General features: G+C 49.0%; 50 protein-coding genes and 1 pseudogene (1 of these 51 running past the window's edge). 39 read left to right on the top strand and 12 right to left on the bottom strand.

Features of this window, described 5'->3' with window-relative positions; genetic code table 11:
- The 7 genes from AACU19_RS07265 to AACU19_RS07235 all read left to right on the top strand — a co-directional run.
- Window positions 1–4313, top strand: the 3' portion of a protein-coding gene (locus tag AACU19_RS07265) for a BigA/YdbA N-terminal beta-barrel domain-containing protein (RefSeq protein ID WP_105278875.1). The gene continues 1225 nt to the left of window position 1, outside the view; the window shows 4313 of its 5538 coding nt (coding positions 1226–5538); its start codon lies beyond the left edge, outside the window; the stop codon is at window positions 4311–4313.
- 207 nt (window positions 4314–4520) lie between these two features.
- Entirely contained in the window at window positions 4521–5381 is an 861-nt protein-coding gene (gene pdxI, locus AACU19_RS07260) for a pyridoxine 4-dehydrogenase (RefSeq protein ID WP_105278874.1), read from the top strand.
- A 110-nt stretch (window positions 5382–5491) separates the two neighbouring features.
- Window positions 5492–7750 (top strand): DUF2773 domain-containing bactofilin, encoded by a 2259-nt coding sequence (locus tag AACU19_RS07255; RefSeq protein WP_105278879.1) that lies wholly within the window; start codon window positions 5492–5494, stop codon window positions 7748–7750.
- A gap of 170 nt (window positions 7751–7920) precedes the next feature.
- The gene (locus tag AACU19_RS07250; RefSeq protein ID WP_105278873.1) at window positions 7921–8526 is read left to right on the top strand and encodes a CDP-alcohol phosphatidyltransferase family protein; all 606 of its coding nucleotides are present in this window, start codon (window positions 7921–7923) and stop codon (window positions 8524–8526) included.
- Window positions 8526–9422, top strand: a complete 897-nt coding sequence (locus AACU19_RS07245; protein ID WP_105278872.1) for a phosphatidate cytidylyltransferase — start codon at window positions 8526–8528, stop codon at window positions 9420–9422. The genes AACU19_RS07250 and AACU19_RS07245 overlap by 1 nt, the downstream gene beginning before the upstream one ends.
- Before the next feature lie 15 nt (window positions 9423–9437).
- Window positions 9438–11195 (top strand): bifunctional alpha/beta hydrolase/class I SAM-dependent methyltransferase, encoded by a 1758-nt coding sequence (locus AACU19_RS07240; protein WP_105278871.1) that lies wholly within the window; start codon window positions 9438–9440, stop codon window positions 11193–11195.
- A 13-nt stretch (window positions 11196–11208) separates the two neighbouring features.
- Complete coding sequence (locus AACU19_RS07235) at window positions 11209–12501, top strand: phosphatase PAP2/dual specificity phosphatase family protein (RefSeq protein ID WP_105278878.1); 1293 nt, start codon at window positions 11209–11211, stop codon at window positions 12499–12501.
- Window positions 12502–12554: 53 nt separating this feature from the next.
- Here the strand turns inward: AACU19_RS07235 and azoR are convergent, their stop codons facing one another.
- Entirely contained in the window at window positions 12555–13160 is a 606-nt protein-coding gene (gene azoR, locus AACU19_RS07230; protein ID WP_000048948.1) for an FMN-dependent NADH-azoreductase, read from the bottom strand.
- Window positions 13161–13360: 200 nt separating this feature from the next.
- Between azoR and hrpA the strand changes: the two genes are divergently transcribed.
- From hrpA to aldA, 3 genes are all read left to right on the top strand, one after another.
- Complete coding sequence (gene hrpA / locus AACU19_RS07225; protein ID WP_105278870.1) at window positions 13361–17263, top strand: ATP-dependent RNA helicase HrpA; 3903 nt, start codon at window positions 13361–13363, stop codon at window positions 17261–17263.
- 271 nt (window positions 17264–17534) lie between these two features.
- A complete protein-coding gene (gene ydcF / locus AACU19_RS07220; RefSeq protein ID WP_105278869.1) occupies window positions 17535–18335 on the top strand; it encodes a DUF218 domain-containing protein YdcF in 801 nt (266 codons plus the stop codon).
- 193 nt (window positions 18336–18528) lie between these two features.
- Complete coding sequence (gene aldA, locus AACU19_RS07215) at window positions 18529–19968, top strand: aldehyde dehydrogenase (protein ID WP_000115923.1); 1440 nt, start codon at window positions 18529–18531, stop codon at window positions 19966–19968.
- A gap of 41 nt (window positions 19969–20009) precedes the next feature.
- Here the strand turns inward: aldA and gap are convergent, their stop codons facing one another.
- Window positions 20010–21011 carry a type I glyceraldehyde-3-phosphate dehydrogenase gene (gap, locus tag AACU19_RS07210; RefSeq protein ID WP_105278868.1) on the bottom strand — a complete coding sequence of 334 codons (1002 nt, stop codon included), beginning with the start codon at window positions 21009–21011 and terminating at the stop codon, window positions 20010–20012.
- Window positions 21012–21199: 188 nt separating this feature from the next.
- Between gap and cybB the strand changes: the two genes are divergently transcribed.
- From cybB to yncP, 3 genes are all read left to right on the top strand, one after another.
- Window positions 21200–21730, top strand: coding sequence for a cytochrome b561 (gene cybB / locus AACU19_RS07205; RefSeq protein WP_105278867.1), 531 nt, complete (start codon window positions 21200–21202; stop codon window positions 21728–21730).
- A gap of 243 nt (window positions 21731–21973) precedes the next feature.
- Window positions 21974–22147, top strand: coding sequence for a YdcA family protein (locus tag AACU19_RS07200; RefSeq protein ID WP_000731833.1), 174 nt, complete (start codon window positions 21974–21976; stop codon window positions 22145–22147).
- A 25-nt stretch (window positions 22148–22172) separates the two neighbouring features.
- Complete coding sequence (gene yncP, locus AACU19_RS07195; RefSeq protein WP_212591405.1) at window positions 22173–22241, top strand: hypothetical protein; 69 nt, start codon at window positions 22173–22175, stop codon at window positions 22239–22241.
- On the opposite strand, the gene hokB is transcribed toward yncP, so the two are convergent.
- A complete protein-coding gene (gene hokB, locus AACU19_RS07190; RefSeq protein WP_001309484.1) occupies window positions 22219–22368 on the bottom strand; it encodes a type I toxin-antitoxin system toxin HokB in 150 nt (49 codons plus the stop codon). The two genes, yncP and hokB, sit on opposite strands and share 23 nt — an antisense overlap.
- 389 nt (window positions 22369–22757) lie before the next feature.
- On the opposite strand from hokB, the gene trg reads away from it, so the two are divergent.
- Window positions 22758–24398, top strand: a complete 1641-nt coding sequence (gene trg, locus AACU19_RS07185; RefSeq protein WP_039020855.1) for a methyl-accepting chemotaxis protein Trg — start codon at window positions 22758–22760, stop codon at window positions 24396–24398.
- Window positions 24399–24434: 36 nt separating this feature from the next.
- Here trg and AACU19_RS07180 read toward each other — a convergent pair whose 3' ends face one another.
- Window positions 24435–25358, bottom strand: a complete 924-nt coding sequence (locus AACU19_RS07180) for a LysR substrate-binding domain-containing protein (protein ID WP_000414564.1) — start codon at window positions 25356–25358, stop codon at window positions 24435–24437.
- A 216-nt stretch (window positions 25359–25574) separates the two neighbouring features.
- Here AACU19_RS07180 and hglS point away from each other — a divergent pair, with 216 nt between their 5' ends.
- From hglS to rimL, 4 genes are all read left to right on the top strand, one after another.
- Entirely contained in the window at window positions 25575–26918 is a 1344-nt protein-coding gene (hglS, locus tag AACU19_RS07175) for a 2-oxoadipate dioxygenase/decarboxylase HglS (RefSeq protein WP_105278866.1), read from the top strand.
- A gap of 224 nt (window positions 26919–27142) precedes the next feature.
- Window positions 27143–28798, top strand: coding sequence for a glucan biosynthesis protein OpgD (gene opgD / locus AACU19_RS07170; protein WP_000375956.1), 1656 nt, complete (start codon window positions 27143–27145; stop codon window positions 28796–28798).
- A 140-nt stretch (window positions 28799–28938) separates the two neighbouring features.
- Window positions 28939–29163 (top strand): YdcH family protein, encoded by a 225-nt coding sequence (locus AACU19_RS07165; RefSeq protein WP_001296778.1) that lies wholly within the window; start codon window positions 28939–28941, stop codon window positions 29161–29163.
- A 62-nt stretch (window positions 29164–29225) separates the two neighbouring features.
- Window positions 29226–29765, top strand: coding sequence for a 50S ribosomal protein L7/L12-serine acetyltransferase (gene rimL / locus AACU19_RS07160; protein ID WP_001353208.1), 540 nt, complete (start codon window positions 29226–29228; stop codon window positions 29763–29765).
- Here the strand turns inward: rimL and ydcK are convergent.
- Window positions 29757–30737 (bottom strand): YdcK family protein, encoded by a 981-nt coding sequence (gene ydcK / locus AACU19_RS07155; protein ID WP_039020858.1) that lies wholly within the window; start codon window positions 30735–30737, stop codon window positions 29757–29759. The genes rimL and ydcK overlap by 9 nt on opposite strands.
- Before the next feature lie 123 nt (window positions 30738–30860).
- Between ydcK and tehA the strand changes: the two genes are divergently transcribed.
- The 3 genes from tehA to AACU19_RS07140 all read left to right on the top strand — a co-directional run bounded on the left by tehA (window position 30861) and on the right by AACU19_RS07140 (window position 33413).
- Complete coding sequence (gene tehA, locus AACU19_RS07150; RefSeq protein WP_001376850.1) at window positions 30861–31853, top strand: dicarboxylate transporter/tellurite-resistance protein TehA; 993 nt, start codon at window positions 30861–30863, stop codon at window positions 31851–31853.
- Entirely contained in the window at window positions 31850–32443 is a 594-nt protein-coding gene (tehB, locus tag AACU19_RS07145; RefSeq protein WP_105278865.1) for a tellurite resistance methyltransferase TehB, read from the top strand. The genes tehA and tehB overlap by 4 nt, the downstream gene beginning before the upstream one ends.
- A 301-nt stretch (window positions 32444–32744) precedes the next feature.
- Window positions 32745–33413, top strand: coding sequence for a DUF3313 domain-containing protein (locus AACU19_RS07140; protein ID WP_105278864.1), 669 nt, complete (start codon window positions 32745–32747; stop codon window positions 33411–33413).
- A gap of 34 nt (window positions 33414–33447) precedes the next feature.
- On the opposite strand, the gene ydcO is transcribed toward AACU19_RS07140, so the two are convergent.
- On the bottom strand, window positions 33448–34659 hold the full coding sequence (gene ydcO, locus AACU19_RS07135; protein WP_105278863.1) for a BenE family transporter YdcO: 1212 nt from the start codon (window positions 34657–34659) through the stop codon (window positions 33448–33450).
- 52 nt (window positions 34660–34711) lie between these two features.
- Here ydcO and sutR point away from each other — a divergent pair, with 52 nt between their 5' ends.
- Together sutR and rlhA are read left to right on the top strand one after the other, a co-directional pair.
- Entirely contained in the window at window positions 34712–35248 is a 537-nt protein-coding gene (sutR, locus tag AACU19_RS07130) for a DNA-binding transcriptional regulator SutR (RefSeq protein ID WP_105278862.1), read from the top strand.
- 72 nt (window positions 35249–35320) lie between these two features.
- On the top strand, window positions 35321–37282 hold the full coding sequence (gene rlhA / locus AACU19_RS07125) for a 23S rRNA 5-hydroxycytidine C2501 synthase (RefSeq protein ID WP_105278861.1): 1962 nt from the start codon (window positions 35321–35323) through the stop codon (window positions 37280–37282).
- Window positions 37283–37373: 91 nt separating this feature from the next.
- On the opposite strand, the gene AACU19_RS07120 is transcribed toward rlhA, so the two are convergent.
- Entirely contained in the window at window positions 37374–37604 is a 231-nt protein-coding gene (locus AACU19_RS07120; RefSeq protein WP_000494241.1) for a YncJ family protein, read from the bottom strand.
- A gap of 178 nt (window positions 37605–37782) precedes the next feature.
- Between AACU19_RS07120 and hicB the strand changes: the two are divergent.
- The 8 genes and pseudogenes from hicB to AACU19_RS07080 form a co-directional block, all read left to right on the top strand.
- Window positions 37783–38019 (top strand): annotated as a pseudogene (gene hicB / locus AACU19_RS07115) (type II toxin-antitoxin system antitoxin HicB); the annotation flags it as partial.
- A gap of 78 nt (window positions 38020–38097) precedes the next feature.
- Complete coding sequence (locus tag AACU19_RS07110; protein WP_105278860.1) at window positions 38098–39504, top strand: aminotransferase-like domain-containing protein; 1407 nt, start codon at window positions 38098–38100, stop codon at window positions 39502–39504.
- Window positions 39505–39748: 244 nt separating this feature from the next.
- A complete protein-coding gene (gene ydcS, locus AACU19_RS07105) occupies window positions 39749–40894 on the top strand; it encodes a putative ABC transporter substrate-binding protein YdcS (protein ID WP_104919752.1) in 1146 nt (381 codons plus the stop codon).
- A gap of 17 nt (window positions 40895–40911) precedes the next feature.
- The gene (locus AACU19_RS07100; RefSeq protein WP_105278859.1) at window positions 40912–41925 is read left to right on the top strand and encodes an ABC transporter ATP-binding protein; all 1014 of its coding nucleotides are present in this window, start codon (window positions 40912–40914) and stop codon (window positions 41923–41925) included.
- Entirely contained in the window at window positions 41926–42867 is a 942-nt protein-coding gene (locus AACU19_RS07095) for an ABC transporter permease (protein WP_039020866.1), read from the top strand.
- Window positions 42857–43651 (top strand): ABC transporter permease, encoded by a 795-nt coding sequence (locus AACU19_RS07090; protein WP_000555466.1) that lies wholly within the window; start codon window positions 42857–42859, stop codon window positions 43649–43651. Before AACU19_RS07095 ends, AACU19_RS07090 begins: the two co-directional genes overlap by 11 nt.
- 21 nt (window positions 43652–43672) lie before the next feature.
- Window positions 43673–45097, top strand: a complete 1425-nt coding sequence (gene patD, locus AACU19_RS07085; RefSeq protein ID WP_001163863.1) for an aminobutyraldehyde dehydrogenase — start codon at window positions 43673–43675, stop codon at window positions 45095–45097.
- A 233-nt stretch (window positions 45098–45330) separates the two neighbouring features.
- Window positions 45331–46140, top strand: coding sequence for a CatB-related O-acetyltransferase (locus AACU19_RS07080; RefSeq protein WP_001102745.1), 810 nt, complete (start codon window positions 45331–45333; stop codon window positions 46138–46140).
- Window positions 46141–46539: 399 nt separating this feature from the next.
- On the opposite strand, the gene yncL is transcribed toward AACU19_RS07080, so the two are convergent.
- Window positions 46540–46635: a stress response membrane protein YncL gene (gene yncL, locus AACU19_RS07075; protein WP_001303494.1), complete on the bottom strand. Its 96-nt coding sequence runs from the start codon at window positions 46633–46635 to the stop codon at window positions 46540–46542.
- 193 nt (window positions 46636–46828) lie between these two features.
- On the opposite strand from yncL, the gene ortT reads away from it, so the two are divergent.
- Window positions 46829–47002, top strand: a complete 174-nt coding sequence (gene ortT, locus AACU19_RS07070; RefSeq protein ID WP_000061178.1) for an orphan toxin OrtT — start codon at window positions 46829–46831, stop codon at window positions 47000–47002.
- 85 nt (window positions 47003–47087) lie between these two features.
- Window positions 47088–47321 carry a DUF2526 family protein YdcY gene (gene ydcY, locus AACU19_RS07065; protein ID WP_000018633.1) on the top strand — a complete coding sequence of 78 codons (234 nt, stop codon included), beginning with the start codon at window positions 47088–47090 and terminating at the stop codon, window positions 47319–47321.
- On the opposite strand, the gene AACU19_RS07060 is transcribed toward ydcY, so the two are convergent.
- Both AACU19_RS07060 and AACU19_RS07055 read right to left on the bottom strand, forming a co-directional pair.
- Entirely contained in the window at window positions 47322–47771 is a 450-nt protein-coding gene (locus AACU19_RS07060; RefSeq protein ID WP_001076528.1) for a DMT family transporter, read from the bottom strand.
- Window positions 47771–48286, bottom strand: a complete 516-nt coding sequence (locus tag AACU19_RS07055) for a GNAT family N-acetyltransferase (RefSeq protein WP_000027557.1) — start codon at window positions 48284–48286, stop codon at window positions 47771–47773. Before AACU19_RS07055 ends, AACU19_RS07060 begins: the two co-directional genes overlap by 1 nt.
- A gap of 180 nt (window positions 48287–48466) precedes the next feature.
- On the opposite strand from AACU19_RS07055, the gene curA reads away from it, so the two are divergent.
- Together curA and mcbR are read left to right on the top strand one after the other, a co-directional pair.
- Complete coding sequence (curA, locus tag AACU19_RS07050; protein WP_105278858.1) at window positions 48467–49504, top strand: NADPH-dependent curcumin/dihydrocurcumin reductase; 1038 nt, start codon at window positions 48467–48469, stop codon at window positions 49502–49504.
- Window positions 49505–49702: 198 nt separating this feature from the next.
- Window positions 49703–50368 (top strand): colanic acid/biofilm transcriptional regulator McbR, encoded by a 666-nt coding sequence (gene mcbR, locus AACU19_RS07045; RefSeq protein ID WP_032184161.1) that lies wholly within the window; start codon window positions 49703–49705, stop codon window positions 50366–50368.
- A 35-nt stretch (window positions 50369–50403) separates the two neighbouring features.
- Here mcbR and pqqU read toward each other — a convergent pair whose 3' ends face one another.
- A complete protein-coding gene (gene pqqU / locus AACU19_RS07040) occupies window positions 50404–52506 on the bottom strand; it encodes a TonB-dependent receptor PqqU (protein WP_105278857.1) in 2103 nt (700 codons plus the stop codon).
- Window positions 52507–52747: 241 nt separating this feature from the next.
- On the opposite strand from pqqU, the gene yncE reads away from it, so the two are divergent.
- Entirely contained in the window at window positions 52748–53809 is a 1062-nt protein-coding gene (yncE, locus tag AACU19_RS07035) for a 7-bladed beta-propeller protein YncE (RefSeq protein WP_000550675.1), read from the top strand.
- A 114-nt stretch (window positions 53810–53923) separates the two neighbouring features.
- Here the strand turns inward: yncE and ansP are convergent, their stop codons facing one another.
- Complete coding sequence (gene ansP / locus AACU19_RS07030; protein WP_105278856.1) at window positions 53924–55423, bottom strand: L-asparagine permease; 1500 nt, start codon at window positions 55421–55423, stop codon at window positions 53924–53926.
- Between the two features lie 266 nt (window positions 55424–55689).
- Between ansP and AACU19_RS07025 the strand changes: the two genes are divergently transcribed.
- The 3 genes from AACU19_RS07025 to AACU19_RS07015 all read left to right on the top strand — a co-directional run.
- Window positions 55690–56307 carry a glutathione S-transferase family protein gene (locus tag AACU19_RS07025; protein WP_000598849.1) on the top strand — a complete coding sequence of 206 codons (618 nt, stop codon included), beginning with the start codon at window positions 55690–55692 and terminating at the stop codon, window positions 56305–56307.
- Between the two features lie 539 nt (window positions 56308–56846).
- The gene (locus tag AACU19_RS07020; RefSeq protein ID WP_001127495.1) at window positions 56847–57131 is read left to right on the top strand and encodes a type VI secretion system PAAR protein; all 285 of its coding nucleotides are present in this window, start codon (window positions 56847–56849) and stop codon (window positions 57129–57131) included.
- Between the two features lie 18 nt (window positions 57132–57149).
- On the top strand, window positions 57150–57671 hold a 522-nt coding region (locus tag AACU19_RS07015), incomplete at its 3' end, for a contractile injection system protein, VgrG/Pvc8 family (protein ID WP_274540812.1).

Genomic DNA, 57671 nt, shown 5'->3' with positions numbered 1-57671 from the left:
GCAACAAAGGCAATATAACGGTGGTTGATGAAAAATCGACCGGCGTTTCTCTTAGCGGCGATGCGTCGACGTTTATTAATATGGGGGATATATCTGTTAGTAATGGCAGTTCAGAGGCCAATGCGACAGGGATTCTGATTGAGGGCAATCATTCTACCCTTATCAATGTGGGTGACATTATTTCGAATAATTTCAGTACCGGGATTCGCGTCGCTGGAGATGACGGTCAGATTTCTCTGGCTGGCCGTATGGATGTAGGGAATTATTCAACCGGTCTGGATGTATCTGGAAATAATAACGCCATGAAGCTGGCGACGAATGAGCTTAATGTGACCGGCAATATGGCTACCGGAGTAAATATTTCGGGTGATGGTAATAATATCGACATTACCGGAAATATTCTGGTGGATAAAGATCAGACGGCTGATAATGCAGCAGAGCACTTTTTCGACCCTTCCGTGGGCATTCGTGTTTCGGGTAACAGTAATGACCTGATGCTTGATGGTCAGTTAACCTTGAAGGTTGATAGCGAACTTGCGCAACACGCCTATGGTAATTTCAGTGGTAGTCAGGAAAACATCAGTGGGTTGGTGGTTTCAGGGGATGATAATAGCGTTACCTTACGGGGTGGTATTCAACTGATTGGTGAAGCATCGTCCATGACGGACGGTTCAGCCCCTGCCGCCAGTCGTACGGGCTATGGTGATATTCCGCTCATTCAGATTGATGGTCATTCGTCGGTTTATCTGGGGGGAGACTCCGTAATCAGCGGTGAATTTCCTGTGGGCTATACCGATATTATTCAGACAAGCAATAATGCCTTTCTTGAAATCACGGATGATGCGACCTTCAGTATGAAGGACATTGATGTTTATGCGCATTATAACAATTCGACATCAGCAATACTTAGCGCCAGTTCAGGATCGCAAGTCATCAATAACGGGTTTGTTGAACTCTGGAATATTGGGTTTGCCGAAATATCGGGTACGGGATCCGTTGCGACGAATAACGGCACTGTTTTACTTGAACAATATGATTACTCATCCGCAATCGATGTATCGCCGGAATCCTCCAGTAGGGCCTTTTTTAGCTACGTAGGCGGAACTGCGGTGAATAACGGTACCATCACGGCTAAAGTGATGGAACAGTATAGCGTTTTGAATATGTTCAATGCTTTGTCATTGAGCGACCCCTCAGTTTTTAATAATAGCGCTATTAGTATGACGGGCATGACTGCTCAGGATGATGGTTCAGCACTGAATGGTGCGAATGGCGTAATTGATATGTATGGCCGGGGTAATGTCGGCATGCTGGCGATTAATAATTCAACTGTAAATAATGCGGGCCAGATTACCCTGGATACGCTCTGGGTAGATGAAAACGACACCACTACCTTACGCAACGATATCGGCAGCGGCAATGCGAGAAAGTATGGTGTCGGCATGGCGGTAGGAACGGACAGTTATGATGGGGCAAGGAAAAATGCCACCGCGTTTAATCAGCAGCCAGGCACGATCACTATCTACAATGCCGGGGCCGGGATGGCGGCATACGGTACCGATAACACCGTGGTTAATCAGGGTACCATCAACCTCGAGAAGAATGAGAACTTTGATGACAGCCTGGGGGCGAATAAACTCGTCGGTATGGCAGTTTATAATGGCGGTACCGCAGTTAATGACCAGACAGGCATCATCAATATCAATGCTGAAAACGGGCAGGCGTTCTATAACGATGGCACCGGGACTATTGTTAACTACGGAACTATCTGTACTTTTGGTATATGCCAGGATCAAAACGCCTATAACCCGACTGATGGGTTTGTTTCATTAAGCTGGAGAAACGGCGATATCATTACGGTCGAGGGGGAAACGCTTAACCTGTCTTCATATGGCGGTACTACTGATATCACGGCAACAGCCGAAACCCTGGTAACCAACGCGGGTACGGTTACCGGGGGTCCTGTCACCGTGGCTGACTTTGGTCATCTGGTCAATGAAACCACGGGCAGTATAAACGAGGTTGATATTGCAACGGGTGGGGAATACACCAACCAGGGCACGACAAAAACCGTTTCTGTGGATGGCGGCGTGTTTACTAACGAAGGTGTAGTGACCGGGCAGGTAGGTACAACCGTTGCGGGTTCTGTTATCAACAACTCCGGCACTATCAACACTGTTGAACAATGGGCCAGTACATTTTATAACGCCGGGACGGTAACCGCCTGGAAAGGGGCCTCAGCTTCTGCCGTGATGAATAACGAAGCGGATGGAACGGTCAATAAAGTGAATTTTTCTGCCGCAGCCACCTTCAATAACGCAGGAACGGTTCACAGTGGTTCGGTTGATAAAAACGCGACCTTTAATAACCTGGTCGGTGGTGTTGTCGATCTTCTTGATAACGGACTTTGGGCTGGGCATTTCAACAACTGGGGTACAGTGAATGGTGATGCTGATATCGCTACCGGCGGTAATGGGCATACGTTGTATAACGGTACGACAGGTGTGATTAACGGCCAGGTTACGACGTCAAATAATAACGCCGGTAGCCGGGCAATTAACGATGGCACTATCAATATTGATAAAAATAATACCATCGCCATGAATGCGCACGGCAGCGCAAAAATGGTTAACAATGGCACCATCAATGTCGGCAGCGAAGGCACGACACAAACAGGCATGATTGGGATGCAATTAGCATCGGACGCCAAAGCGGATGGTGTGGTTGAAAACAACGGTACGATTAATATCTACGCCAATAACTCCTGGGCTTTCAGCAAGCTCGGGAGCAATGGTCACATTGTTAACAACGGCACTGTTTATATTGACGACAGCGTGAATGGTTCCGGATTGATTAAACAATCTGGCACGGCGATAGAGGGCAGTGGCGAAGGGGGAGACGGTACGGAAGTACACTATGTCGACTTTACCGCGCCGGAAGAACCCACCATTACGCCATACGACGGCAGCCATTCTTCTTCCGTTAGCCGTAACGATGGCATGAACAACCTCAATGGTTACGTGGTGGGAACGAACGCCGACGGTAGCGCCGGTAAGCTGATGGTCAACAACGCCAGTATGAAAGGCGTGGAGATCAACACCGCTTTTGCGGCGGGAACGGCGGACAAAACCGTCAGCTTTGATGATGTGGTGCAAGGCAGCAACCTGACCGATGCGCAAGCGATCACTTCGACATCTGTTGTCTGGCAGGCGACAGGCAGTACCGACGCCAGCGGCAACGTTGACGTGACCATGAGCAAAAAAGCCTACACCGATGTGGCGACGGATGCCTCAGTGAATGACGTGGCAAAAGCGCTGGATGCGGGTTACACCAACAACGAGCTGTATACCAGTCTGAACGTTGGCACCACTGCAGAGCTGAACAGCGCGCTGAAACAAGTCAGCGGGAGCCAGGCTACCACGGTATTACGTGAGGCCCGCGTGTTGAGTAACCGCTTCAGCATGTTGGCGGACGCTGCACCGAAGATGGGCAACGGTCTGGCATTTAACGTGGTGGCGAAAGGCGATCCGCGTGCAGAGCTGGGGAATAATACCGAGTACGACATGCTGGCGCTGCGCAAAACCCTCGACCTGAGCGAAAACCAGACCATGAGCCTGGAGTACGGTATCGCCCGTCTGGACGGCGATGGTGCGCAGAAAGCGGGTGATAATGGTGTTACAGGCGGCTACAGCCAGTTCTTTGGCCTGAAGCATCAGATGTCCTTTGACGACGGTATGAGCTGGAATAATGCGCTGCGTTACGATATTCACCAACTGGACAGCAGCCGTTCGCTGGCTTACGGCGACATCAGTAAGACGGCAGACACGAATGTGAAACAGCAGTACCTGGAGTTCCGTAGCGAAGGGGCGAAAACCTTTGAACCGCGCGAAGGGCTGAAAATCACGCCATATGCGGGTCTGAAACTGCGTCACATGCTGGAAGGCGGTTATCAGGAGCGTAATGCCGGAGACTTTAACCTGAGCATGAACAGCGGCAGCGAAACGGCGGTGGACAGCATCGTTGGGCTGAAGCTGGACTACGCAGCCAAAGACGGCTGGAGTGCGAACGCCACGCTGGAAGGTGGGCCGAACCTGAGCTACACGAAGAGCCAGCGCACGGCAAGCCTTGCAGGCGCAGGCAGCCAGCACTTTAATGTCGATGATGGGCAGAAGGGCGGCGGTATCAACAGCCTGGCAAGCGTCGGCGTGAAGTACAGCAGCAAAGAGAGCTCGCTGAATCTGGATGCCTATCACTGGAAAGAAGACGGCGTCAGCGATAAAGGCGTGATGCTCAATTTCAAGAAAACGTTCTAATTTTTAGTATGTGATGCATAAACCGCAACGCTGATACAGGTTGCGGTTTTTTATTGCCGGATGCGGCGCTTGACGCGTTTTGTTTTGGTGTTTTTCAGGACAATAGAGGAACTCATCCAGTAATCTTGTTTACGCCTTCGCATTATTTAACTCTTTTCGTTTCTATACTGATTTTTATTAATCCGTTTTATTACAGGGCAGGGTGCGATGAGCAGCAACACATTTACTCTCGGTACAAAATCCGTTAACCGTCTTGGTTATGGCGCGATGCAACTGGCAGGTCCTGGAGTTTTTGGTCCCCCAAGGGATCGCCACGTCGCTATAACCGTGCTGCGCGAGGCGCTGGCATTAGGCGTTAATCACATTGATACCAGTGACTTTTATGGTCCACACGTCACCAATCAGATTATCCGCGAAGCGCTTTATCCTTACTCTGACGACCTGACCATTGTTACTAAAATTGGGGCGCGGCGTGGAGAGGACGCCTCCTGGTTGCCCGCATTTTCTCCGGCAGAGTTGCAAAAAGCGGTACACGATAATCTACGTAATCTCGGACTGGACGTACTGGATGTGGTTAACCTGCGCGTTATGATGGGGGATGGTCATGGCCCAGCGGAAGGATCGATTGAAGCCAGCCTGACCGTGCTGGCAGAGATGCAACAACAAGGCCTGGTAAAACATATTGGCCTGAGCAATGTAACACCGACGCAGGTTGCAGAGGCGCGTAAGATTACCGAAATCGTCTGTGTGCAGAACGAATACAACATTGCTCATCGTGCTGATGACGCAATGATTGATGCTTTGGCTCATGATGGCATTGCCTACGTGCCGTTCTTCCCGCTCGGGGGCTTTACGCCGCTGCAATCCTCCACGCTTTCCGATGTTGCTGCGAGCCTTAATGCGACACCAATGCAGGTGGCGCTGGCGTGGCTTTTACAGCGTTCACCGAATATTTTGCTGATCCCAGGAACGTCTTCTGTTGCTCATTTACGGGAGAATATGGCCGCAGAAAAATTGCATCTTTCTGCGGACGTGTTGTCTACGTTGGACGGTATTTCGCGAGAATAACGAATATACAAAAGGGAAAGATGCATTTCCCTTTTGTTTCTTTTTTAATGGCATGGAGTGCATATGTTTAAGCCAGGATTTGCAGCTGGATAGGTTTACTTCCCCTGTTTATGCTGAGTCTTCCAGTACAGGCGGACCTTCGATGTGTTGCAAATGCAGTTGATATTGAACCATTTTTTTCTGCGGCTACCGCTGAAGATAAACAACAAGTTGAACAAGCTATCAACAGTAGCGTGAACCTTGTCCCCTTCGGTTTATCTGCATCGGACTGGAAAGTGCATCGTGGCGATTTAGTGGTAGACGGTAATATAGAGAGTAATCAAAAATTGATTGTTCTTGGCAATTTGACAGTCAAAGGTAATATTTCCACTTTATCTCTTTCTAATCCATGGGTTATTCTCGGTAACGTGACGGCAACGAATATAGTTACGGATTCACCACTGTTAATTACCGGTTCGATAAATGCAAGTGGACTGGTATTTATCGACTCATATTACGATAATCCGTCTACGATTAAGGGGAGTATTAATGCGCGAGGGATATTTATCAATGACATAATTGCACCTGTTGTTGCGTCTTCGACAAATAGTGAATTCATGGTCCGTGCGAGTGACAAAAATGACACTGAAAATGTCAAAAAAGCGCTGATGATAATAAATCCTGATGCATATTATTGGGGACTAATAAATGATGAAGATGCTCTGAAAGAAATTTTCAAGCGAAGCAATATTCGCATGGCAGGGAATATCTGTAGTCTGATGAAAAAAGAAGCGCTGTTTCGCCCTAAGCCTTCTCCTGAGTTAGTGCAGGAATTGCAAATGCTGGATGAAGGCAACGTTGCTGCATTTGAAGGACGAGATATTGCGACATTTGATCTTGCCATAATGCGAACTCTCCCAAGGATTAAAGGAATTTCAGCTAACCTACGCAAACAACTTATTAATAGCAATGATGGACAAACGATTGAAAGTATGGCGAGATATATGCCTGACAATGAGATTCTGGAGTTGACCGATCAGCAATTGGGTTACCAGCCTGTTGTTCTGGGGTTGCTCGACCGTGAACCGCTCTCTGTCGAAATAATGACGCGAATGAGTCATCTACCTGATGGTGTCGGTCCGTTGAATCTTGCGCTACGTGAAAATCTCCCTCTGGATATCGTCATGACTCTGGCGAAAAGAGATTGGGATATGATCATTCAGGAGCTTTATAAAGATGCGTGGTTATTGCCTGAATCCATTATTGATGGCTATATCCGCAGTGATGATTCCTCTATTCGTCAGGTCGGTGCTGGAGGACAACTCACCTACAATCAGGCAATGCAGTTGGCGAACGATTCATCAAACAATGTTGTCACAAGCTTAGCGTTCAAGCTGGCAGAGATGAAACACCATGGTCAATTATTGCGGATGACGCCACAAGAGAGTGACAAAGTTGCAGCCTATTTATACCAAAAATTCGAGAATGACGATGATCTAATACGTGTGTTATTTTTAGCATTGCCAGATAACTTACAGTTTAATTTTGTTAAAAGGATGGAGAAAAAATCCCCTGCCTACTTTTGCTGTCGGGATATGCAGGTAATTCACTCTGACGCTGCTCTACAACGGTTATTGACACGTTTCAACGATCCTGAGGGGTGGAGTAATCTGGCGAAAAATCAGTATCTGAGCACGTCAATGAAACAAAAAATTTGGCAACGTGCTTTATCGCATCGGAAAAATAATCCCAAAGCAGATTCAGATGCATATGAAACCAGCGCTGATATGATTTTGTCTGAGCTTATCAGCTACGGTGAAGTTGATGACCAGATGCTATTAAATGCCACAGCCCTGATACGTTTGGAAGACTGGGACTTTTTAGAGAGTGCATTAGTTAGTTGGGATAATTTACCCGCTGTTGTCCTCAAGGAATTACAGCAAAATACGCCACGCAATGATATTTGGGCGAAGTTTTTTCTGAGGCAGGAAAACAGCTCCCGTGCGCAGGTTGATGAAGCATTACGCGTCTATTATGCTCTGGATCCCGATGCGTTAGCACAACTGGATGTACTGGCAAAACAACCGGATCGTATATGGTGGAGTACACTGGCGAAAAGCAATCTCACATTTTTCAAGTTCGGCGCACTTAACAACCGCCACACACCGCCTGCAGTACTGGCGGCAGAAATTGATCCCGAATGGTGGATTGTGGCGATGAATAATCCCCGTTTTCCAGTTGATGTATTAAAGGCGAGGCTGAAACGTGATCCTTTGCTGGGGTTAGAGCTTGTTAACCCTGAACTGGATTTAGTTCGCCAGCTGGCGCTTAACGGTAAGACGCGCGCAATACGGGAACAAGCGATGAGAAAACTTGATGAGTTGTATTGATCCACAACGTAATGTTTCTTAACCATTTGATTAATTGGGGATAATCATTCCTGGCAGTGAGTCCCCAATACCTTGATATATTCTGAATTTTTAATGAAGCGGCGTGTTGCGATATCTCCGTCAGGGGAATTGATGCACCATAGCGCAAACCGAATTATCAAGGATTGATAATGACGCTCTACCAGATAAAACCGCTCTTTCAGTCGCTGTTAAGGCCGACGATGTTTTGGCTTTATAAGCACCACGTTACAGCGAATCACATCACTCTTGCTGCACTGGCGCTTTCTCTTCTCACCGGTTTGCTGTTGATGTTGGGGTCACAACCCATCCTCTTTATGCTATTGCCCATCGTGCTTTTTATCCGTATGGCGCTCAATGCGCTGGATGGCATGATGGCGCGTGAGTGCAATCAGCAAACACGTCTGGGGGCAATGTTGAATGAGACTGGTGATGTTATTTCCGATATTGCGCTCTATTTACCGTTTTTATTTTTACGGGAAAGTAACGCATCACTCGTAATACTCATGTTATTTTGCACCATATTGACTGAGTTTTGCGGTTTACTCGCGCAGACGATTAACGGTATTCGCAGTTATGCCGGTCCATTTGGCAAAAGCGATCGCGCGTTAATATTTGGTCTGTGGGGGCTGGCCGTTGCCATTTATCCCCAGTGGATGCAATGGAATAATCTTTTATGGAGCATTGCTTCAATTCTGCTTCTCTGGACTGCGATTAATCGTTGTCGGAGTGTGCTTTTTATGAGTGCTGAAAGATAATGCTGGAAAAATCTCTGGCAACACTTTTCGCGTTGTTAATTTTAGCAACGCTGATAAACCGTTTTCTGATATGGCGGTTACCGGAGAGAAAAGGGGGTGAGGTTACATTACGTATTCGTACCTGGTGGGGCATCGTCATTTGTTTTTCAATGGTGATTTCAGGTCCACGCTGGATGACGTTGACGTTTTTTGCGCTGATAAGTTTTCTGGCATTGAAAGAATATTGTACGCTTATATCTGTACATTTTCCGCGTTGGTTATATTGGGGTATTCCTCTTAACTATTTGCTTATCGGTTTTAATTGCTTTGAGCTGTTTCTGTTATTTATACCTTTGGCTGGGTTTCTGATATTAGCCACCTGGCGAGTTTTTGTGGGTGACCCCTCCGGTTTTCTGCATACCGTGAGCGCCATTTTTTGGGGCTGGATAATGACCGTTTTCGCCTTGAGTCATGCCGCCTGCTTATTAATATTGCCAACCATAAATACCCAGGGCGGGGCGTTACTGGTGTTATTTCTTTTGGCATTAACCGAGTCAAACGATATTGCACAGTATTTATGGGGAAAATCCTGCGGCAGAAGAAAAGTGGTCCCTAAAGTCAGCCCGGGAAAAACATTGGAAGGTCTGATGGGCGGCGTAATCACCACCATGATTGCGTCACTGATTATTGGACCGTTGCTGACACCGCTAGATACATTACAGGCATTATTAGCGGGTTTGTTAATTGGTATTAGTGGTTTTTGCGGCGATGTAGTGATGTCAGCCATCAAACGAGATATTGGTGTTAAAGATAGTGGAAAACTATTACCAGGACATGGCGGACTCCTTGACAGGATTGACTCATTAATTTTCACCGCTCCGGTATTTTTTTATTTTATTCGCTACTGCTGTTACTGAAGGAAAATAGAGAAAATGGAAAATTCACGCATCCCTGGGGAATATTTTTTTACAGCCAGTGATAATACAGCGTTGTTTTATCGGCACTGGCCCGCTTTACAGCCAGGGGTGAAAAAAGTCATCGTCTTATTTCATCGCGGTCATGAACATTCTGGTCGTCTACAACATATCGTTGATGAAATGGCGATGCCAGATACTACTTTTTATGCCTGGGATGCCAGAGGGCATGGACAAACTTCGGGGCCGCGTGGTTATAGCCCATCTCTTGCGCGTTCAGTGCAGGATGTCGATGAATTTGTCCGTTTTGCTGCCATCGACAGCCAGGTTGGACTGGAAGAGGTGGTTGTGATCGCGCAAAGCGTCGGCGCAGTGCTGGTTGCCACATGGGTTCATGATTATGCGCCTGCAATTCGCGGGCTGGTGCTGGCTTCTCCTGCCTTTAAGGTTAAATTGTATGTGCCGCTGGCACGTCCTGCGCTGGCGTTATGGCATCGTCTGCGTGGTCTGTTTTTTATTAATTCCTATGTGAAAGGATGCTATTTGACCCACGATTGGGAACGGGCAGCGAGTTTCAATAATGATCCGCTGATCACACGGACGATTGCCGTCAATATCTTGCTCGATCTCTATAAAACGTCTGAACGTATTGTTAGCGATGCGGCGGCGATTACGCTCCCTACGCAACTACTGATATCGGGCGATGACTATGTGGTACATCGCCAACCGCAGATTGATTTTTATCAGAGATTACGTAGCCCTCTGAAAGAGCTGCATCTGCTGCCGGGCTTTTATCACGACACGTTGGGTGAAGAGAACAGGGCGCAGGCATTTGAAAAAATGCAAAGCTTTATTAGTCGCTTATATGCTAACAAGTCGCAAAAATTTGATTATCAGCATGAAGACCGCACAGGACCATCTGCGGATCGATGGCGGCTCCTTTCTGGTGGACCCGTGCCATTATCGCCGATTGATTTGGCGTATCGCTTTATGCGAAAGGCGATGAAACTGTTCGGGGCGCAATCTGCGGGCCTGCATCTCGGAATGAGCACCGGCTTTGATTCAGGCAGTTCGCTGGATTATGTTTATCAAAATCAACCGCAAGGCAGTAACGCATTCGGGCGTTTTATCGACAAAATCTACCTGAACAGTGTTGGCTGGCGCGGTATTCGCCAGCGCAAAGCCCATTTACAAATGCTGATTAAACAAGCCGTTGCCGATCTCCACGCCAAAGGTTTAGCCGTCCGCGTGGTTGACATTGCCGCAGGGCATGGGCGCTATGTACTGGATGCGCTGGCAAACGAGCCTGCCGTAAGCGATATTTTGTTACGTGATTACAGTGAGTTAAATGTTGCACAGGGGCAAGAGATGATTGCCCAAAAGGGAATGTCTGGGCGGGCGCGTTTTGAACAGGGCGATGCGTTTAATACGGCAGAACTCAGCGCGTTAACTCCGCGGCCTACGTTGGCGATTGTCTCTGGCCTGTATGAGCTTTTTCCCGAAAACGAGCAGGTAAAAAACTCCCTCGCTGGTCTTGCCAATGCCATCGAACCGGGTGGCATTCTCATCTACACCGGGCAGCCGTGGCACCCACAACTGGAGCTGATTGCCGGGGTGTTAACCAGTCATAAAGATGGTAAACCGTGGGTAATGCGCGTGCGTTCGCAAGGGGAGATGGATTCGCTCGTGCGTAATGCAGGATTTGATAAATGCACACAACGGATTGATGAGTGGGGTATTTTTACGGTTTCGATGGCGGTGCGTCGTGACCACTGAACGCCGGAGCGTATTGCTACAAGGAGCTGGCTGGTTATTGTTGCTGGCCCCGTTTTTCTTCTTCACATATGGATTTCTTAATCAGTTCACCGCGTTTCAGGATCTTAACAATCATGATATCCCCAGTCAGGTATTCGGTTGGGAAACGGCGATCCCTTTTCTTCCCTGGACTATTGTTCCTTACTGGAGTCTGGATCTTTTATATGGATTTTCGCTGTTCGTTTGTCGCTCGACATTCGAACAGCGCCGACTGGTCCACCGGCTTATTCTGTCAACGGTAATGGCCTGTTGCGGTTTTTTGCTCTATCCGCTGAAGTTTAGTTTTATCCGCCCTGAAGTGAGTGGGGTGACGGGATGGCTATTTTCGCAACTTGAACTGTTTGATCTGCCTTATAACCAGTCCCCTTCGCTGCATATTATTCTCTGCTGGCTACTTTGGCGTCACTTTCGTCAGCATCTGGCTGTGAGGTGGCGTAAAGTCTGTGGCGGATGGTTTTTACTCATCGCCATTTCGACGCTGACGACCTGGCAGCATCATTTTATTGATGTCATCACAGGGCTGGCTGTAGGTATGTTGATTGACTGGATGGTGCCCGTCGACCGTCGCTGGAATTATCAGATACCTGATCAACATCGAATCAAAATAGCACTGCCATATGTCGTAGGCGCGTGTTCGTGCATAGTATTGATGACGCTAATGATGATGAATCAGTTACGGTGGTCAGTCTGGTTATGTTGGCCAGTATTATCGCTACTCATTATTGGCCGTGGGTACGGTGGGCTTGGCGCGATAACAACAGGGAAAGATAGTCAGGGGAAACTCCCGCCTGCCGTTTACTGGCTGACGTTGCCCTGGCGCATCGGGATGTGGCTGTCTATGCGTTGGTTTTGCCTTCGCCTGGAGCCGGTGAGCGAAATTACTGCGGGTGTTTATTTAGGGGCGTTTCCACGACATATTCCGGCACAGAATGCAGTTCTGGACGTCACCTTTGAATTCCCTCGCGGACGCGCGACAAAAGATCGACTCTATTTTTGTGTACCGATGTTGGATCTGGTGGTTCCGGAAGAGGGGGAGCTCCGACAGGCCGTGGCGATGCTGGAAACATTACGCAAAGAGCAAGGCAGCATTCTGGTCCATTGCGCGTTGGGATTATCGCGCAGTGCGCTGGTGGTGGCCGCATGGCTGTTATGTTACGGACACTGTAAAACCGTTGATGAAGCGATTAACTATATTCGCGTCAGACGCCCGCAGATTGTGCTGACAGACGAGCACAAAACGATGCTGAGATTGTGGGAAAACAGGTAAGTGGATTGAGATGTGGACTGAATATCTACAGTCCACATCAAAATAGTGTCCGGTTATGCAGCAACAATACTGTCGATGGCTGCTTTCGCGTCAGACTGCGCTTTCGCTGCCATTTCCGGGCCGTATGCGATCCCTTCGGCGAAGACAAATTTCACATCGGTAATGCCGATAAAGCCCAGGAATGTGGACAGATACGGCGTTACCAGATCCGTTGGGCCATCTTTATGGATCCCTCCGCGGCTGGTAATCACGATGGCTTTTTTACCCGTTACCAGACCTTCCGGACCGTTCTCGGTATAGCGGAAAGTAACGCCTGCACGTGCCACCAGGTCAAAATAGTTTTTCAACTGAGTTGAGATGTTGAAGTTATACATCGGTGCCGCAATAACTATAACGTCGTGGGCTTTCAGCTCGGCAATCAGCTCATCGGAAAGCGCCAGAGCTTCCTGCTGACGCGGAGTCAGCGGCGCATCGCTCGGACGCAGTGCACCAACCAGTTCGCCATCCAGTACCGGAATCGGATTTGCAGCCAGGTCACGCACGGTGATTTCATCAGCGGAGTGCTTTTCGCGCCATTGTTCAACAAAATAATCGGACAACTGATTAGACTGAGAGTACCCTGCCAGGATGCTGGATTTAAGAACTAATACCTTGCTCATGGTGTTTCCTTATAGATGTTTGAATGGGCGATGCCCCGTTGCTTGTTGACACTTTATTCACAATCCTGCCACAGAGATAGCGCAATAAATCGAAGCCTATGTTCGAATTTATTGAACAACGCATAGAAAGCCGCGATGTGGTACTCTATATATATCATTTAAAAGAAAATTAATCAGGCAGCCTACTGCCCACTAACGTTATGACAGAACAACAAAAATTGACCTTTACGGCCTTGCAGCAGCGGCTAGATTCGCTGATGCTGCGTGACAGACTGCGTTTTTCCCGCCGTCTGCATGGCGTGAAGAAGGTTAAAAATCCTGATGCACAACAGGCCATTTTCCAGGAGATGGCGAAAGAGATTGACCAGGCGGCAGGGAAAGTCCTGCTGCGTGAAGCGGCACGACCGGAAATCACTTATCCGGACAATTTGCCGGTGAGTCAGAAAAAACAGGACATTCTCGAAGCAATTCGTGATCACCAGGTGGTGATCGTCGCAGGGGAAACGGGTTCCGGTAAAACGACTCAGCTACCGAAAATCTGTATGGAGCTGGGCCGCGGAATTAAAGGGCTGATCGGCCATACCCAGCCGCGTCGTCTGGCGGCACGAACGGTGGCGAACCGTATTGCGGAAGAGCTGAAAACGGAGCCGGGCGGTTGCATCGGTTACAAAGTGCGTTTCAGCGATCACGTCAGTGATAACACGATGGTCAAACTGATGACCGACGGTATCCTGCTGGCGGAGATCCAGCAAGACCGTCTGCTGATGCAGTACGACACCATCATTATTGACGAAGCGCACGAACGCAGCCTGAATATCGATTTTCTGCTCGGCTATTTGAAAGAGTTGCTGCCGCGGCGTCCTGACCTAAAAATCATTATTACTTCCGCGACTATCGACCCGGAACGCTTTTCGCGCCACTTTAATAATGCGCCGATTATCGAAGTCTCCGGTCGTACCTATCCGGTGGAGGTGCGCTATCGCCCGATTGTTGAAGAAGCTGATGACACCGAGCGCGACCAGTTGCAGGCGATTTTTGACGCCGTAGACGAACTGAGCCAGGAAAGCCCCGGCGACATTCTGATTTTTATGAGCGGCGAGCGAGAAATTCGCGATACCGCCGATGCGCTGAACAAGCTGAACTTACGCCATACGGAAATTCTTCCGCTTTATGCACGGCTTTCGAACAGCGAGCAGAACCGCGTCTTCCAGTCGCACAGCGGACGGCGCATTGTGCTGGCGACTAACGTCGCGGAAACGTCGCTGACCGTGCCGGGGATTAAATACGTTATCGACCCAGGTACGGCGCGTATCAGCCGCTACAGCTATCGCACCAAAGTGCAGCGTTTGCCGATTGAGCCCATTTCGCAGGCTTCAGCTAATCAGCGTAAAGGCCGCTGTGGTCGTGTGTCAGAAGGGATCTGCATTCGTCTTTATTCCGAAGACGATTTTCTCTCGCGCCCGGAGTTTACCGATCCGGAGATTCTGCGTACCAACCTGGCCTCGGTTATTTTGCAGATGACCGCGCTGGGGCTGGGCGATATCGCTGCGTTCCCGTTTGTAGAAGCGCCGGATAAACGCAATATCCAGGATGGCGTGCGTCTGCTCGAAGAGCTGGGCGCGATCACCACTGATGAACAGGCCAGCGCCTATAAACTGACGCCGCTCGGTCGCCAGCTCTCGCAACTGCCTGTCGACCCACGTCTGGCGCGAATGGTGCTGGAAGCGCAGAAACATGGCTGCGTGCGTGAGGCGATGATTATCACTTCCGCGCTCTCTATTCAGGACCCGCGTGAGCGGCCAATGGACAAGCAGCAGGCATCGGACGAAAAACATCGTCGCTTCCACGATAAAGAATCCGACTTCCTGGCGTTTGTAAATCTGTGGAATTATCTCGGCGAGCAGCAAAAGGCGCTCTCTTCCAACGCCTTCCGTCGCCTGTGCCGTACCGATTACCTTAACTATCTGCGCGTGCGCGAATGGCAGGATATCTACACTCAGTTGCGCCAGGTGGTGAAAGAACTTGGCATTCCGGTTAACAGTGAACCGGCGGAGTATCGCGAAATTCACATCGCCTTACTGACCGGTTTGCTTTCGCATATCGGGATGAAAGATACCGATAAACAGGAATATACCGGCGCACGTAACGCGCGTTTCTCCATCTTCCCCGGTTCTGGTTTATTCAAGAAGCCGCCGAAATGGGCAATGGTGGCGGAACTGGTAGAAACCAGCCGCCTGTGGGGGCGCATTGCGGCACGTATCGATCCGGAATGGGTAGAGCCAGTTGCCCAGCATTTGATTAAACGCTCCTACAGCGAACCGCACTGGGAACGGGCGCAGGGCGCGGTGATGGCAACGGAAAAAGTCACCGTTTACGGGTTGCCGATTGTTGCTGCGCGTAAGGTCAACTACAGCCAGATTGATCCGGCGTTGTGCCGTGAACTTTTTATTCGTCACGCGCTGGTGGAAGGTGACTGGCAGACGCGTCACGCATTCTTCCGTGAAAACCTGAAACTACGGGCAGAAGTGGAAGAACTGGAACACAAATCACGTCGCCGCGATATTCTGGTGGATGACGAAACGTTGTTTGAGTTCTACGACCAGCGCATCAGCCATGATGTGATCTCTGCACGTCACTTTGATAGTTGGTGGAAAAAAGTCAGCCGCGAAACACCTGATTTGCTCAACTTTGAAAAGAGCATGTTGATCAAAGAAGGGGCGGAAAAAATCAGCAAGCTGGATTACCCGAACTTCTGGCATCAGGGTAATCTCAAGCTGCGTTTAAGCTATCAGTTTGAGCCGGGGGCGGATGCTGACGGTGTGACCGTGCATATTCCGCTGCCGTTACTTAACCAGGTTGAGGAAAGCGGGTTTGAGTGGCAGATCCCCGGCCTGCGCCGTGAACTGGTGATTGCTCTAATCAAATCGTTGCCGAAACCGGTACGGCGTAATTTTGTGCCCGCGCCAAACTACGCCGAAGCGTTTTTAGGTCGCGTCACGCCGCTGGAACTGCCGTTGCTCGACAGCCTTGAGCGCGAGCTACGGCGGATGACCGGCGTTACCGTTGACCGCGAAGACTGGCACTGGGATCAGGTGCCCGATCACCTGAAAATCACCTTCCGTGTGGTGGATGACAAAAATAAGAAGCTAAAAGAAGGGCGCTCATTACAGGATCTGAAAGACGCCCTGAAAGGCAAAGTGCAGGAAACGCTTTCCGCCGTTGCCGATGATGGTATTGAGCAAAGCGGGTTACATATCTGGAGCTTCGGTAATTTACCGGATCACTACGAGCAGAAACGTGGCAACTACAAAGTGAAGGCCTGGCCTGCGCTGGTGGATGAGCGTGACAGCGTAGCGATTAAGCTTTTTGATAACCCGCAGGAACAACAGCAGGCTATGTGGCGTGGTTTGCGTCGCTTGCTGCTGCTGAACATTCCGTCGCCAATTAAATATCTGCATGAGAAACTGCCGAATAAAGCAAAGCTGGGTCTCTACTTTAACCCGTACGGTAAAGTGCTGGATCTTATTGACGACTGCATCTCCTGCGGTGTTGATAAATTGATTGATGAGGCGGGCGGCCCGGTCTGGACGGAAGAAGGCTTTGCTGCGCTTCATGAAAAAGTCCGCGCTGAACTGAACGACACGGTGGTGGATATTGCGAAGCAGGTCGAGCAAATCCTTACGGCAGTGTTCAATATCAACAAACGCCTGAAAGGACGGGTGGATATGACCATGGCGCTGGGGCTTTCTGACATTAAAGCGCAGATGGGTGGGCTGGTGTATCGCGGTTTTGTCACTGGTAATGGCTTCAAACGGCTGGGCGACACGCTGCGTTATTTGCAGGCGATTGAAAAGCGTCTGGAAAAACTGGCGGTTGACCCGCACCGTGACCGTGCTCAGATGCTGAAAGTTGAAAACGTCCAGCAGGCGTGGCAGCAATGGATCAACAAACTGCCGCCCGCACGTCGTGAGGATGAAGAAGTGAAAGAGATACGCTGGATGATAGAGGAGTTGCGCGTCAGCTATTTTGCCCAACAACTCGGTACACCCTATCCGATTTCAGATAAGCGTATTCTGCAGGCGATGGAACAGATTAGCGGTTAACGCTGCTATTTGCCTGATAAATCTAAAACCCGGTAAGCATTTAGCGCCGGGTTTTTTATTAATTCTAAAACGGTAAGGGCAAAAATTCAGGAATTCAGAAAAATACAATTCTCAGCTGCAAGATGAATAATGTTTATCTACAGCATTTCCTTAAAAGATATGTCAGGCTTGCGGAGTGGCGGTTAAGGAAATACGACTTCCTCCTTTCAGAGTGCTCCGCTTCTCATTATTATCTCAGGCAGTATTCTTAAGGGAACGATAAGGAGGAACCATGAACATTACCCCGTTTCCGACGCTTTCGCCGGCAACCATAGATGCCATAAATGTTATCGGTCAGTGGCTGGCGCAGGATGATTTCTCCGGTGAGGTGCCGTATCATGCCGATTGCGTGATCCTTGCAGGCAATGCGGTTATACCGACTATCGATGCGGCATGTAAGATTGCCCGCGATCAGCAAATTCCTCTACTGATTAGTGGTGGTATCGGTCACTCGACAACTTTTTTGTATAGCGCCATCGCACAGCATCCGCACTACAACACTATCCGCACCACTGGCAGAGCAGAAGCTACCATCCTGGCGGATATCGCTCATCAGTTCTGGCACATTCCGCATGAAAAAATCTGGATTGAAGACCAGTCAACAAACTGCGGTGAAAACGCACGCTTTAGCATCGCGCTATTGAATCAGGCCGTAGAAAGAGTTCATACGGCTATCGTTGTTCAGGACCCCACCATGCAGCGGCGCACGATGGCGACGTTCCGCCGTATCACCGGGGACAATCCAGATGCACCTCGCTGGTTAAGTTATCCCGGATTCGTTCCTCAGCTAGGAAACAACGCAGACAGTGTAATCTTTATTAACCAGTTAGAAGGATTATGGCCGGTTGAGCGTTATCTCTCACTACTCACTGGCGAGCTGCCACGTTTACGCGATGATAGCGATGGCTACGGTCCACGCGGGCGAGATTTTATCGTTCACGTTGATTTTCCTGCAGAAGTCACCCAGGCATGGCAAACGCTGAAACACGATGCTGTGCTTATCGAGGCGATGGAAAGTCGCTCGCTACGTTGAAAATTGCCCGTTTGAGAACAACTGTTTGCAAACGGGCATGACTCCTTACTTTTTTTTCTGCCTTTTATTCCTTTTACCCTTCTTTTTATGAAGCTCTTCACAGATTTGTCCTTTCAAGATGCTGTCTCTATGATGATTGATATTAATTAACAAATAATTTACCAAATGCACACATTAATCACAGGAGTCTCCCATGTCAGTACCCGTTCAACATCCTATGTATATCGATGGACAGTTTGTTACCTGGCGTGGAGACGCATGGATTGATGTGGTTAACCCCGCAACAGAGGCGGTGATTTCCCGCATTCCCGATGGTCAGGCTGAAGATGCTCGCAAAGCAATCGACGCCGCAGAGCGCGCGCAGCCAGAATGGGAAGCATTGCCTGCCATTGAACGCGCCAGTTGGTTACGCAAAATCGCCGTCGGGATCCGCGAACGCGCCAGTGAAATCAGTGCGCTGATTGTTGAAGAAGGGGGCAAGATCCAGCAGCTGGCCGAAGTTGAGGTAGCATTTACTGCGGATTATATCGATTACATGGCAGAGTGGGCGCGGCGTTACGAAGGTGAGATTATTCAAAGCGATCGTCCAGGAGAAAATATTCTTCTCTTTAAACGTGCGCTTGGCGTGACTACCGGCATTCTGCCGTGGAACTTCCCGTTCTTCCTCATTGCCCGCAAAATGGCTCCCGCTCTTTTGACCGGTAATACTATCGTCATTAAACCCAGTGAATTTACGCCAAACAATGCGATTGCTTTTGCCAAAATTGTCGATGAAATAGGCCTTCCACGCGGTGTGTTTAACCTTGTGCTGGGGCGTGGTGAAACCGTTGGGCAAGAACTGGCGGGTAACCCAAAGGTCGCAATGGTCAGTATGACAGGCAGCGTCTCTGCAGGTGAAAAGATCATGGCGACTGCAGCAAAAAATATCACAAAAGTGTGTCTGGAATTGGGTGGTAAAGCACCAGCTATCGTAATGGACGATGCCGATCTTGAACTGGCAGTCAAAGCCATCGTTGATTCACGCGTCATTAATAGTGGGCAAGTGTGTAACTGTGCAGAACGTGTTTATGTACAGAAAGGCATTTATGATCATTTCGTCAATCGGCTGGGTGAAGCGATGCAGGCGGTTCAATTTGGTAACCCCGCTGAACGCAACGACATTGCGATGGGGCCGTTGATTAACGCCGCGGCGCTGGAAAGGGTCGAGCAAAAAGTGGCGCGCGCAGTCGAAGAGGGGGCGAGAGTGGCGTTGGGGGGCAAGGCAGTAGAGGGGAAAGGATATTATTATCCGCCGACATTGCTACTGGATGTTCGTCAGGAAATGTCGATTATGCACGAGGAAACCTTTGGCCCGGTGCTGCCAGTGGTCGCATTTGACACGCTGGAAGAGGCTATCGCAATGGCTAATGACAGTGATTACGGCCTGACCTCATCACTCTATACCCAAAATCTGAACGTCGCGATGAAAGCCATTAAAGGGCTGAAGTTTGGTGAAACTTACATCAACCGTGAAAACTTTGAAGCTATGCAAGGCTTCCACGCCGGATGGCGTAAATCCGGTATTGGCGGAGCAGATGGTAAACATGGCTTACATGAATATTTGCAAACCCAGGTGGTTTATTTACAGTCGTAATGAGAGAAAGAGGCGGAGGTATTTTCCTCCGCCTGTGCGCGTCAGAGTTTAGCGAATTTTTCGAGGGTGCGAATAAGCTGTGTGACGAAGCCATATTCGTTATCGTACCAGGCGACCGTTTTCACCAGTTGTAAATCGCCCACGGCGGTAATTTCCGTTTGCGTGGCATCAAACACCGAACCGAAATGGCTGCCAATGATATCGGAAGAAACTATTTCTTCATCGGTATAACCAAATGACTCGTTATTATTTGTCGCCTTTTTAAGCGCGCTGTTCACCTCTTCGGCAGTCACTTTTTTTCCGAGAATGGAAACCAGCTCAGTGACCGAACCTGTTTTCACGGGTACGCGTTGCGCATGACCTTTCAGTTTGCCGCTCAGTTCTGGGATCACCAGACCAATGGCTTTTGCCGCGCCTGTAGTGTGGGGAATGATATTTTCTGCCGCTGCACGTGAAGCTCGTAGATCTTTACCTCGCGGGCCATCCACCAGTGACTGGGTGCCAGTATAGGCATGAATGGTCGTCATCGTGCCGACTTCTATTCCGAAACTGTCGTGCAAGGCTTTGGCCATCGGTGCAAGACAGTTAGTGGTGCATGACGCCACGGAAACAATGGTGTCGTTGCCATCCAGTGTGTCGTCATTGACGTTATAAACGATGGTTTTCATTTCACCGGCAGGGGCGGAAATCAACACCTTCTTCGCACCAGCATCAAGGTGCGCCTGCGATTTCTCGGCGGAGGTATAAAAGCCAGTACATTCGACAATGATTTCTGCGCCTTTCGCTTTCCATGGAATATTTTTAGCCTCTTTTTCGGCGTAAACCGCGATACTTTTTCCATCAACGATAAGTGAATCTTCCGTAAAATCAACGCTCCAGGGGAACGGTCCGTAGTTTGAATCATGTTTCAGCAGGTAGGCGAGAATTTTTGGGGAAGTGAGATCATTAATAGCGACAATGTCTATGTTACTTTTGACTTCAAGTAATCGACGCAACACCAGTCGACCGATACGACCAAAACCGTTAATACCAACTTTACTCATGGTCTTCTCCTGTCAGGAACGTTCGGATGAAAATTGATCCTTTCCAGGCTTAGACCAGGATGGCGGGATGGGCAATCTACATTCTTGCCGTGGAACGTAACGTACTGAAAACGGGTGAACAATATTTAATGAAATTTTAAGAAAAGCTCGTTATGTTAACGGCAAATTGTTTTAAAGCAGGAAATGTTATGGAAAATAAATACTCAAGGTTACAAATCAGCATTCACTGGCTGGTCTTTTTGTTGGTTATCGCAGCGTATTGCGCAATGGAGTTTCGTGGTTTCTTCCCACGTAGCGATCGGCCGCTCATCAACATGATTCATGTTTCCTGTGGCATCTCAATTCTCGTGCTGATGGTTGTTCGTCTTTTGTTAAGGCTTAAAAACCCGACTCCGCCGATTGTACCTAAACCAAAACCGATGATGACGGTACTGGCACATTTGGGACATTTGGTGATCTATCTCCTGTTTATTGCGCTGCCAGTGATTGGTTTGGTCATGATGTATAACCGGGGCAACCCGTGGTTTGCGTTTGGTATGACAATGCCTTACGCAGCAGAGGCCAATTTCGAACGGGTTGATAGCTTAAAGTGGTGGCATGAGACGCTGGCGAATCTGGGATATTTTGTCATCGGGTTGCACGCTGCAGCTGCACTGGCACACCACTATTTCTGGAAGGACAACACACTTCTACGCATGATGCCGCGTAAACGTTCCTGAAGGATCTTTAAAGAAAACGCCTGTACTAAAACCGACCCGCGGTACAGGCGAAGAGTACGGGCCTACATCGGAAGCGCCTATTATATTTATTTGTATGACAAATAAAACCATAATCCTTGTCCATACGTCCATCTGGCTTATCTTTAATCAATTCACCCGATCTTTGATCTCATCACGGTATCAAAATAAACCAGCGTATAATGTTCAAATCGAACATAAGATTCGATAAATCATGGAGGTTATATGAAAAAACTGGCACTTATCTTGTTTATGGGAACGCTTGTTTCCTTTTATGCCGATGCCGGGCGCAAACCCTGTTCTGGTTCGAAAGGGGGGATCTCTCACTGTACAGCAGGCGGCAAATTTGTCTGTAATGATGGTTCTATTAGTGCATCGAAAAAAACATGCACTAACTGAAGTATAAAAGGGGTGCCATGAGAAAATGAATCTGCTAGTCAGATGCGCGGGGAAAATCCCCGCGCTTGCCCTTACCTGGACGTGCAGGCCATGAGCGCAGCAACCTCCTTATCACCGTCCCGGAACCGCAGTTCGTAGAGCGTTTGTCGGGTCAGGAGTGTGAATGTCAGAATCGTAATGCAGATAATGAGCAGACACACCACCAGAGGGTTGCGCTTCATAGCCTTTCTCCTTGCCGGATGGCGGGTAAGAGGCTAACATCTGAATTGCTTGGTTCATTCGTTGGCCTCGGTTGATAGAAATATCGGTCGGGGCCTTCGTCTTTCTGATTCCCGGTTAGCCTGAAAACAGAAAGTCTCAGGCACCCGCAGGCATCCTATGAGGTTTCCTTAGGGACGAAAATAATCACTTGACGAAATTGCGTGCTGTTTTCCAGAATTTTTCGTCATTCGGTTTAGCCGTTCGTTACTCTCTTCATTCCAATGGCATTATTCTTCTCTGCCATAATTGTTGTAAAAATGTGACGCAAAGAGGTTTTTGGTCATAAGTAATTACCGTCAAGTGCCGATGACTTTCTATCAGGAGTAAACCTGGACGAGAGACAACGGTAATGAATACAACTCCCTCACAGCGATTAAGTTTTTTGCATCACATCAGGCTGGTTCCGTTATTTGCCTGCATTCTTGGCGGTATCTTACTTCTGTTTGCCTTGAGTTCAGCCCTGGCTGGCTATTTCCTCTGGCAGGCCGATCGCGATCAGCGTGATGTGACTGCGGAGATTGAGATTCGGACCGGGTTAGCGAACAGCTCAGATTTTTTGCGTTCGGCCCGGATCAATATGATTCAGGCCGGGGCGGCGAGTCGTATTGCGGAAATGGAAGCAATGAAGCGAAATATTGCGCAAGCCGAATCGGAGATTAAACAGTCGCAGCAAGGTTATCGGGCTTACCAGAGTCGGCCGGTGAAAACACCTGCTGATGAAGCTCTCGACGCTGAATTAAATCAACGTTTCCAGGCTTATATCACGGGTATGCAACCTATGTTGAAATATGCCAAAAATGGCATGTTTGAAGCGATTATCAATCATGAAAGTGAGCAGATCCGACCGCTGGATAATGCTTATACCGATATTTTGAACAAAGCCGTTAAGATACGTAGCACCAGAGCCAACCAACTGGCGGAACAGGCCCATCAGCGTACCCGCCTGGGTGTGATGTTTATGATTGGCGCGTTTGTGCTTGCCGTGGTCATGACGCTGATAACATTTATGGTGCTACGTCGGATCGTCATTCGTCCACTGCAACATGCCGCACAACGGATTGAAAAAATTGCCAGTGGCGATCTGACGATGAATGATGAACCGGCGGGTCGTAATGAAATCGGTCGCTTAAGTCATCATTTACAGCAAATGCAGCATTCACTGGGGATGACAGTCGGGACTGTTCGACAGGGCGCGGAAGAGATTTATCGTGGCACCAGCGAAATTTCCGCTGGCAATGCGGACCTTTCATCTCGCACCGAAGAACAAGCGGCGGCAATCGAACAAACTGCCGCTAGCATGGAGCAACTCACTGCGACGGTGAAACAGAATGCGGATAACGCGCATCATGCCAGCAAACTGGCGCAAGAGGCTTCCATTAAAGCCAGCGATGGCGGGGAGACGGTTTCCGGTGTAGTTAGAACGATGGGAGCAATCTCCACGAGTTCAAAGAAAATTTCCGAGATCACCGCCGTCATCAACAGCATTGCTTTCCAGACAAATATTCTAGCGCTGAATGCTGCCGTTGAAGCCGCGCGAGCGGGTGAGCAAGGACGTGGATTTGCCGTTGTCGCCAGCGAAGTACGGACACTCGCAAGTCGCAGCGCCCAGGCGGCGAAAGAGATTGAAGGCTTGATCAGTGAATCAGTCAGGTTAATTGATCTGGGGTCGGTTGAAGTGGCAACGGCAGGGAAAACCATGAGCACGATTGTTGATGCCGTCGCGAGTGTCACACATATCATGCAGGAGATTGCCGCCGCCTCGGATGAACAAAGTAGAGGCATAACGCAGGTGAGCCAGGCGATTTCCGAAATGGATAAGGTGACGCAACAGAATGCTTCTCTGGTAGAAGAGGCTTCTGCGGCGGCGCTATCCCTTGAAGAACAGGCTGCACGATTAACTGAGGCGGTAGACGTTTTCCGCCTGAACAAACATTCTGTGTTGGCAGAACCACGCGGAGCTGGTGAGTCTGTTAGTTTCGCAACAGCGTGAAAATATCAAAGAAGGGATCGAAAGATCCCTTACTTTTCAGAACGGCATTGATTTTCGAATAGCGTTAATCATCAATTGGCAACCGGAAGAGAACGTCGCATCTACGCGGGTCAATATTCCGATCGGTTCGCCTGCACCATGCCCCGGAACAGGCAGGGCCACCAGCGTGGCATGACGCAGGTCGTCTTTTACAGCGCCAGATGGAACAAACCACACGTAGTCGTATTCAACCGTAAGCTGGCGAGATAGCGAAGCAGACAGCGTTTCGATACAGCCCGAAGGAATTTTACAGCCCTGGCTTTGCACTAATGCATCTGAATGCTGGCGTGGTGCAGTACCTTCTGGTGATACAACGACCGGCCATTCCAGCACCCGACTTAGCGTTACGTTCTCTTGAAGCAGTGGGTGATTGGGACGAACGACCAACTTCAGCGATTCAAGAAACAGCAATTCATAATTAAGCCCGGTCATCAGTTCGGGATCTGACATTCGACCAATCCCGATATCGATTTCGCCGGTCTTCAAACCTGCCAGAATCATAGGGTTACTCATTGTCGCAACTTGCAAGGTCGTCTCTTTTTGTTGCTGATGAAACTGACCTATAACTGAAGGTAATATTCCCAGCGCCGCGGTAGGTAATGCACCTACCCTGACGACATCATTGTTAAGACCTTCTTTACGATGAAGCGACTGTCCGGCAGTGTTAATAGCGTCAAGAACTCTGACTGCATGCGTTAAAAATTGTTCGCCGGGTAAGGTAAGTTGCGCCCCCTGACGACCACGCTCAAACAAGCGAGCACCTGTCAATTGCTCTAGTTCATTCAATGTCTTGGAGAGCGCAGGTTGACTCAAATTAAGGGTTTCAGCTGCGCGCCCCAAAGTTCCTTGTTGTGCAACAGCTACGAATGTATGAAGGTGGCGCAAACGGATGCGCTGACTAAACAGACTATTTTTTTCCATAAGCGATGTTAAAAACGAAGCGGTGTCGCTGACAAGTGAAGTTGTTTGATTATGATAACTTGATTGCAAAATATTATTAACAATTAAAGCAATTGCGTTACAGGAAAATGGATAATATTGATGTTTTCGCGGCGAGATCACAGTTTGTAAATTCTTCCCGCCAGAGTGAATGTGGTTACCTACACTCCAGATTACTGACCAATGGAGGCAGACATTATGGCGAACAGCATCACGGCGGATGAGATTCGGGAACAGTTTTCGCAGGCAATGTCAGCCATGTACCAGCAAGAAGTTCCGCAGTACGGCATGCTGCTGGAACTGGTAGCTGATGTGAATCTGGCTGTGCTGGAAAACAATCCTCAACTGCACGAAAAAATGGTAAATGCAGACGAGCTGGCGCGACTGAATGTTGAACGTCATGGGGCAATTCGCGTTGGGACTGCACAAGAGCTTGCTACTCTTCGGCGGATGTTTGCCATTATGGGGATGTACCCGGTGAGCTATTACGATCTCTCGCAGGCGGGCGTGCCGGTACATTCCACAGCATTTCGGCCCATTGATGATGCTTCTCTGGCGCGTAATCCCTTCCGCGTTTTTACCTCATTACTCCGTCTTGAGCTTATCGAGAACGAATTTTTGCGCCAGAAAGCGGCGGAGATTCTGCGTCAGCGCGATATCTTCACCCCACGTTGTCGACAACTGTTAGAGGAGTATGAGCAGCGGGGCGGTTTTAACGAAACACAGGCACAGGAGTTTGTGCAGGAAGCCCTGGAAACGTTTCGCTGGCACCAGTCAGCAACGGTGGATGAAGTAACCTATCGCGCCTTGCATAACGAACATCGGCTGATTGCTGATGTGGTCTGTTTTCCTGGATGCCATATCAACCACCTGACGCCACGCACGCTGGATATTGACCGGGTGCAGTCGATGATGCCTGAATGCGGAATTGAACCCAAAATTCTGATCGAAGGGCCGCCGCGCCGCGAGGTACCGATTTTACTACGCCAGACCAGCTTTAAAGCACTGGAAGAGACGGTGTTGTTTGCGGGGCAGAAACAGGGCACGCATACCGCGCGCTTTGGTGAAATAGAGCAGCGTGGCGTGGCATTAACGCCGAAAGGACGACAACTGTATGATGATCTACTGCGGAACGCTGGAACCGGGCAGGATAATCTCACTCACCAAATGCATTTACAGGAAACCTTCCGCACTTTTCCTGACAGTGAGTTTTTAATGCGTCAGCAAGGGCTGGCATGGTTCCGGTACCGTCTGACGCCTTCAGGTGAGGCGCATCGTCAGGCGATTCATCCCGGAGACGATCCACAGCCCTTAATTGAACGTGGTTGGATAGTGGCGCAACCCATTACCTATGAAGATTTCTTGCCCGTTAGCGCGGCGGGGATCTTCCAGTCAAATCTGGGTAATGAAACGCAGGCACGCAGTCACGGTAATGCCAGTCGCGAAGCATTTGAGCAGGCGTTGGGCTGCCCGGTTTTGGATGAGTTCCAGCTTTATCAGGAAGCGGAAGAACGCAGTAAACGTCGCTGTGGTTTGCTTTAAATTCTGACCATCCGCCTTTGCAAAAATTTGCCTGATTTTACAAACGAATCAGGCTCATCCCATCGACATAAAAAAATTGCCGATTAATGCATATTCTCTGAGTTCAACAATTGGATTATTAATAAATATTGTCTAGAGTGAGCGGTCATAAATAAGCACTTTCTTGCCGCTGAAAACGACCAGCGCGGGACCATTCACAACACCAGAAGGACTCACTTTCAGGTATGGATCGTAGACGATTTATTAAAGGTTCAATGGCTATGGCCGCCGTGTGCGGTACCAGCGGCATTGCTTCTCTTTTTTCTCAGGCGGCATTCGCGGCAGATTCTGATATTGCCGACGGGCAAACCCAGCGTTTTGACTTCTCCATTCTACAGTCAATGGCGCACGACTTAGCGCAAACCGCGTGGCGTGGTGCGCCGCGTCCGTTACCTGACACTCTGGCGACAATGACGCCGCAGGCTTATAACAGTATTCAATACGACGCCGAAAAATCGCTCTGGCATAACGTTGAGAACCGTCAACTGGACGCTCAGTTCTTCCATATGGGAATGGGATTCCGTCGCCGCGTTCGTATGTTTTCTGTAGATCCAGCAACACATCTGGCGCGTGAAATTCACTTTCGCCCGGAGTTGTTCAAATACAACGATGCGGGTGTGGATACCAAACAATTAGAAGGGCAAAGCGATCTCGGTTTTGCCGGTTTTCGCGTTTTTAAAGCCCCCGAACTGGCGCGCCGTGATGTCGTATCATTCCTCGGCGCGAGTTATTTCCGCGCCGTTGATGACACATATCAATACGGTTTGTCGGCCCGCGGCCTGGCGATCGACACTTACACCGACAGCAAAGAAGAGTTCCCCGACTTTACCGCCTTCTGGTTTGATACGGTAAAACCAGGGGCAACCACCTTTACCGTTTATGCGTTGCTCGATAGCGCCAGCATTACTGGTGCCTATAAGTTCACTATCCATTGTGAGAAAAGTCAGGTGATTATGGATGTGGAAAATCACCTGTATGCGCGCAAAGACATTAAACAGCTGGGCATTGCGCCGATGACCAGCATGTTCAGCTGCGGCACTAATGAACGTCGGATGTGCGACACCATTCATCCGCAAATCCATGACTCTGATCGTCTGTCCATGTGGCGGGGCAACGGCGAGTGGATTTGCCGTCCGCTGAATAATCCGCAAAAATTGCAGTTCAATGCTTACACCGACAACAACCCGAAAGGGTTTGGTTTATTGCAACTGGATCGCGATTTCTCTCATTATCAGGACATTATGGGCTGGTATAACAAACGCCCAAGTCTGTGGGTGGAACCGCGTAACAAGTGGGGTAAGGGCACCATCGGCCTGATGGAAATCCCAACAACGGGCGAAACGCTGGATAACATTGTCTGCTTCTGGCAGCCAGAAAAAGCTGTAAAAGCGGGTGATGAGTTTGCATTCCAGTATCGTCTGTACTGGAGTGCGCAACCGCCTGTTCATTGCCCATTAGCGCGCGTTATGGCAACGCGTACCGGCATGGGCGGTTTCCCGGAAGGTTGGGCGCCTGGTGAACACTATCCCGAAAAATGGGCGCGTCGTTTTGCCGTCGATTTCGTTGGTGGTGATCTGAAAGCTGCCGCACCAAAAGGCATTGAGCCGGTGATTACGCTTTCCAGTGGGGAAGCGAAGCAAATCGAAATTCTCTATATTGAACCCATTGATGGTTATCGTATTCAGTTTGACTGGTATCCGACTTCGGACTCCACTGATCCGGTCGATATGCGGATGTATCTGCGTTGTCAGGGCGACGCTATCAGTGAAACATGGCTGTATCAGTATTTCCCGCCAGCGCCGGATAAACGTCAGTATGTTGACGACCGCGTGATGAGTTAATCGTTTTTTTCTTCGGCACCTTCTTCGGGAGGTGCCGTCTGGTTAAACACGATCCCGCTCGCATTTTTCCCTAAGTTAAATGAGTAATCTGATGGTGTGTATTTCAGATACACCTTGTCAGCCACTAACAGGGAGTGCGTATGTTTCCAGAATACCGAGATTTAATATCCCGTCTGAAAAACGAAAATCCTCGCTTTATGTCCTTGTTCGATAAACACAATAAACTTGATCATGAAATTGCCAGAAAGGAAGGTTCCGACGGTCGAGGGTACAATGCGGAAGTGGTCCGCATGAAAAAACAAAAGCTACAGTTAAAAGATGAGATGCTCAAAATCCTGCAGCAGGAGAGCGTCAAAGAGGTGTAAACTTTCCTAAGCCGCCAGCCAGGCGGCTTTTTTAACAACTGCATGGATTGACTGGAGATAAGATGGCTGAAACGATAAAAGTAAGTGAATCACTTGAATTACATGCTGTTGCAGAAAGTCATGTCACACCTCTTTATCAGTTAATCTGTAAAAATAGAACCTGGTTACAGCAGTCGCTAAACTGGCCGCAGTTTGTTCAAAGTGAAGAGGACACGCGAAAAACGGTGCAGGGCAATGTAATGTTGCATCAACGCGGCTATGCCAAAATGTTCATGATTTTCAAAGAAGATGAACTTATCGGCGTTATCTCGTTTAATCGTATTGAACCACTGAATAAAACCGCTGAAATCGGCTACTGGCTGGACGAATCTCATCAGGGGCAGGGGATCATTTCTCAGGCGCTGCAGGCATTGATTCATCATTACGCTCAGTCTGGTGAACTTAGACGCTTCGTGATCAAATGTCGGGTGGATAATGCGCAAAGCAACCAGGTCGCTTTGCGCAATGGTTTTATCCTTGAAGGTTGCCTGAAACAGGCTGAGTTTCTGAATGATGCCTATGATGATGTGAACTTATACGCGCGTATTATCGATTCACAATAACCCTGCCAGCGGCGTTCGCGTAATGCGCTCTTCGCCGTTAATGACTTTTGGACCACGGACATGAACCGTGTCGCCATCAAAGGCTTCAACGACGGCGTGGTCGGTCAACTCCACATGGTTTTCAATTATCACCGCACCTGTAATACGGCTCTCACCTTGTATTACAACGTGCTCGTCGAGCAGAATCGGTCCGCCACGTACCACTGCCTTTCCGCCAATCAAGACATGATGTTTTAACACACAATTACCTTCCACAATGGCATATTCCGCTACCTGCGAACTGTAATGAATTGTCGGAATGGCATCTTCTTCTATGCCAGCTTTCACCTGCGCGTGACCGTAGACTTTAGCGCAATCGCATAGCCAGACGTTGTTCTCTTCATTACCTTCAATACTGGCAAAATCAAAAACTTCGGCGCGATGTTCAATAAAAGCATACCGGACGACGGCATCGCCATAAATTTGTGCCTGGTGGACAATACGCGAGGCGCTAACCCTTGCGCGATCATAAATTTGTAGCAGGAGTTGATGGTCGGAGGTTAAGCCTTGCGCGGCGACGAGCATAGAATGTTGATCAATTAAGGCGTGACCAAATATTCTACATTGACCGCAAACTAATGAGTCACGAATGGTGACACTGTCACTTATGTATGCACCCTGACTGACTTCACTATTATCGATCCAGACGTTATCCGTTGCGTAAACCTCTCCCCAAAGGACGCTGGTGCCGGTGATACGCGTATTACCGGAAATCACCGTTCCGCCGAACGCAATAGCATTCTGATCGTAAATCCAGCAATTTCCTTCCTGTGCTAACACCGTTTCGCGATCGATCCAGCCGCCAGCGGTTCCTGCTATCACATCGTTAAAATCGCTCATGGCGATAATTTGCCGTAATAACACACTTTTTTTAGTGCCATCATCCTGATAACTAAAGGCTCGCTGTTCTTCACTTAGACGATATTTGCGCATAGCGTTTTCCCACAGGTGACTTACTATAACCGTAGCAAATTCTGCGGCTCTGGCTATGCTCGAGAAAATTCCATAAAATGTATTTCAAATATACTTTATAAATTAAACAAAATGAGTAAGAAGATGCAGAGCGATAAAGTGCTCAATTTGCCGGCAGGCTACTTTGGTATTGTGTTGGGGACGATAGGGATGGGATTTGCCTGGCGCTATGCCAGCCAGGTTTGGCAGGTCAGCCACTGGTTAGGGGATGGGCTGGTAATTCTGGCGATGATCATCTGGGGATTATTGACTAGCGCATTTATTACCCGACTCATACGCTTTCCGCATAGCGTGCTGGCGGAAGTGCGCCATCCAGTGATGAGCAGTTTTGTGAGTTTGTTTCCTGCAACGACGATGCTGGTAGCGATTGGTTTTGTTCCGTGGTTTCGCCCACTGGCGGTATGCCTGTTCAGTTTTGGTGTCGTGGTTCAGTTGGCTTATGCCGCCTGGCAAACTGCGGGATTATGGCGCGGATCTCATCCTGAAGAAGCTACCACGCCTGGACTGTATCTGCCGACAGTTGCCAACAACTTTATCAGCGCAATGGCCTGTGGTGCATTGGGTTACACCGACGCCGGTCTGGTGTTTTTAGGCGCAGGCGTTTTCTCATGGTTAAGCCTGGAACCGGTGATCTTGCAGCGTCTGCGCAGTTCGGGAGAATTACCCACGGCGCTGCGGACATCACTCGGCATTCAGCTCGCTCCTGCGCTGGTGGCCTGTAGTGCCTGGCTGAGCGTCAACGGCGGCGAGGGTGACACGCTGGCGAAAATGCTTTTCGGTTATGGGCTGCTGCAACTGCTGTTTATGCTACGTCTGATGCCATGGTATCTCTCCCAGCCATTTAATGCTTCATTCTGGAGTTTCTCGTTCGGCGTATCTGCACTGGCAACCACCGGTTTGCATCTGGGGAGTGGCAGCGATAATGGATTTTTCCATACCCTGGCGGTGCCGCTGTTTATCTTTACCAATTTTATAATTGCAATACTGCTCATCCGAACTTTCGCGCTTCTGATGCAGGGGAAATTGTTAATCAGAACCGAGCGCGCCGTTTTAATGAAAGCTGAGGACAAAGAATGATCATTCGTGACGAAAACTATTTTACTGATAAGTATGAATTAACCCGCACACACTCTGAAGTACTGGAAGCGGTGAAAGTGGTTAAACCCGGTAAAACGCTGGATCTGGGCTGTGGCAATGGTCGTAACAGTCTTTACCTGGCAGCCAATGGTTATGAAGTTGACGCATGGGATAAAAATGCCATGAGTATCGCCAACGTCGAGCGCATTAAATCCATTGAAAATCTGGATAATTTACATACCCGGGTCGTTGATCTGAATAACCTCACGTTTGATGGGCAATACGATTTTATTCTTTCGACTGTGGTGCTGATGTTCCTTGAGGCTAAAACCATCCCAGGGCTGATTGCCAATATGCAACGTTGCACTAAACCTGGCGGTTACAACCTGATTGTGGCGGCGATGGATACCGCTGATTATCCATGTAGTGTCGGCTTCCCGTTTGCCTTCAAAGAGGGAGAATTACGTCGATATTACGAAGGCTGGGAGATGGTGAAATACAATGAAGACGTCGGCGAGCTGCACCGCACCGACGCCAACGGTAATCGGATTAAACTGCGTTTCGCCACGATGCTGGCACGTAAAAAATGACCCTGTAGAACAAGGCGCGTGAAAATGCCCCGCGTTGAGATGGTTAACCGTTGTTCTTTTCGGTAAGCATATTTTTAATCAAAAGGATGTGAAATTAATCACGGTAGTCGAAGTTTTTCATCAGCTTAACGCACTGATATTTAACTACTGATGATTGACTTAGCCCCTTTTTCGGCATTGACTATGTCGTCTGAAAAGGGGCTGAAAAATTTATTTTCACCAACACTTTTTTTGCCACAACACGAAGCGGCGCTTTTTGCTATAACTTAGAAAGTAATATAATCATCTCAGGAAACTATTCATGCGTACCACATCATTTGCGAAAGTTGCAGCTTTATGCGGCTTGTTGGCTCTGTCTGGTTGTGCCTCTAAAATCACCCAGCCAGATAAATATTCTGGCTTTTTAAACAATTACTCTGATTTAAAAGAAACAAATTCTGCAACGGGTAAGCCTGTTTTACGTTGGGTAGACCCAAGTTTTGATCAAAGTAAATATGACAGCATCGTCTGGAACCCAATCACTTATTATCCGGTGCCGAAACCTTCTACTCAGGTAGGGCAGAAAGTTCTGGATAAAATTTTGAGCTATACCAACACTGAAATGAAAGAAGCGATTGCGCAGCGTAAACCACTGGTTACCACCGCTGGGCCGCGTAGTCTGATTTTCCGTGGTGCCATTACCGGTGTAGATACCAGCAAAGAAGGGTTGCAATTCTATGAAGTGGTTCCTGTCGCATTAGTGGTCGCGGGGACGCAAATGGCGACGGGCCACCGTACTATGGATACTCGCCTGTACTTTGAAGGTGAGCTAATTGATGCAGCTACTAATAAACCGGTTATCAAAGTCGTTCGTCAGGGCGAAGGTAAAGACCTGAATAATGAAAGTACGCCAATGGCTTTCGAGAATATTAAGCAAGTTATTGATGACATGGCGACCGATGCCACCATGTTTGACGTTAACAAAAAGTAATTCCAGTCGCGCCATCGTAAGATGGCGCTTTTTATTATCGGTTTCTGTCAGCGATTAAATTTAACACCATGTAACAAACGCCACCGGCAATTAATCCCCAAAACGCAGAACCAATCCCGACAAGCGTTAGTCCACTTGCCGTTACCAGAAATGCCACCACCGCCGCGTCTCGCTCACGCTCATTATGCAGCGCCTGATACAAACTGCCGCCAATGGTACTTAACAGCGCCAGACCTGCCAGCATCTGGATCCAACTTACGGGCAGGGCAGCCATCATCCCGGTAATAGCACTACCAAAAAGACCTGCAAACAAATAAACAACGCCTGCGACAGCAGCTGCCAGCCAACGTTGATCTTTATCCGGATGCGCTTCCGGGCTTTGGCAAATAGCCGCGGTGATTGCTGCAATACCGACGGAATAAACCCCGAAAGGGGAAAATACCAGCGCCAGCAATCCAGTAAATACAATCAACGGCGAAACAGGAGCCGAATACCCGGCCGCTTTCATTGCCGCAATACCCGGTGCGTTTTGCGATGCCATCGTCACCAGAAAAAGGGGGAGTGCAACGCTCAGGCTGTGAGCAAACGAAAATTCAGGGGCAATATAAGCGGGGAGAACGGGTTTAAAGACAACATCATTTGTGACAATGTCACCTTGCGCGATAACGATCACGATCCCAATAATCATCGCGGCAATTACCGCATAGCGCGGCGCAACGGCCCTGGTTGCCAGCCATACCAGCAACATACTGCCACACAACGTAAATTGACCATCCAGACTGGCAAACGCCTGTAAACCAAAGCGTAATAAAATTCCGGCCAGCATCGCCGCCGCAAGCGAGTGCGGAATAATACGCATCAGACGGGCGAATAATCCCGTCACACCACAGAGGACTATTAACGCGTTGGTGACAATAAAAACGCCGATGGCTTCGTTAAGTGTTAGTCCCTGTAATCCGGTGACCAACAAAGCCGCGCCAGGCGTTGACCATGCGGTGAGAACAGGCACACGGTACCACAATGTCAGAGCCAGCGTACTGACGCCCATTGCCAATCCCAGCGCCGTCATCCAGCCAGAGATTTGTGCAGTGGTGGCTCCGGCGACAATCGCTGCTTGCCAGATTATTGCCGCTGAACTGGCGTAGCCAATTAATACCGCCAGAAACCCCGCCAGTAGCGTGGGTGGAGGAATAGAAAACAGACGCATGGTCACCTCGTGCGTTATAGCGTACAGGTACCGTAGCATTTGTCCGTTATAACGCACAAGTGATAAACTTCCGCTTTGCCGGAGGAGTCACATGGAAAATCTCACTCGCTTTTTATCCACTACACTTAAACAACTACGTCAGCAGCGCGGCTGGAGTCTTTCGCGACTGGCAGAAGCGACGGGGGTTTCTAAAGCGATGTTAGGGCAGATTGAGCGTAATGAGTCCAGCCCGACGGTCGCGACATTATGGAAAATTGCCACTGGGTTGAATGTGCCATTTTCGACATTTATTTCTCCGCCGCAGTCCGCTACGCCTTCAGTTTATGATCCGCAACAGCAGGCGATGGTGATCACTTCGCTGTTTCCTTATGATCCGCAACTCTGCTTTGAACACTTCTCAATTCAGATGGCTCCCGGTGCAATAAGTGAATCGATGCCCCATGAGAAGGGAGTAATCGAACATGTTGTCGTCATTGATGGGCAACTTGATCTGTGCGTTGATGGTGAATGGCAGAGCCTTAATTGTGGAAAAGGCGCTCGATTTGCTGCAGACGTTACGCATGTCTATCGTAATGGTGGGGAGCAAATCGTACATTTTCATTCCCTCATCCATTACCCACGCAGTTAAGCGGGAAAACTATTTCGCAACGTCGCGCTTGTGGCTAAAATAGCCGCCATTTTTCAGCTACTGGATAAGAATGTGACCGTATCTTCTCATCGACTTGAACTGTTAAGCCCGGCACGCGATGCCGCCATTGCCCGCGAAGCTATTTTGCACGGTGCCGATGCTGTTTATATCGGCGGCCCTGGTTTTGGTGCCCGTCATAATGCCAGTAATAGCCTGAAAGATATCGCCGAACTGGTGCCGTTTGCCCATCGTTATGGTGCAAAAATTTTCGTCACGCTTAACACCATTTTGCATGATGATGAGCTGGAACCCGCTCAGCGGTTAATTACCGATCTTTACCAGACCGGTGTCGATGCGCTGATTGTACAGGACATGGGGATTCTGGAACTTGATATTCCGCCGATTGAACTGCACGCCAGTACGCAGTGCGATATTCGCACAGTAGAAAAAGCGAAGTTCCTCTCTGATGTTGGCTTTACGCAGATTGTGCTGGCGCGAGAGCTGAATCTTGAGCAGATCCGCGCGATTCACCAGGCCACGGACGCGACCATTGAATTCTTTATTCATGGTGCATTGTGCGTGGCCTATTCTGGTCAGTGCTACATTTCTCATGCGCAAACAGGGCGTAGCGCCAACCGTGGCGATTGCTCGCAGGCGTGCCGTTTGCCATACACATTGAAAGACGATCAGGGGCGGGTGGTTTCCTATGAAAAACATCTGCTGTCGATGAAAGATAACGATCAGACTGCCAACCTCGGCGCGCTGATTGATGCTGGCGTACGCTCCTTCAAGATTGAAGGGCGTTACAAAGATATGAGCTACGTGAAGAATATCACCGCCCATTATCGTCAGATGCTGGATGCCATTATTGAAGAACGTGGCGATCTGGCGCGCGCTTCATCAGGTCGTACTGAACATTTCTTTGTTCCATCGACGGAAAAGACTTTCCACCGTGGCAGTACCGACTACTTTGTTAACGCCCGTAAAGGGGATATCGGCGCGTTCGACTCCCCCAAGTTTATCGGCCTGCCGGTCGGTGAAGTATTAAAAGTGGCGAAGGATCATCTCGATGTTGCCGTCACCGAGCCGTTAGCAAATGGCGATGGTCTGAATGTGATGATTAAACGTGAAGTGGTTGGCTTTCGCGCCAATACAGTCGAAAAAACCGGGCAAAATCAGTACCGCGTCTGGCCAAATGAGATGCCTGCGGATTTGCATAAAATTCGTCCGCATCATCCGCTTAATCGTAATCTGGACCATAATTGGCAGCAGGCGTTGACCAAAACATCCAGCGAACGTCGCGTAGCGGTAGACATTGAACTGGGCGGCTGGCAGGAACAACTGATTCTGACCCTCACCAGTGAAGAGGGTGTCAGCATTACGCATACGCTGGACGGGCAGTTCGACGAAGCCAATAACGCCGAAAAAGCAATGAACAATCTGAAGGATGGTCTGGCAAAACTGGGGCAAACCATCTATTACGCCCGCAATGTGCAAATTAATTTGCCGGGGGCGCTGTTTGTACCAAACAGTCTGTTAAACCAGTTCCGCCGTGAAGCCGTTGACATGCTGGATGCTGCGCGTCTTGCCAGTTACCAGCGCGGCAGCCGTAAACCGGTTGCTGATCCTGCGCCGGTTTATCCGCAAACGCATCTGAGTTTCCTCGCGAACGTATACAACCAGAAAGCGCGTGAATTTTATCATCGCTATGGTGTGCAACTGATTGATGCGGCGTATGAAGCGCATGAAGAGAAGGGGGAAGTGCCGGTAATGATCACCAAGCATTGTCTGCGCTTTGCCTTCAATCTGTGTCCGAAACAGGCAAAAGGTAACATCAAAAGCTGGAAGGCGACGCCAATGCAACTGGTTAATGGCGATGAAGTGTTAACGCTAAAGTTCGATTGTCGCCCATGTGAGATGCACGTCATTGGCAAAATCAAAAATCACATACTGAAAATGCCGTTACCGGGAAGCGTAGTGGCATCCGTTAGTCCGGATGAGCTGCTGAAAACATTGCCGAAGCGAAAAGGGTAAAACGCCAGTTTTCGGGTTACTCACCACTCATCCAATCTGCATGATATTGCCTGTCGGGTAAGGCGTTATGCCGCATCCGGCAACAAATGACTCAACGCTGTCCCGCTTCTGGTTTGCGCGATTTTTGCCAGTAAAAATGCTCGCGCAAACCTTCCGCCGACTCTTCCGCCACGGCACGCAATTCATCGCTGTCCGCTTCATGACGCAGCTGATGATCCACATTCTTTACCCACATAAATTCATGTCCTTTGTGCCCTGCCATGAGTTGTCCTGAGAACAGCGCACACGTTAATAAGACAACCGATAACGCCTTCGTAAACACCCCGCCACCTTTTTCTCACCTTTTGCCGCTATGATGCCGATCGTTTCTTGAGGTTATTATTCAGTTTTGCAAATTAGCGCAAAGAAATTCTGGAATCTTCCTTCCTGATTTTGCATTGCATTCTGCCGTTGCGGCGATTTAGTGCTATTTTCGAGCACATTACACACGGAGGTAAACTTCGCCATTAAATAGTCACGATCACTTTATTGAAGTGCCTTTGAGCGTCGCCTCTAAGGTATTGCTGTTAAATGCTTTTTTACCGTCAGAAATCACTCAGCAAGAGTTAGCCAGGCGAATTGGCAAACCTAAACAGGAAATTACGCGCTTATTTAACTTGCACCATGCGACAAAAATCGACGCCGTCCAGCTTGCGGCTAAGGCGCTTGGCAAAGAGTTATCGCTGGTGATGGTTTGATAACAGTTAATGAAAAGTTGTCATTTTTAACAACTGATATAGACTGCCGAATCACCTGCACATAATAACGATTCGATAATGAAAAAATACCAGCAGCTTGCAGAACAATTACGCGAGCAGATTGCGTCGGGGATCTGGCAACCCGGAGATCGTTTGCCTTCGTTGCGTGACCAGGTGGCGCTTTCTGGCATGAGCTTTATGACTGTCAGCCATGCCTATCAGTTGCTCGAAAGTCAGGGACATATTATCGCGCGACCGCAGTCGGGTTATTACGTTGCGCCACAGGCAATAAAAATGCCGAAAGCGCCAGTCATTCCAGTCACTCGAGATGAAGCAGTCGATATCAACACCTATATTTTTGATATGTTGCAGGCCAGTCGCGATCCGTCGGTAGTTCCGTTTGCCTCGGCCTTTCCCGACCCGCGACTTTTCCCCCTCCAACAACTAAACCGCTCGCTGGCGCAGGTAAGCAAAACCGCCACGGCGATGAGCGTGATTGAAAACTTACCGCCAGGAAACGCAGAACTGCGTCAGGCTATTGCTCGTCGCTATGCCTTACAGGGCATCACTATTTCTCCTGATGAAATTGTCATTACCGCCGGGGCGTTAGAGGCATTAAACCTCAGTTTACAAGCGGTAACGGAACCAGGCGATTGGGTGATAGTAGAGAATCCTTGTTTCTACGGCGCGTTGCAGGCGCTGGAGCGGTTACGGCTGAAGGCGTTATCGGTGGCGACGGACGTTAACGAAGGGATCGATCTTCAGGCGCTGGAACTGGCGTTGCAGGAGTATCCGGTGAAAGCGTGCTGGCTGATGACTAATAGCCAGAATCCACTCGGATTTACCTTAACGCCGCAGAAAAAAGCGCGGCTGGTAGCGTTGCTCAATCAGTACAACGTAACGCTGATTGAAGATGACGTTTACAGCGAACTTTATTTTGGACGGGAAAAACCGCTGCCTGCGAAAGCGTGGGATCGCCACGATGGTGTTTTGCATTGCTCTTCGTTTTCGAAATGTCTGGTGCCAGGTTTTCGTATTGGTTGGGTCGCCGCTGGAAAACACGCACGCAAAATTCAACGATTGCAATTGATGAGTACGCTTTCGACCAGTTCACCGATGCAGCTTGCGCTTGTGGATTATCTTTCCACGCGCCGTTACGACGCCCATCTTCGTCGTTTACGTCGTCAGCTTGCGGAACGTAAACAACGTGCCTGGCAGGCGCTGCTGCGTTATCTGCCTGCGGAAGTGAAAATTCATCATAATGACAGCGGTTATTTTCTCTGGCTGGAACTCCCCGCGCCGTTAGATGCGGGCGAATTAAGCCTGGCAGCACTGACGCATCATATCAGTATTGCGCCGGGTAAAATGTTTTCTACCGGTGAAAACTGGTCACGTTTTTTTCGTTTTAATACTGCATGGCAGTGGGGCGAGCGTGAAGAACAGGCGGTTAAACAATTAGGCAAACTTATTCAAGAACGGCTGTAATAGCGTTTAATTTAATTCCTCTTAGGTTGGGTAATATGAATTTCGAATAGCAGTCATATTTCCTAACCCCTTGTCTATACTCCAGAAGATAACCTCACAGACGGCATAATGCGCGGTAGCTCACAACCTGATTAAATTTTCTCAGGGGCGAAGGTGTGCCTGCAAGCCGCCGTCTATGGTTAAACAAGGAGATATTTTTACGGCACGGCGGCTGAACAATTAATTACGACAGGAGTAAGACCTTATGAGCAAGACATTTGCCCGCAGCAGCCTGTGTGCGCTCACCATGACAATAATGACCGCTCACGCCGCCGAACCGCCTACCAATTTAGATAAACCGGAAGGGCGACTGGATATTATCGCCTGGCCGGGATACATCGAACGCGGACAAACTGATAAACAATACGACTGGGTAACGCAATTCGAAAAAGAGACAGGTTGCGCGGTAAATGTAAAAACCGCCGCGACGTCCGATGAAATGGTCAGTCTGATGACCAAAGGGGGTTACGATCTGGTTACGGCGTCCGGCGATGCCTCGCTGCGCCTGATTATGGGTAAACGCGTGCAGCCGATTAATACCGCATTGATTCCCAACTGGAAAGCGCTCGATCCGCGTGTGGTTAAAGGCGACTGGTTTAACGTTGGCGGCAAAGTTTACGGCACTCCTTACCAATGGGGGCCGAACCTGCTGATGTACAACACGAAAACCTTCCCGACGCCGCCGGATAGCTGGCAAGTGGTTTTTGTTGCGCAGAATCTGCCGGACGGTAAGAGCAATAAAGGCCGCGTTCAGGCTTATGATGGCCCTATTTATATTGCGGATGCTGCGTTGTTCGTTAAAGCCACTCAGCCGCAGTTGGGCATCAGCGATCCGTATCAACTCACCGAAGAACAGTACCAGGCGGTGCTGAAAGTGCTGCGCGATCAACATAGTTTGATCCATCGCTACTGGCATGACACTACCGTGCAAATGAGCGATTTCAAAAACGAGGGTGTGGTTGCCTCCAGTGCATGGCCCTATCAGGCCAACGCCCTGAAAGCCGAAGGCCAGCCTGTCGCTACCGTTTTCCCGAAGGAGGGCGTTACCGGTTGGGCTGACACCACCATGCTACATAGCGAAGCGAAACATCCGGTTTGCGCCTACAAATGGATGAACTGGTCATTAACGCCAAAAGTGCAGGGCGATGTGGCGGCCTGGTTTGGCTCGTTACCGGTAGTGCCGGAAGGGTGTAAAGCCAGTCCGTTATTAGGCGAAAAAGGTTGTGAAACAAACGGTTTTAACTATTTCGATAAAATCGCCTTCTGGAAAACGCCTATAGCAGAAGGGGGCAAGTTTGTTCCCTACAGTCGCTGGACGCAGGATTATATTGCCATTATGGGCGGCCGCTAACTTCGCTGGGGTGTTTTATGACGTACGCAGTGGAGTTTGACAACGTATCGCGACTGTATGGTGATGTGCGCGCGGTAGATGGTGTCAGTATTGCGATAAAAGATGGTGAGTTTTTCTCAATGCTGGGGCCGTCTGGCTCCGGCAAAACCACCTGCCTGCGCCTGATTGCTGGATTCGAACAGCTTTCCGGCGGGACTATATCTATCTTTGGTAAACCCGCCAGCAATCTGCCACCGTGGGAGCGGGACGTGAATACCGTTTTCCAGGACTACGCGCTTTTTCCGCATATGTCGATTCTTGACAACGTGGCCTATGGGCTGATGGTCAAAGGGGTGGATAAAAAACAGCGACACGTAATGGCGCAAGAGGCGCTGGAGAAAGTGGCGTTGGGGTTTGTACAGCAACGTAAACCGTCACAACTTTCTGGTGGTCAGCGTCAGCGGGTTGCCATTGCCAGAGCGTTAGTGAATGAGCCGCGCGTATTGCTGCTGGATGAACCGCTCGGTGCACTGGATCTTAAGCTGCGTGAGCAGATGCAACTGGAGCTAAAAAAGCTACAACAGTCTCTTGGCATCACCTTTATTTTCGTCACCCACGATCAGGGCGAGGCATTATCGATGTCCGATCGTGTTGCGGTATTCAACAACGGTCGCATTGAGCAGGTTGATTCACCGCGTGACCTCTATATGCGCCCGCACACGCCGTTTGTTGCGGGATTCGTCGGGACATCCAACGTTTTTGAGCCGCTAATGGCCGAGAATCTTTGCGGCATGATAGGCAGTTTTGCCCTGAGACCGGAACATATCCGCCTCAATACATCCGGCGAAGTGCAGGCAAATGGCACTATTCAGGCTGTACAGTATCAGGGCGCGGCGACCCGTTTTGAACTGAGACTGAATGGCGGTGAAAAACTGCTGGTGAGTCAGGCCAATATGACAGGCGAAGAACTGCCTGCCACGCTCACGCCCGGACAACAGGTGATGGTTTCCTGGTCGCGCGATGTGATGGTGCCGCTGGTTGAGGAGAGGTGAATGGCGATGAACGTATTGCAATCACCTGCGCGCCCAGGGTTGGGTAAGGTGTCAGGTTTCTTCTGGCGGAAACCGGGACTGGGGCTGTTTTTGCTGCTGCTTGGTCCGCTGATGTGGTTTGGCATTGTCTATTTTGGTTCACTCCTGACGTTGTTATGGCAGGGCTTTTATACCTTTGACGATTTCACCATGTCGGTAACGCCAGAACTGACGCTGGCGAATATCCGTGCGCTGTTTAATCCGGCGAATTACGACATCATCCTCCGCACGCTAACCATGGCTGTGGCTGTCACTATCGCGAGCGCCATTCTGGCTTTTCCGATGGCGTGGTATATGGCGCGCTATACCAGCGGGAAAATGAAAGCGTTCTTTTATATTGCGGTGATGCTGCCAATGTGGGCAAGCTACATTGTTAAAGCTTATGCCTGGACATTATTGCTGGCAAAAGATGGCGTGGCGCAGTGGTTTTTACAACATCTGGGGCTGGAACCACTGCTGACAGCGTTCCTTACATTACCCGCGGTGGGCGGTAACACGTTGTCAACTTCCGGGCTGGGGCGCTTTCTCGTGTTTCTCTATATCTGGCTGCCGTTCATGATCCTGCCCGTGCAGGCGGCGCTTGAGCGTTTGCCGCCGTCATTGTTGCAGGCGTCGGCTGATCTTGGCGCGCGTCCACGGCAAACCTTTCGCTATGTGGTGCTGCCGCTGGCGATCCCGGGTATTGCCGCTGGCTCTATCTTTACCTTTTCACTCACACTGGGCGATTTTATCGTTCCGCAGCTGGTTGGCCCTCCAGGATATTTTATCGGCAATATGGTTTATTCCCAGCAGGGGGCGATTGGCAATATGCCGATGGCGGCGGCATTCACCCTGGTGCCGATTGTTCTCATCGCACTGTACCTGGCGTTCGTGAAACGTCTGGGAGCGTTCGATGCACTCTGAACGCGCACCGTTTTTCCTTAAACTGGCGGCCTGGGGCGGCGTTGTTTTCCTTCATTTTCCCATCCTGATTATCGCCGCCTATGCTTTTAATACCGAAGATGCAGCGTTTAGTTTTCCACCGCAAGGCCTGACGCTGCGCTGGTTTAGCGTGGCAGCACAGCGTAGTGATATTCTTGATGCTGTGACACTGTCACTTAAAGTGGCGGCGCTGGCGACATTAATTGCGCTGGTATTAGGGACACTGGCCGCTGCTGCGCTGTGGCGTCGGGACTTTTTCGGTAAAAGCGCCATTTCATTGTTATTGCTGCTGCCCATTGCGCTGCCGGGCATTGTCACTGGTCTGGCGCTATTAACTGCTTTTAAAACCATCAATCTGGAGCCGGGATTTTTCACCATCGTGGTCGGTCATGCGACTTTTTGCGTAGTGGTGGTGTTTAACAATGTCATCGCCCGTTTTCGCCGCACCTCCTGGAGTCTGGTTGAGGCGTCAATGGATCTTGGGGCCAATGGCTGGCAAACCTTCCGCTACGTGGTGTTGCCGAATCTCAGTTCGGCGCTTCTGGCAGGAGGAATGCTGGCGTTTGCTTTGTCGTTCGATGAAATCATCGTTACGACTTTTACGGCAGGTCATGAACGAACGTTACCGTTGTGGTTACTCAATCAGCTTGGGCGACCACGTGATGTACCGGTAACCAACGTCGTGGCACTGCTGGTTATGTTGGTAACAACCTTGCCGATCCTGGGAGCCTGGTGGCTAACCCGCGAAGGCGACAATGGTCAATAACCACTGATACAGGAATATGCTATGCAACATAAGTTACTGATTAACGGAGAACTGGTTAGCGGCGAAGGGGAAAAACAGCCTGTCTATAATCCGGCAACGGGGGACGTTTTACTGGAGATTGCCGAGGCATCCGCAGAGCAGGTGGATGCTGCTGTTCGCGCGGCAGATGCAGCATTTGCCGAATGGGGGCAAACCACGCCGAAAGCGCGTGCGGAATGCCTGCTGAAACTGGCCGATGTTATTGAAGAAAATGGTCAGGTTTTTGCCGAATTGGAGTCCCGTAATTGTGGCAAACCGCTGCATAGTGCGTTCAATGATGAAATTCCGGCGATTGTCGATGTCTTTCGCTTTTTCGCCGGGGCGGCGCGCTGCCTCAATGGTCTGGCGGCCGGCGAATACCTTGAAGGTCATACTTCAATGATCCGTCGGGATCCGTTGGGGGTCGTGGCTTCTATCGCACCGTGGAATTATCCGCTGATGATGGCCGCGTGGAAACTGGCTCCGGCGCTGGCGGCAGGGAACTGCGTAGTGCTTAAACCATCAGAAATTACGCCGCTGACAGCGTTGAAGCTGGCTGAACTGGCGAAAGATATCTTCCCGGCTGGCGTGATTAATGTGCTGTTTGGCAGAGGCAAAACAGTGGGCGATCCGCTGACCGGACATCCCAAAGTGCGGATGGTGTCGCTGACGGGCTCTATCGCCACCGGCGAGCACATCATCAGCCATACAGCGCCGTCTATTAAGCGTACTCATATGGAGTTGGGTGGCAAAGCGCCAGTGATTGTTTTTGATGATGCTGATATTGAAGCAGTGGTCGAAGGTGTTCGCACTTTTGGCTATTACAATGCCGGACAGGATTGTACTGCGGCTTGTCGGATCTACGCGCAAAAAGGTATTTACGATACGCTGGTGGAAAAACTCGGTGCTGCAGTGGCAACGTTAAAATCTGGTGCGCCGGATGACGAGTCCACAGAGCTTGGACCGTTAAGTTCGCTGGCACATCTCGAACGTGTCAGCAAGGCGGTAGAAGAGGCGAAAGAGACAGGGCACATCAAAGTGATCACCGGTGGTGAAAAACGCAAGGGTAATGGTTATTACTACGCGCCTACGCTGCTGGCTGGCGCGTTACAGGACGATGCCATCGTGCAAAAAGAGGTATTTGGTCCGGTGGTGAGCGTGACGGCCTTTGACAATGAAGAACAGGTGGTGAACTGGGCGAATGACAGCCAGTACGGACTTGCATCTTCGGTATGGACTAAAGATGTGGGCAGGGCGCATCGTGTCAGCGCACGACTGCAATATGGTTGTACCTGGGTCAATACCCATTTCATGCTGGTAAGTGAAATGCCGCACGGTGGACAGAAACTTTCTGGTTACGGCAAGGATATGTCACTTTATGGGCTGGAGGATTACACCGTCGTCCGCCATGTCATGGTTAAACATTAAGTTAAATGCTAGTGGCTGTTATATGAAATTATATGATGGCCACTATCGTTTGAAGTTTTGAGTCATTGGCGATTAATAATAATGAATACATTAAAACGAGTGGAAAAGTTAGACGACTATTATGCGCTAAAGGTATGATGGTGATTTTTCATCCTGTCATGGTTGATTCATAGAAGACTTTAGAGTATCGTTATTCAACTAATAATTTATAAGTAAAAGTAGAAATCTTTAGTATGAACGTACAGTTATATAAATTCACAGAAGATAAAAATAAAACCATTACCTTTAGGTGGACGAAAAAACACTTTGAATTTTGCATGGATAATAAAATATTTTTAAATCATAAAGGGAAGAAGTCTTACAAAGAAAGGAATTTATTTCTTTTCTCAAAAGGTGACAAAATATCAATTGAAGAGAATGTTATTGCTGAAGAATATTCAACAATGCCTGTAAAAAATTTTTCCAGTGTAGGTGCATTTTCATTTCCAACTTGTCATTTTTCAGGGAATATACATATAGGACGATTTTGTAGTATTGCATCAAATGTAAAAATAATGGGTGGAAATCATCCTATGAATCGTTTTACTACTCACATGATGACTTATAACGGTGAATTTGATAAATTTGCCTTGAGTGAGTTCGAACGGCCATGGACATTGAAACCATTCATTACCAAACCTGAAAATCCGATTATAGGAAACGATGTCTGGATAGGAAATGATGTTGTATTGAAAGGTGGCATCGCAATAGGTGATGGTGCTGTTATTGCTGCCAATTCCGTTGTTACCAAAGATGTGCCACCATATGCCATAGTTGCAGGAGTTCCTGCAAAAATAATCAGATTTAGATTTGATTCAAATATTATTGATGAATTGTTGAGAATAAAGTGGTGGAATTATAATTACTCAGATCTTCCGGATAATAACAAATGTGATGATATAAATTATTTTGTTGAAGAGATGAATCGATTGATATCAAATGGAAATATTCAAGAGAGGGACTATAAAAAATTCAATCTTTCTGAGATATTCAGAGACCTATAATTGTCTGTTTTACATGATAAATGGGCAGATAACCAGTGCGGGGTTTGCAATTTCAATGGGACAGCGTCCTCAAGGAGGTTGCAAACATCCTGCCATGCATATACTTTATGCCATCTTTTTATATTTACTTTATTCCCTGAAAGTATAAAGCATTTATAGACCCCGCGCGTCTAAAGTAATGACGATAGAAAAATGTGAAAACAAAGTTCCCTTTGAATCAGTAAGCTGTCTGTAAGGACGATAGGAGGGGGATGTTTTCTACTTATTTCAATGTAGATGTCAGCAAAAAGAAGTAAATATTAAGGATAATGTTGTAAACCTGGAGAGTATGAGATGATCTTGCGTACTGTCAGAGCACTGATTTCTCTGACAGTACGTGCTGCGTGCAAAATCACTACATCAAATAAACCAGCCAAATCTCATAGAGATAAGAGTAAACAAACCAACAGCAGCAAAGACATTTATCAGTACTACAGTTCTACTGGAAACATTCATTTTTGCCACCTTTTATCATTGCCCCTATGTGTATAGTACGGGTTAAGAAAATCCGCAATAATAATTATTCTGAAGATGGATAAGGGCAAGTTGCTGTTGATGATTTTTTCTCAAACTGGTGAAAAAACTTGATGCACGTCAAAAAATGACGCATATTTGCGCGCGTTTTATTCATCTGGCTGGACGCCCGTACATGTCTCTCTATCAACACATGCTTGTTTTTTATGCGGTTATGGCAGCAATCGCATTTCTTATCACCTGGTTTCTTTCTCACGATAAGAAACGCATCCGTTTCTTAAGCGCCTTTCTGGTGGGGGCAACATGGCCGATGAGTTTCCCGGTGGCGCTGTTGTTTTCACTGTTTTAAATCTTACGCACTGGCTTGACGGCACCACGCAGACTTATATCATTTGGATGAATCGATAAATTTCACAAGTGGCTAAGGAGAAAGTATGTCGCATCTGGATGAAGTCATCGCGCGCGTGGATGCCGCGATTGAAGAGAGCGTCATTGCCCATATGAACGAATTATTAATCGCCCTGAGCGATGACGCGGAGTTAAGTCGGGAAGATCGCTACACCCAGCAGCAGCGTCTGCGCACAGCGATCGCCCATCACGGTCGCAAGCATAAAGAAGATATGGAAGCGCGCCACGAACAGTTAACCAAAGGCGGCACCATCCTCTGATTAAAATGTGCGCCTGGCCACCAGCCAGGCACCAACCACAAGTAAAATTGCGCCACAAATTGGGCCGATCAACGCCCGTAGTGGTACGCCATGACTGCGGAAGATATCCAGCACCAGACCGCCAATTAGCTGGCTGGCGACCAGTACTGCAATAGTTGTCGCCGCTCCCAAATTCTGATATCCGCTGATACTGGCGAAGACAAAAAAAGATCCCAGCAAGCCGGGTATAAGTGTCCACCAGCGTACGCTGGACACCAGTTCGCCAAACCCCGCCATGCCTTGTTTAAACCATAAAATAGAAACAAAGAGCACAATCCCTACCAGTGAGTTCAGCAACATGGCGATGAGAATGGTAGAGGAGGTCTGGGTGATGCGCACCATTAGCGTGTTCTGGACGACCAGACCAATCCCTGCGGCAATCAAAAAGGCAAGGGTAAGCGACTGATTCATCAGATTGCGTCCGGTTCACTGCGTTCGTCGAGTTGCAACTGCATAAATGTCAGATCCAGCCAGCGCCCAAATTTAGTGCCCACCTGCGGCATTTGTGCGGTGATGACAAATCCCAGCGACTGGTGGAGATGCAGCGAAGCCTGATTTTGCGATTCGATCCCGGCGACCATAACATGCTTCCCGCAATCCCGCGCTTCATCAATCAATCGGCTTAACAATTTACGCCCAAGACCTTTGCCCTGATGATCAGGATGGACATAAACCGAATGCTCCACGGTATGGCGAAAACCATCGAAACTACGCCAGTCGCCAAACGAGGCATATCCCGTCACTACGCCATCTTCTTCACTCACCAGCACCGGATAACCTGCTATGGTCCGCGCTTCAAACCAGGCAATGCGGTTATCTGCATCCACCGTTTGGTCATTCCAGATAGCCGCCGTATACAACACGGCGTGGTTATAAATTTCCGCAATGGCAGCACAGTCGGCTTTGCGGGCAAAACGGATGGACATGTCTGGCCTCGATAAAATAATGATAATGACGTTATCAATACTATCGAAAACAGCCCGAAGCAACGGATTCCTCGATGAAATTATTGCGTGTTGCAGAGGGGATGTGACGACTGCAAACAAAACCAATCCTGCGAGCCTGCTACTATTGATGGATTCATGCCAAAAGCACAGGAGAGCATTATGGGGCAACAAAAGCAGCGTAACCGCCGTTGGGTTCTGGCCTCGCGTCCGCATGGCGCGCCGGTTCCGGAGAATTTTCGTCTTGAAGAAGATGATGTCGCCACACCGGGTGAAGGACAGGTATTACTGCGCACAGTTTATTTGTCACTGGACCTGTATATGCGTGGACGTATGAGCGATGAGCCATCTTATTCACCGCCGGTTGACATTGACGGCGTGATGGTCGGCGGTACGGTGAGCCGTGTCGTGGAGTCAAATCATCCTGATTACCAGCCTGGTGACTGGGTGCTGGGCTACAGTGGATGGCAGGACTATGACATATCCAGTGGTGATGATTTGGTGAAACTTGGCGATCATCCGCAAAATCCATCGTGGTCGCTGGGTGTGCTGGGGATGCCAGGCTTTACCGCTTATATGGGCCTGCTGGATATCGGTCAGCCCAAAGAAGGCGAAACGTTGGTGGTAGCTGCAGCGACAGGACCAGTGGGGGCGACGGTGGGGCAAATCGGCAAACTTAAAGGTTGCAGAGTGGTGGGGGTAGCTGGTGGCGCGGAAAAATGCCGCCATGCTACCGAGGTGTTGGGCTTCGATGTCTGCCTTGACCATCACGCGGATGATTTTGCCGAGCAACTGGCGAAAGCGTGCCCAAAAGGTATCGATATTTATTATGAAAACGTTGGCGGTAAGGTATTTGATGCGGTGCTACCGTTACTCAATACATCCGCGCGCATTCCCGTCTGCGGCTTAGTGAGCAGCTATAACGCTACAGAGCTACCACCCGGTCCGGATCGTTTACCCCTGTTGATGGCAACGGTGCTGAAAAAACGCATTCGCTTGCAAGGGTTTATTATTGGTCAGGATTATGGTCACCGTATCCATGAGTTTCAGCAGGAGATGGGACAATGGGTGAAAGAGGGGAAAATTCACTATCGTGAACAAATTACCAACGGTTTGGAGAACGCCCCACAGACGTTTATCGGCCTGCTGAAGGGTAAAAACTTTGGCAAAGTGGTGATCCGCGTGGCGGATGATGATTAAAGTTTCAACGGCGGCGTAAGGCCGCCATAAAAATCCAGGCAAAAAGCTTATTTTCAGCTTTAATTAACTGACCACATCATTGTTCTGCTGCTAATAACTACAAAGGTGAGTGGCTTATGATTATTCATTTTAACACACCAGGTGAACGCCTTCTGCCATGCAGGCAGGGTCGGAAAGAAAACACGCGAAGGAAGTAAAATGCCTGGAACGGAAAAAATGAAACATGTTAGTTTGACTATGCAGGTTGAGAACGACCTGAAACATCAACTAAGTATTGGCGCACTAAAACCTGGCGCACGCCTGATTACTAAAAATCTGGCGGAGCAATTAGGTATGAGTATTACACCCGTGCGTGAAGCATTATTACGTCTGGTTTCGGTGAATGCGCTCTCTGTCGCACCAGCGCAAGCATTTACAGTACCGGAAGTGGGGAAAGGTCAATTAGACGAAATCAATCGGATCCGCTACGAACTGGAATTAATGGCAGTTGCTCTGGCTGTAGAAAACCTCTCCTCGCAAGATATAGCGGAACTTCAGAAATTGCTCGATAAATTACAGCAGGCGCAAGAAAAGGGCGACATGGAACAAATCATTAATGCGAACAGGTTATTTCGCTTAGCGATTTATCATCGTTCAAATATGCCCATCCTGTGTGAGATGATTGAGCAACTGTGGGTCAGGATGGGACCTGGTTTACATTATCTTTATGAAGCGATTAATCCAGCGGAATTACAGGATCGTATAGAAAGCTATCATGAACTACTCGCCGCGTTGAAAGTAAAAGACAAAGAGCGATGCAGACATTGTCTTGCTGAAATTATGCAACAAAATGTTGCTATGTTATACCAGCAATATAATCGTTAAATTAAATGCCCGGCAAATACCGGGCATCAAGATAATCACTCAAATGGCCACGCAACATTCACGCCGATACCATAATTTCGCCCGGGCGCAGGTTCGTAATATCGCCCGTTCGACTCATTGACAATGACAGAACCAACGTATTCTTTATCGAATAAATTATCGACACGGCCAAATAAATCCACAGTTAAATTGTGGTAATTGTATTTATACCCCGTGAATAAGCCGACGAGTGTATAAGAAGGCGCTTTGGCCGTATTTTCATCATCGGCCATAATATCGCCCATATAACGCGCTTCCGTGCCTGCATACCAGCCATCTTCCGGTACATAACCTATCGACGCAAAGCCCATATTACGGGCGATCCCCGGCATCCGGTTACCGTTACAATCTTGATCATTGCAAACATTGCTGCGATAGGTCGCATCAAGCCAGGTCCAGGACGCTTTTATGCGAAAATCTCCCGCGAAACGTTGATCCCATGCCAGCTCAGCACCTTGACGACGGGTATTTCCGGCATTTTTATAAGTCGTACGTCCACCGCTACTGCTATCGACAACAATTTCATCATCGGTGTCGGTCTGGAACAATGCGAGACTAAGCAGCCCATCACCAATACGCGTTTTACTGCCGATCTCAATTGTATCGTTGGTGGATGGTTTTAAACCAAAGTTCATACCGCTTTGACCGTCAGCACGATAAGACAGCTCATTAATCGTCGGCGTTTCAAAACCACGCCCGGCTGCCAGATAGATATTCCAGGCATCGGTCATTGCATATTTTAACGATCCGGCTGGTAGCCATTTGTGATAACTGGCATCACCACTGTCATCGCCGTTACCCGGAGTAATGTAATGATCGTTGGAATCAAACCATACGGAGCTGTAGCGCACGCCGGCATCCAACGACAGTTTTTCGCTCAGCTGCCACTGCGTTTGTAAATAAGGATCGACGTTCCACATCAGATTGCGTTCGTCGCGGCGCAACTCACCTTTTTGCCCGTACTCCGGCACACCGCTGTTCAGGCGGAAGTTGTTGTAGCCTTTACGGTTTTCACTCATGTTTTCGTAGTTCAGGCCGGTAGTGAACGTGACCGGAACACCCAGTTCGCCACGGTGTGTCCAGCGGCTGTCTATCCCCTGGTAATGACGTTGTAGAGTAATCACACCGCCCGCATGCGATGGGTTAAGTTGGGGGGGCATTGGGATTGACTGGTACTGGGTCGTTTCTCGTTCTCCGGCATACATCATCACACTCATATCATCCTGCGAACTTAGGCTACGTTCATAGCGCAACCCAGCCTGAGTTTGCTGGATGGTTTTTCGCGTGTCGTACTGTTCAGCGCGTGGCGCTTGTTGCGGATTCGCCTTCCATTCTGCTTCGGTTAGCCCACCTGGGTCATCTGCTTTGATATCCACACTATTGAAAATCAGGCTTAATTTGCTGGCGTCATCAATGCGAACGCCCAGTTTGGCATTGGCTAAATTTTTCTGTGCGCCACTATGATCACGATAGCCGTGGGTCGTAAAACGCGTGGTTGAGACGGTGTAATCGACATCACCGGGCTGTGTGCCGTCTCCCGTTGCGCCCGTTGCTTTCAGCCCATAGCGCCAGCTGCCAAAACTGCCGTAGTAACTACTGGCTTCAATGGTTGGTGGCTGTTGCCCGGTCTGGGTGGTGACATTCATTACACCGCCAGACGCGTTGCCATACAGGGCAGAGAAGGGGCCACGCAGCACTTCCACATTTTGCACACTGCTTAAATCGATGTTGGATGTTTGCCCTTGCCCGTCGGGCATGGTGGCGGGTATACCGTCCACATACAGGCGAATACCGCGAATACCGTAAGTGGAGCGGGAGCCAAATCCGCGAATCGACAGCTGTAAATCTTGCGCATAGTTCTGCCGGTTTTGTACCTGCAAACCAGGCACGCCGGTCAGTGATTCGGACAAGTTAATGCGCTGTGTTGCCAGACGCATCTCCTCGCCGTCGATCACGCTCACCGCTGCGGGTGTGTCCAGTTCTGAAACCCCCTGCGGCGTGGCGGTAACAATCATGGTTTGTTCATTAGCGGCAAAAGTGGGAGGAGAAAGGAGAATCAGTGCGGGCAAAACGGTCTGTCGGACAGAAAAAATCTTCATGAAAAAAGCCAGGTTAAGAATGGGAAAACGCCGTCATGGTAATAAAATTGTAAATTTATGGAAAATGAAACGGCACAATACGTTAAGTAATTGAGAGAATTGTAGTCGTAACGGCAAGAAATGCTCCACATTTGAGAAAATAATGATTACCATTCCCATTTGTAACAAGAGCGTAACGATGATTACGCTTAGCGAAGCATTGTGAAGCAGCAAAAATATCGGTTCATCAAAGGGAGTCGTCATGCATTTACGTCATCTGTTTTCATCGCGCCTGCGTGGTTCATTACTGTTAGGTTCATTGCTTGTTGCTTCATCATTCAGTACGCAGGCCGCAGAAGAAATGCTGCGTAAAGCGGTAGGTAAAGGTGCCTACGAAATGGCTTATAGCCAGCAAGAAAACGCGCTGTGGCTCGCCACTTCGCAAAGCCGCAAACTGGATAAAGGTGGCGTGGTTTATCGTCTTGATCCGGTCACTCTGGAAGTGACGCAGGCGATCCATAACGATCTCAAGCCGTTTGGTGCCACCATCAATAACACGACTCAGACGTTGTGGTTTGGTAACACCGTAAACAGCGCGGTCACGGCGATAGATGCCAAAACGGGCGAAGTGAAAGGCCGTCTGGTGCTGGATGATCGTAAGCGCACGGAAGAGGTGCGCCCGCTGCAACCGCGTGAGCTGGTAGCTGATGATGCCACGAACACCGTTTACATCAGTGGTATTGGTAAAGAGAGCGTGATTTGGGTCGTTGATGGCGAGAATATCAAACTGAAAACCGCCATCCAGAACACCGGTAAAATGAGTACCGGTCTGGCGCTGGATAGCAAAGGCAAACGTCTTTACACCACTAATGCCGATGGTGAGCTGATTACCATCGACACCGCCGACAATAAAATCCTCAGCCGTAAAAAGCTGCTGGATGATGGCAAAGAGCACTTCTTTATCAACATCAGCCTCGATACCGCCAGGCAGCGTGCATTTATCACCGATTCTAAAGCGGCAGAAGTGCTAGTGGTCGATACCCGTAATGGCAATATTCTGGCGAAGGTTGCGGCACCGGAATCACTGGCTGTGCTGTTTAACCCAGCGCGTAATGAAGCTTACGTAACGCATCGTCAGGCAGGTAAAGTCAGTGTGATTGACGCGAAAAGCTATAAAGTGGTGAAAACGTTCGATACGCCGACCCATCCGAACAGCCTGGCGCTGTCTGCCGATGGCAAAACGCTGTATGTCAGTGTGAAACAAAAATCTACTAAACAGCAGGAAGCTACTCAGCCGGACGATGTGATTCGTATTGCGTTGTAATAGATATGGCGAGGGTGAAAACGGAGAGACTTGCCTGACTTTTATCACGCCGCATGCGGCACACCTTCGTCAGTAATCTAAATTTGCCCGGCACGTAGCCGGGCAATTTTGCAATTAGCTCGCCGTTTCAGGCTTAAACACAATTTCCTGTTTTTCTTCATCTTCCTCGACGACTGGCGCAGTGCTGTGAATTTCAGCAACGCGTTTGCGCACACCAAACCAGCCTATAACCAGCAGAATACCGATAATCGGCAGCGCCGCGATAGTATAAGTCCCGTTCGGGTAATCGAACGCCATCAGCACAAGGACACTCAGTAAAAACAGTAATGTCAGCCAGGAAGTGAAGGGCGCGCCAGGCAGTTTAAAACTGACATCCGCTGCTTTGCCTTCTTTAATCGCTTTACGCAGGCGCATCTGGCACACGATGATAAACGCCCATGAAGCGATGATTCCCAGCGACGCGAAGTTCAACACAATCTCAAATACGCGCGACGGCACCAGATAGTTAAGGAATACGCCAACAACATAAACGACCAGCGTCGCCAGGATCCCGGCATACGGCACATGCTGACGACTCATTTTCGCCATGAAACTTGGTGCAGAGCCGCCCATCGCCATTGAGCGCAGAATACGCCCGGTGCAGTACAGACCTGAGTTCAGGCTGGAGAGGGCAGCGGTCAGCACCACAATGTTCATAATGCTGCCGATATATGGCACACCCAGTTTAGAGAAAAACGTCACGAACGGACTTTGCCCCGCCTGATACGCGCTCCACGGCAATAACATAACCAGCAACACCACGGAGCCGACGTAAAACAGGCCAATACGCCAAATCACACTGTTAATGGCTTTAGGCACCATGGTCTGCGGATCTTTACATTCTCCGGCAGCTGTACCCACTATTTCAATGGAGGCAAAAGCAAACACTACGCCCTGAATCAATACCAGCGCAGGTAGCAAACCATGGGGGAAGAAGCCGCCATTATCGGTGATTAAATGAAAGCCAGTGGTGTTGCCATCCAGCGGCTGACCACTACCGAGGAACACTGTACCCACGACCAAAAAGGTCACAATGGCGAGCACTTTAATAAGCGCAAACCAGAACTCCATCTCCGCAAACCATTTCACACCGATCATATTCATGGTGCCAACGATGGTCAGCGCAGCGAGCGCAAAGACCCACTGCGGCACGCCGCCAAACGCACCCCAGTAATGCATATACAGAGCGACGGCGGTAATATCGACAATCCCGGTCATCGCCCAGTTGATGAAGTACATCCAGCCTGCAACGTAAGCGGCTTTCTCTCCTAAAAACTCACGGGCATAAGAGACAAAACTGCCACTGGAAGGGCGGTGTAGCACCAGCTCACCCAATGCACGCAGAATAAAAAATGAAAACAGGCCGCAGATTAAATAGACCAGTGCCAGTGCTGGCCCCGCCATTTGCAGTCGGGCTCCTGCACCTAAAAACAAGCCGGTGCCAATCGCGCCGCCAATGGCGATCATCTGTACCTGGCGATTGCCCATCGCTTTGTGATACCCCTCTTCGTGGGCATTAAGCCAGCGACGTTTCGCGGCGTGTTGATCTGAAGTGTCGGTGTCGTGTTTACTCATTGCTCTCCCTGATTGCTTTAATGAAAAAGTCATATAAGTTGCCATGAACAAGGTTTATTCATCCTGGCGATGATAGTTATCACCATTATTCTTTATGGGTATAAAACTATCGGCGCAGCATCCTACCCGTTATCGATAAACGATGCAAAACATCCCCTTACAATCCTGAAGGGGAATAATACAACTGACGAAAAAATGACAAATCCTTTTGCTGGTTAACCTGTGTACTGTCCTACACTTAATCTTTAAAAGATTGTGAGGGGCATATGATTAAGGTGTATGGCGTACCCGGATGGGGCTCTACAATCAGTGAGCTGATGCTATCACTGGCTGATATTCCTTATCAGTTCGTTGATGTCAGTGGTTTTGACCACGAGGGAACTTCACGCGAGTTATTGAAAACCCTCAACCCGTTGTGTCAGATTCCGACACTGGCGCTGGAAAATGACGAGATTATGACGGAGACAGCGGCGATTGCATTGATGGTTCTCGATCGTCGCCCGGACCTTGCGCCACCGGTTAGGCGCGCCGAACGTCAGCAGTTTCAACGGCTATTGGTCTGGCTGGTTGCTAATGTCTATCCAACGTTCACTTTCGCCGATTACCCTGAGCGTTGGGCATCTGACACACCTGAACAGTTAAAGAAGAATGTTATTGAATATCGCAAATCGCTTTATATCTGGCTGAATTCACAACTGACCGCTGAACCTTATGCGTTTGGTGAGCAACTAACGCTGGTGGACTGTTATCTTTGCACAATGCGCACATGGGGGCCTGGGCATGAATGGTTTCAGGATAATGCCACGAATATCAGTGCGATTGCTGATGCTGTATGTCAGATACCAAAGTTACAAGAAGTACTAAAAAGGAATGCCATTATTTAACAACAATGCCGGAGATTAATGTTAATGAATCACTGGCGTAGTTAACTGGATATCCATTTGTTTGCTATGAATAGTAATTAAAGTTGGCACAACTATTTATATGATTGATGTAATTTCGTTTTTTATATGAAATATCAATTTAATATAATCCGAAAATAAAACATCTTTTCGCATGTAGAGAAACATGTCGATATGATAGTGCAGTGCAGATCATGTCATCAGGGTAGGGCGGTAGCGTATTTAATCAGGGAAAGATTACGCAACGCTGCTTTTTTGTATTGAACGATTCGCATTTTATGTTTAAAAATTGCGATATTCCTTATTTCCTGAAGCTGTTTTTATTGCTTATACATGATCAAATACTCCTTACATAATTAAGGAGAACAAAATGGAACTTAATACACGCCAACAATTTGTATTACTTAAATAGACCAGTGAAGGTACGTATCAGAATATCCGGTGAAGTGATTAATATTTCGTTGAATATTTCTCCGGATTTTTGAAACCTGCTGCTGTAGAAATTCTGAACAGGAGGAATTATGCCTTTAGCAGCCAAACTTACCGACAAAGGCACCCAGCACGACGGTTATTACGAGACCGTCATCACCGCCGGGTCATCCACCGTTTTTATCGATGGTCTCCCCGCAGCCCGCCAGGGAGATCCGCTGACGCCGCATGCTAAACCGAAGCATCCCCCTCATCCCCGTAAAATCGCCAGAGGCTCGTCAACCGTCTTTATTGACGGCCTGCCCGCCGCCAGAACCGGTGATGCTGTTGACTGCGGCGGCGTGGTTATTGGTGGCGGTACGGTAAATATAGGCTGATATGTCTGAGAGGTATTTATGTCCTTAAAAGGTCTTCGCTTTACACTGGAGGTTGACGGCCAGGAACCGGACACCTTTGCGGTGGTGAGCTTCCGGTTAATCCAGAACCAGTCATATCCGTTTGTGATGAGTGTGGATGTTGCCAGCGACTCTTTTATGCAGACGGCGGAGATGCTGCTGGAGAAGAAGGCAACGCTGACTATCTGGCAGGGCGTCATCCCGTTGCGTTATGTCACCGGCGTGGTGGCGGGTTTTGGCATGCAGGAGAATAACGGCTGGCAGATGCGTTATCACCTGCGTATTGAGCCGCCGTTATGGCGGTGCGGGCTGCGGCGGAACTTCCGTATCTTCCAGCAGCAGGATATCCGGACGATATCGGCCACGTTACTGAACGAGAACGGCGTCACGGAGTGGACGCCGCTGTTTTATGAGGACCATCCGGCGCGGGAATTCTGTGTCCAGTACGGGGAAAGCGACCTGACGTTTCTGTCCCGGTTGTGGGCGGAGGAGGGAATTTTCTTCTTTGAGCGGTTTGCGGCG

Source organism: Escherichia sp. MOD1-EC4550 (assembly GCF_963876935.1).
GTDB lineage: Bacteria > Pseudomonadota > Gammaproteobacteria > Enterobacterales > Enterobacteriaceae > Escherichia > Escherichia coli_F.
Note: the sequence above shows the minus strand (reverse complement) of the source record. Positions and strands in the feature narration are given on the sequence as shown.

What these genes read in the sequence shown, in the direction of transcription:
- pdxI (WP_105278874.1), top strand. Translation starts at nt 4,521, where the DNA reads ATGAGCAGCAACACATTTACTCTCGGTACAAAATCCGTTAACCGTCTT.
- AACU19_RS07255 (WP_105278879.1), top strand. Translation starts at nt 5,492, where the DNA reads ATGCTGAGTCTTCCAGTACAGGCGGACCTTCGATGTGTTGCAAATGCA.
- AACU19_RS07250 (WP_105278873.1), top strand. Translation starts at nt 7,921, where the DNA reads ATGACGCTCTACCAGATAAAACCGCTCTTTCAGTCGCTGTTAAGGCCG.
- AACU19_RS07245 (WP_105278872.1), top strand. Translation starts at nt 8,526, where the DNA reads ATGCTGGAAAAATCTCTGGCAACACTTTTCGCGTTGTTAATTTTAGCA.
- AACU19_RS07240 (WP_105278871.1), top strand. Translation starts at nt 9,438, where the DNA reads ATGGAAAATTCACGCATCCCTGGGGAATATTTTTTTACAGCCAGTGAT.
- azoR (WP_000048948.1), bottom strand. Translation starts at nt 13,160, where the DNA reads ATGAGCAAGGTATTAGTTCTTAAATCCAGCATCCTGGCAGGGTACTCT.
- hrpA (WP_105278870.1), top strand. Translation starts at nt 13,361, where the DNA reads ATGACAGAACAACAAAAATTGACCTTTACGGCCTTGCAGCAGCGGCTA.
- ydcF (WP_105278869.1), top strand. Translation starts at nt 17,535, where the DNA reads ATGAACATTACCCCGTTTCCGACGCTTTCGCCGGCAACCATAGATGCC.
- aldA (WP_000115923.1), top strand. Translation starts at nt 18,529, where the DNA reads ATGTCAGTACCCGTTCAACATCCTATGTATATCGATGGACAGTTTGTT.
- gap (WP_105278868.1), bottom strand. Translation starts at nt 21,011, where the DNA reads ATGAGTAAAGTTGGTATTAACGGTTTTGGTCGTATCGGTCGACTGGTG.
- cybB (WP_105278867.1), top strand. Translation starts at nt 21,200, where the DNA reads ATGGAAAATAAATACTCAAGGTTACAAATCAGCATTCACTGGCTGGTC.
- AACU19_RS07200 (WP_000731833.1), top strand. Translation starts at nt 21,974, where the DNA reads ATGAAAAAACTGGCACTTATCTTGTTTATGGGAACGCTTGTTTCCTTT.
- hokB (WP_001309484.1), bottom strand. Translation starts at nt 22,368, where the DNA reads ATGAAGCGCAACCCTCTGGTGGTGTGTCTGCTCATTATCTGCATTACG.
- trg (WP_039020855.1), top strand. Translation starts at nt 22,758, where the DNA reads ATGAATACAACTCCCTCACAGCGATTAAGTTTTTTGCATCACATCAGG.
- AACU19_RS07180 (WP_000414564.1), bottom strand. Translation starts at nt 25,358, where the DNA reads ATGGAAAAAAATAGTCTGTTTAGTCAGCGCATCCGTTTGCGCCACCTT.
- hglS (WP_105278866.1), top strand. Translation starts at nt 25,575, where the DNA reads ATGGCGAACAGCATCACGGCGGATGAGATTCGGGAACAGTTTTCGCAG.
- opgD (WP_000375956.1), top strand. Translation starts at nt 27,143, where the DNA reads ATGGATCGTAGACGATTTATTAAAGGTTCAATGGCTATGGCCGCCGTG.
- AACU19_RS07165 (WP_001296778.1), top strand. Translation starts at nt 28,939, where the DNA reads ATGTTTCCAGAATACCGAGATTTAATATCCCGTCTGAAAAACGAAAAT.
- rimL (WP_001353208.1), top strand. Translation starts at nt 29,226, where the DNA reads ATGGCTGAAACGATAAAAGTAAGTGAATCACTTGAATTACATGCTGTT.
- ydcK (WP_039020858.1), bottom strand. Translation starts at nt 30,737, where the DNA reads ATGCGCAAATATCGTCTAAGTGAAGAACAGCGAGCCTTTAGTTATCAG.
- tehA (WP_001376850.1), top strand. Translation starts at nt 30,861, where the DNA reads ATGCAGAGCGATAAAGTGCTCAATTTGCCGGCAGGCTACTTTGGTATT.
- tehB (WP_105278865.1), top strand. Translation starts at nt 31,850, where the DNA reads ATGATCATTCGTGACGAAAACTATTTTACTGATAAGTATGAATTAACC.
- AACU19_RS07140 (WP_105278864.1), top strand. Translation starts at nt 32,745, where the DNA reads ATGCGTACCACATCATTTGCGAAAGTTGCAGCTTTATGCGGCTTGTTG.
- ydcO (WP_105278863.1), bottom strand. Translation starts at nt 34,659, where the DNA reads ATGCTACGGTACCTGTACGCTATAACGCACGAGGTGACCATGCGTCTG.
- sutR (WP_105278862.1), top strand. Translation starts at nt 34,712, where the DNA reads ATGGAAAATCTCACTCGCTTTTTATCCACTACACTTAAACAACTACGT.
- AACU19_RS07110 (WP_105278860.1), top strand. Translation starts at nt 38,098, where the DNA reads ATGAAAAAATACCAGCAGCTTGCAGAACAATTACGCGAGCAGATTGCG.
- ydcS (WP_104919752.1), top strand. Translation starts at nt 39,749, where the DNA reads ATGAGCAAGACATTTGCCCGCAGCAGCCTGTGTGCGCTCACCATGACA.
- AACU19_RS07100 (WP_105278859.1), top strand. Translation starts at nt 40,912, where the DNA reads ATGACGTACGCAGTGGAGTTTGACAACGTATCGCGACTGTATGGTGAT.
- AACU19_RS07095 (WP_039020866.1), top strand. Translation starts at nt 41,926, where the DNA reads ATGGCGATGAACGTATTGCAATCACCTGCGCGCCCAGGGTTGGGTAAG.
- AACU19_RS07090 (WP_000555466.1), top strand. Translation starts at nt 42,857, where the DNA reads ATGCACTCTGAACGCGCACCGTTTTTCCTTAAACTGGCGGCCTGGGGC.
- patD (WP_001163863.1), top strand. Translation starts at nt 43,673, where the DNA reads ATGCAACATAAGTTACTGATTAACGGAGAACTGGTTAGCGGCGAAGGG.
- AACU19_RS07080 (WP_001102745.1), top strand. Translation starts at nt 45,331, where the DNA reads ATGAACGTACAGTTATATAAATTCACAGAAGATAAAAATAAAACCATT.
- yncL (WP_001303494.1), bottom strand. Translation starts at nt 46,635, where the DNA reads ATGAATGTTTCCAGTAGAACTGTAGTACTGATAAATGTCTTTGCTGCT.
- ortT (WP_000061178.1), top strand. Translation starts at nt 46,829, where the DNA reads ATGTCTCTCTATCAACACATGCTTGTTTTTTATGCGGTTATGGCAGCA.
- ydcY (WP_000018633.1), top strand. Translation starts at nt 47,088, where the DNA reads ATGTCGCATCTGGATGAAGTCATCGCGCGCGTGGATGCCGCGATTGAA.
- AACU19_RS07060 (WP_001076528.1), bottom strand. Translation starts at nt 47,771, where the DNA reads ATGAATCAGTCGCTTACCCTTGCCTTTTTGATTGCCGCAGGGATTGGT.
- AACU19_RS07055 (WP_000027557.1), bottom strand. Translation starts at nt 48,286, where the DNA reads ATGTCCATCCGTTTTGCCCGCAAAGCCGACTGTGCTGCCATTGCGGAA.
- curA (WP_105278858.1), top strand. Translation starts at nt 48,467, where the DNA reads ATGGGGCAACAAAAGCAGCGTAACCGCCGTTGGGTTCTGGCCTCGCGT.
- mcbR (WP_032184161.1), top strand. Translation starts at nt 49,703, where the DNA reads ATGCCTGGAACGGAAAAAATGAAACATGTTAGTTTGACTATGCAGGTT.
- pqqU (WP_105278857.1), bottom strand. Translation starts at nt 52,506, where the DNA reads ATGAAGATTTTTTCTGTCCGACAGACCGTTTTGCCCGCACTGATTCTC.
- yncE (WP_000550675.1), top strand. Translation starts at nt 52,748, where the DNA reads ATGCATTTACGTCATCTGTTTTCATCGCGCCTGCGTGGTTCATTACTG.
- ansP (WP_105278856.1), bottom strand. Translation starts at nt 55,423, where the DNA reads ATGAGTAAACACGACACCGACACTTCAGATCAACACGCCGCGAAACGT.
- AACU19_RS07025 (WP_000598849.1), top strand. Translation starts at nt 55,690, where the DNA reads ATGATTAAGGTGTATGGCGTACCCGGATGGGGCTCTACAATCAGTGAG.
- AACU19_RS07020 (WP_001127495.1), top strand. Translation starts at nt 56,847, where the DNA reads ATGCCTTTAGCAGCCAAACTTACCGACAAAGGCACCCAGCACGACGGT.